The sequence below is a fragment of the Pseudomonas sp. TNT2022 ID1044 genome (assembly GCF_028656895.1).
GTDB lineage: Bacteria > Pseudomonadota > Gammaproteobacteria > Pseudomonadales > Pseudomonadaceae > Aquipseudomonas > Aquipseudomonas reinekei.
This window is the reverse complement of the sequence record NZ_JAMDHB010000006.1, coordinates 229,204-285,674: the sequence shown is the minus strand read 5'-3', so window position 1 is coordinate 285,674 and position 56,471 is coordinate 229,204. Positions and strand designations below refer to the sequence as shown.

The 56,471-nt window shown below is 59.8% G+C and carries 53 protein-coding genes and 1 pseudogene (2 of these 54 only partly in view); 25 read left to right on the top strand and 29 right to left on the bottom strand.

The features are described 5' to 3' along the window. Positions 1-228: the end of a thymidylate synthase gene (locus M5G20_RS09595; RefSeq protein ID WP_273918949.1), read on the top strand. The gene continues 744 nt to the left of window position 1, outside the view; the window shows 228 of its 972 coding nt (coding positions 745-972); its start codon lies beyond the left edge, outside the window; the stop codon is at positions 226-228. A gap of 127 nt (positions 229-355) precedes the next feature. On the opposite strand, the gene cadR is transcribed toward M5G20_RS09595, so the two are convergent. After that, entirely contained in the window at positions 356-805 is a 450-nt protein-coding gene (gene cadR / locus M5G20_RS09590; RefSeq protein ID WP_075946353.1) for a Cd(II)/Pb(II)-responsive transcriptional regulator, read from the bottom strand. An 85-nt stretch (positions 806-890) separates the two neighbouring features. On the opposite strand from cadR, the gene M5G20_RS09585 reads away from it, so the two are divergent. From M5G20_RS09585 to M5G20_RS09560, 6 genes are all read left to right on the top strand, one after another. Continuing rightward, positions 891-3,155, top strand: coding sequence for a heavy metal translocating P-type ATPase (locus M5G20_RS09585; protein ID WP_273918948.1), 2,265 nt, complete (start codon positions 891-893; stop codon positions 3,153-3,155). A 16-nt stretch (positions 3,156-3,171) separates the two neighbouring features. Further along, positions 3,172-4,035, top strand: coding sequence for a LysR family transcriptional regulator (locus tag M5G20_RS09580; protein ID WP_273918947.1), 864 nt, complete (start codon positions 3,172-3,174; stop codon positions 4,033-4,035). A 221-nt stretch (positions 4,036-4,256) separates the two neighbouring features. Continuing rightward, a complete protein-coding gene (locus M5G20_RS09575; RefSeq protein ID WP_212626306.1) occupies positions 4,257-5,333 on the top strand; it encodes a putative 2-aminoethylphosphonate ABC transporter ATP-binding protein in 1,077 nt (358 codons plus the stop codon). After that, on the top strand, positions 5,333-7,057 hold the full coding sequence (locus M5G20_RS09570) for a putative 2-aminoethylphosphonate ABC transporter permease subunit (RefSeq protein WP_273918946.1): 1,725 nt from the start codon (positions 5,333-5,335) through the stop codon (positions 7,055-7,057). The genes M5G20_RS09575 and M5G20_RS09570 overlap by 1 nt, the downstream gene beginning before the upstream one ends. A 39-nt stretch (positions 7,058-7,096) precedes the next feature. Continuing rightward, positions 7,097-8,122: a putative 2-aminoethylphosphonate ABC transporter substrate-binding protein gene (locus M5G20_RS09565; protein ID WP_273918945.1), complete on the top strand. Its 1,026-nt coding sequence runs from the start codon at positions 7,097-7,099 to the stop codon at positions 8,120-8,122. Between the two features lie 162 nt (positions 8,123-8,284). After that, a complete protein-coding gene (locus M5G20_RS09560; RefSeq protein ID WP_273918944.1) occupies positions 8,285-8,842 on the top strand; it encodes a phosphonate degradation HD-domain oxygenase in 558 nt (185 codons plus the stop codon). Positions 8,843-8,970: 128 nt separating this feature from the next. On the opposite strand, the gene M5G20_RS09555 is transcribed toward M5G20_RS09560, so the two are convergent. Both M5G20_RS09555 and M5G20_RS09550 read right to left on the bottom strand, forming a co-directional pair. Next, a complete protein-coding gene (locus tag M5G20_RS09555; protein WP_273918943.1) occupies positions 8,971-10,347 on the bottom strand; it encodes a GTPase/DUF3482 domain-containing protein in 1,377 nt (458 codons plus the stop codon). Then, the gene (locus M5G20_RS09550) at positions 10,340-11,710 is read right to left on the bottom strand and encodes a DUF2868 domain-containing protein (RefSeq protein WP_273918942.1); all 1,371 of its coding nucleotides are present in this window, start codon (positions 11,708-11,710) and stop codon (positions 10,340-10,342) included. The genes M5G20_RS09555 and M5G20_RS09550 overlap by 8 nt, the downstream gene beginning before the upstream one ends. An 85-nt stretch (positions 11,711-11,795) precedes the next feature. Between M5G20_RS09550 and M5G20_RS09545 the strand changes: the two genes are divergently transcribed. Then, positions 11,796-12,308, top strand: coding sequence for a dihydrofolate reductase (locus M5G20_RS09545; protein ID WP_273918941.1), 513 nt, complete (start codon positions 11,796-11,798; stop codon positions 12,306-12,308). Positions 12,309-12,423: 115 nt separating this feature from the next. Here M5G20_RS09545 and M5G20_RS09540 read toward each other — a convergent pair. Next, positions 12,424-13,816 (bottom strand): annotated as a pseudogene (locus tag M5G20_RS09540) (L-cystine transporter). A 241-nt stretch (positions 13,817-14,057) separates the two neighbouring features. Between M5G20_RS09540 and M5G20_RS09535 the strand changes: the two are divergent. The 4 genes from M5G20_RS09535 (at position 14,058) to M5G20_RS09520 (ending at position 19,827) form a co-directional block, all read left to right on the top strand. Then, complete coding sequence (locus tag M5G20_RS09535; protein ID WP_273918940.1) at positions 14,058-15,113, top strand: haloacid dehalogenase-like hydrolase; 1,056 nt, start codon at positions 14,058-14,060, stop codon at positions 15,111-15,113. A gap of 948 nt (positions 15,114-16,061) precedes the next feature. Next, on the top strand, positions 16,062-17,288 hold the full coding sequence (locus M5G20_RS09530; RefSeq protein ID WP_273918939.1) for an ATP-grasp domain-containing protein: 1,227 nt from the start codon (positions 16,062-16,064) through the stop codon (positions 17,286-17,288). 148 nt (positions 17,289-17,436) lie between these two features. Further along, complete coding sequence (locus tag M5G20_RS09525) at positions 17,437-18,801, top strand: FAD/NAD(P)-binding protein (protein WP_273918938.1); 1,365 nt, start codon at positions 17,437-17,439, stop codon at positions 18,799-18,801. A 6-nt stretch (positions 18,802-18,807) separates the two neighbouring features. After that, positions 18,808-19,827 carry an AbrB family transcriptional regulator gene (locus M5G20_RS09520; RefSeq protein WP_273918937.1) on the top strand — a complete coding sequence of 340 codons (1,020 nt, stop codon included), beginning with the start codon at positions 18,808-18,810 and terminating at the stop codon, positions 19,825-19,827. Between the two features lie 92 nt (positions 19,828-19,919). Here the strand turns inward: M5G20_RS09520 and ilvD are convergent, their stop codons facing one another. From ilvD to M5G20_RS09505, 3 genes are all read right to left on the bottom strand, one after another. Beyond that, a complete protein-coding gene (gene ilvD / locus M5G20_RS09515) occupies positions 19,920-21,761 on the bottom strand; it encodes a dihydroxy-acid dehydratase (RefSeq protein ID WP_273918936.1) in 1,842 nt (613 codons plus the stop codon). A gap of 257 nt (positions 21,762-22,018) precedes the next feature. Next, positions 22,019-23,221: an MFS transporter gene (locus tag M5G20_RS09510; RefSeq protein ID WP_273918935.1), complete on the bottom strand. Its 1,203-nt coding sequence runs from the start codon at positions 23,219-23,221 to the stop codon at positions 22,019-22,021. 209 nt (positions 23,222-23,430) lie between these two features. Then, positions 23,431-24,627: a class I SAM-dependent rRNA methyltransferase gene (locus M5G20_RS09505; RefSeq protein ID WP_103395796.1), complete on the bottom strand. Its 1,197-nt coding sequence runs from the start codon at positions 24,625-24,627 to the stop codon at positions 23,431-23,433. Between the two features lie 230 nt (positions 24,628-24,857). On the opposite strand from M5G20_RS09505, the gene M5G20_RS09500 reads away from it, so the two are divergent. Beyond that, positions 24,858-25,673: an HDOD domain-containing protein gene (locus tag M5G20_RS09500; RefSeq protein WP_273919051.1), complete on the top strand. Its 816-nt coding sequence runs from the start codon at positions 24,858-24,860 to the stop codon at positions 25,671-25,673. Positions 25,674-25,704: 31 nt separating this feature from the next. Beyond that, entirely contained in the window at positions 25,705-26,517 is an 813-nt protein-coding gene (gene mutM / locus M5G20_RS09495; protein WP_273918934.1) for a bifunctional DNA-formamidopyrimidine glycosylase/DNA-(apurinic or apyrimidinic site) lyase, read from the top strand. Between the two features lie 77 nt (positions 26,518-26,594). Here mutM and M5G20_RS09490 read toward each other — a convergent pair whose 3' ends face one another. The 5 genes from M5G20_RS09490 to M5G20_RS09470 form a co-directional block, all read right to left on the bottom strand. Then, entirely contained in the window at positions 26,595-26,846 is a 252-nt protein-coding gene (locus tag M5G20_RS09490) for a YfhL family 4Fe-4S dicluster ferredoxin (RefSeq protein WP_003195146.1), read from the bottom strand. 206 nt (positions 26,847-27,052) lie between these two features. Beyond that, positions 27,053-27,532: a pantetheine-phosphate adenylyltransferase gene (coaD, locus tag M5G20_RS09485; protein ID WP_007975368.1), complete on the bottom strand. Its 480-nt coding sequence runs from the start codon at positions 27,530-27,532 to the stop codon at positions 27,053-27,055. A 115-nt stretch (positions 27,533-27,647) separates the two neighbouring features. Continuing rightward, a complete protein-coding gene (locus tag M5G20_RS09480) occupies positions 27,648-29,243 on the bottom strand; it encodes a GMC family oxidoreductase (RefSeq protein ID WP_273918933.1) in 1,596 nt (531 codons plus the stop codon). 80 nt (positions 29,244-29,323) lie between these two features. Then, positions 29,324-29,869 carry a twin-arginine translocation pathway signal protein gene (locus tag M5G20_RS09475; protein WP_273918932.1) on the bottom strand — a complete coding sequence of 182 codons (546 nt, stop codon included), beginning with the start codon at positions 29,867-29,869 and terminating at the stop codon, positions 29,324-29,326. A 28-nt stretch (positions 29,870-29,897) separates the two neighbouring features. Further along, positions 29,898-31,328, bottom strand: coding sequence for a coniferyl aldehyde dehydrogenase (locus M5G20_RS09470; protein ID WP_273918931.1), 1,431 nt, complete (start codon positions 31,326-31,328; stop codon positions 29,898-29,900). A gap of 146 nt (positions 31,329-31,474) precedes the next feature. On the opposite strand from M5G20_RS09470, the gene M5G20_RS09465 reads away from it, so the two are divergent. Both M5G20_RS09465 and M5G20_RS09460 read left to right on the top strand, forming a co-directional pair. Continuing rightward, a complete protein-coding gene (locus M5G20_RS09465) occupies positions 31,475-32,143 on the top strand; it encodes a TetR/AcrR family transcriptional regulator (protein WP_075946332.1) in 669 nt (222 codons plus the stop codon). Positions 32,144-32,192: 49 nt separating this feature from the next. Next, on the top strand, positions 32,193-33,047 hold the full coding sequence (locus M5G20_RS09460; protein ID WP_273918930.1) for a sulfurtransferase: 855 nt from the start codon (positions 32,193-32,195) through the stop codon (positions 33,045-33,047). 94 nt (positions 33,048-33,141) lie between these two features. Here the strand turns inward: M5G20_RS09460 and M5G20_RS09455 are convergent, their stop codons facing one another. The 7 genes from M5G20_RS09455 to M5G20_RS09425 all read right to left on the bottom strand — a co-directional run bounded on the left by M5G20_RS09455 (position 33,142) and on the right by M5G20_RS09425 (position 41,456). Then, positions 33,142-33,993, bottom strand: a complete 852-nt coding sequence (locus tag M5G20_RS09455) for an AraC family transcriptional regulator (protein WP_273918929.1) — start codon at positions 33,991-33,993, stop codon at positions 33,142-33,144. Between the two features lie 3 nt (positions 33,994-33,996). Then, complete coding sequence (locus M5G20_RS09450; protein WP_273919050.1) at positions 33,997-34,992, bottom strand: hydrolase; 996 nt, start codon at positions 34,990-34,992, stop codon at positions 33,997-33,999. 97 nt (positions 34,993-35,089) lie between these two features. Next, the gene (locus M5G20_RS09445; RefSeq protein WP_273918928.1) at positions 35,090-36,550 is read right to left on the bottom strand and encodes a M16 family metallopeptidase; all 1,461 of its coding nucleotides are present in this window, start codon (positions 36,548-36,550) and stop codon (positions 35,090-35,092) included. After that, positions 36,543-37,889, bottom strand: a complete 1,347-nt coding sequence (locus M5G20_RS09440) for a M16 family metallopeptidase (protein ID WP_273918927.1) — start codon at positions 37,887-37,889, stop codon at positions 36,543-36,545. Before M5G20_RS09440 ends, M5G20_RS09445 begins: the two co-directional genes overlap by 8 nt. Before the next feature lie 126 nt (positions 37,890-38,015). After that, positions 38,016-38,618 (bottom strand): 16S rRNA (guanine(966)-N(2))-methyltransferase RsmD, encoded by a 603-nt coding sequence (gene rsmD / locus M5G20_RS09435; RefSeq protein WP_273918926.1) that lies wholly within the window; start codon positions 38,616-38,618, stop codon positions 38,016-38,018. Then, complete coding sequence (locus M5G20_RS09430; protein ID WP_273918925.1) at positions 38,618-40,108, bottom strand: M16 family metallopeptidase; 1,491 nt, start codon at positions 40,106-40,108, stop codon at positions 38,618-38,620. Before M5G20_RS09430 ends, rsmD begins: the two co-directional genes overlap by 1 nt. Further along, the gene (locus tag M5G20_RS09425; RefSeq protein ID WP_273918924.1) at positions 40,101-41,456 is read right to left on the bottom strand and encodes a M16 family metallopeptidase; all 1,356 of its coding nucleotides are present in this window, start codon (positions 41,454-41,456) and stop codon (positions 40,101-40,103) included. Before M5G20_RS09425 ends, M5G20_RS09430 begins: the two co-directional genes overlap by 8 nt. Positions 41,457-41,799: 343 nt before the next feature. On the opposite strand from M5G20_RS09425, the gene ftsY reads away from it, so the two are divergent. The 4 genes from ftsY (at position 41,800) to rpoH (ending at position 45,924) form a co-directional block, all read left to right on the top strand. Continuing rightward, complete coding sequence (gene ftsY, locus M5G20_RS09420) at positions 41,800-43,269, top strand: signal recognition particle-docking protein FtsY (RefSeq protein ID WP_273918923.1); 1,470 nt, start codon at positions 41,800-41,802, stop codon at positions 43,267-43,269. Then, positions 43,266-43,937: a cell division ATP-binding protein FtsE gene (ftsE, locus tag M5G20_RS09415; RefSeq protein ID WP_003229148.1), complete on the top strand. Its 672-nt coding sequence runs from the start codon at positions 43,266-43,268 to the stop codon at positions 43,935-43,937. The genes ftsY and ftsE overlap by 4 nt, the downstream gene beginning before the upstream one ends. Beyond that, positions 43,934-44,956, top strand: coding sequence for a permease-like cell division protein FtsX (gene ftsX, locus M5G20_RS09410; protein WP_273918922.1), 1,023 nt, complete (start codon positions 43,934-43,936; stop codon positions 44,954-44,956). The genes ftsE and ftsX overlap by 4 nt, the downstream gene beginning before the upstream one ends. A gap of 113 nt (positions 44,957-45,069) precedes the next feature. Beyond that, entirely contained in the window at positions 45,070-45,924 is an 855-nt protein-coding gene (rpoH, locus tag M5G20_RS09405) for an RNA polymerase sigma factor RpoH (RefSeq protein WP_056853991.1), read from the top strand. Positions 45,925-46,083: 159 nt separating this feature from the next. Here rpoH and mtgA read toward each other — a convergent pair whose 3' ends face one another. Continuing rightward, positions 46,084-46,806 (bottom strand): monofunctional biosynthetic peptidoglycan transglycosylase, encoded by a 723-nt coding sequence (mtgA, locus tag M5G20_RS09400; protein WP_273918921.1) that lies wholly within the window; start codon positions 46,804-46,806, stop codon positions 46,084-46,086. A gap of 74 nt (positions 46,807-46,880) precedes the next feature. Here mtgA and M5G20_RS09395 point away from each other — a divergent pair, with 74 nt between their 5' ends. The 4 genes from M5G20_RS09395 (at position 46,881) to trmB (ending at position 49,114) form a co-directional block, all read left to right on the top strand. Beyond that, complete coding sequence (locus tag M5G20_RS09395) at positions 46,881-47,261, top strand: DUF423 domain-containing protein (RefSeq protein ID WP_273918920.1); 381 nt, start codon at positions 46,881-46,883, stop codon at positions 47,259-47,261. 71 nt (positions 47,262-47,332) lie between these two features. Next, entirely contained in the window at positions 47,333-47,533 is a 201-nt protein-coding gene (gene thiS / locus M5G20_RS09390; RefSeq protein WP_007953386.1) for a sulfur carrier protein ThiS, read from the top strand. 51 nt (positions 47,534-47,584) lie between these two features. Beyond that, a complete protein-coding gene (locus M5G20_RS09385; RefSeq protein ID WP_017253955.1) occupies positions 47,585-48,379 on the top strand; it encodes a thiazole synthase in 795 nt (264 codons plus the stop codon). Positions 48,380-48,388: 9 nt separating this feature from the next. Next, positions 48,389-49,114, top strand: coding sequence for a tRNA (guanosine(46)-N7)-methyltransferase TrmB (trmB, locus tag M5G20_RS09380; RefSeq protein WP_077046063.1), 726 nt, complete (start codon positions 48,389-48,391; stop codon positions 49,112-49,114). Between the two features lie 66 nt (positions 49,115-49,180). On the opposite strand, the gene M5G20_RS09375 is transcribed toward trmB, so the two are convergent. The 9 genes from M5G20_RS09375 to M5G20_RS09335 all read right to left on the bottom strand — a co-directional run bounded on the left by M5G20_RS09375 (position 49,181) and on the right by M5G20_RS09335 (position 55,872). After that, entirely contained in the window at positions 49,181-49,504 is a 324-nt protein-coding gene (locus M5G20_RS09375; protein ID WP_273918919.1) for a DUF3392 domain-containing protein, read from the bottom strand. A 9-nt stretch (positions 49,505-49,513) separates the two neighbouring features. After that, entirely contained in the window at positions 49,514-50,719 is a 1,206-nt protein-coding gene (hemW, locus tag M5G20_RS09370; protein ID WP_273918918.1) for a radical SAM family heme chaperone HemW, read from the bottom strand. After that, positions 50,716-51,312, bottom strand: a complete 597-nt coding sequence (rdgB, locus tag M5G20_RS09365; protein WP_273918917.1) for an RdgB/HAM1 family non-canonical purine NTP pyrophosphatase — start codon at positions 51,310-51,312, stop codon at positions 50,716-50,718. The genes hemW and rdgB overlap by 4 nt, the downstream gene beginning before the upstream one ends. Beyond that, entirely contained in the window at positions 51,309-51,743 is a 435-nt protein-coding gene (locus M5G20_RS09360) for a DUF4426 domain-containing protein (RefSeq protein WP_273918916.1), read from the bottom strand. Before M5G20_RS09360 ends, rdgB begins: the two co-directional genes overlap by 4 nt. Positions 51,744-51,769: 26 nt before the next feature. Continuing rightward, complete coding sequence (metW, locus tag M5G20_RS09355) at positions 51,770-52,390, bottom strand: methionine biosynthesis protein MetW (protein ID WP_150734155.1); 621 nt, start codon at positions 52,388-52,390, stop codon at positions 51,770-51,772. Between the two features lie 7 nt (positions 52,391-52,397). Then, on the bottom strand, positions 52,398-53,537 hold the full coding sequence (metX, locus tag M5G20_RS09350) for a homoserine O-succinyltransferase MetX (RefSeq protein ID WP_273918915.1): 1,140 nt from the start codon (positions 53,535-53,537) through the stop codon (positions 52,398-52,400). A gap of 182 nt (positions 53,538-53,719) precedes the next feature. Further along, entirely contained in the window at positions 53,720-54,307 is a 588-nt protein-coding gene (locus tag M5G20_RS09345; protein WP_273918914.1) for a YggT family protein, read from the bottom strand. 24 nt (positions 54,308-54,331) lie between these two features. Beyond that, positions 54,332-55,150, bottom strand: coding sequence for a pyrroline-5-carboxylate reductase (gene proC, locus M5G20_RS09340; RefSeq protein ID WP_273918913.1), 819 nt, complete (start codon positions 55,148-55,150; stop codon positions 54,332-54,334). Positions 55,151-55,185: 35 nt separating this feature from the next. Next, positions 55,186-55,872, bottom strand: coding sequence for a YggS family pyridoxal phosphate-dependent enzyme (locus tag M5G20_RS09335; RefSeq protein ID WP_212626325.1), 687 nt, complete (start codon positions 55,870-55,872; stop codon positions 55,186-55,188). A 56-nt stretch (positions 55,873-55,928) separates the two neighbouring features. Here M5G20_RS09335 and M5G20_RS09330 point away from each other — a divergent pair, with 56 nt between their 5' ends. Further along, positions 55,929-56,471, top strand: the 5' portion of a protein-coding gene (locus M5G20_RS09330) for a type IV pilus twitching motility protein PilT (RefSeq protein ID WP_273918912.1). The gene runs 492 nt beyond the window's last position; the window shows 543 of its 1,035 coding nt (coding positions 1-543); its start codon is at positions 55,929-55,931; its stop codon lies beyond the right edge, outside the window.

The following is a 56,471-nucleotide window of genomic DNA, read 5'->3' as shown; positions in this document are numbered from 1 at the left end:
TATTTCATTGGTGATGCCCACGTCTACGAGAATCACCTGGACATGCTCAACGAACAGCTCAAGCGCGAGCCGTTCCCGATGCCGAAACTGGTGATTTCCGACCGCGTGCCGGAGTTTGCCAAGACTGGGGAATATCAGCCGGAGTGGCTGGAGCTGGTAGAACCGAGCGACTTCTCGCTGGAAGGCTACGAGCACCACGCACCCATGACCGCGCCGATGGCGGTGTGACAATCTGCACGCAATACCCTGTGGGCAGCTAGCCTGCTAGCGATAGCGACGGCACATCCAACAATGATGTGACTGAAAAACCGCTATCGCCAGCAGGCTGGCTCCCACATTGGTTTCTGCGGTGGGGTCAGTGGCCGTGACTGCGGCCCACATGGGAATGCTCGACTTCCGTCGCTACGACCCCGCCACTCACTTCCAGCCGCTGCAAAATCCCGCATTGATCGACATCCGGCCCTTCGCCACAGCGTTGGCGCAGGTCGAGCAGTTGCGCCTGCAACGCCAGCAAACCATCGATTCGCGCTTTCACATGGTGGATATGCTCGTCGATCAACGCATTGACGCTTTCGCACTGATCCTGCGGGCTGTCACGAAGGGCCAGCAGGCTGCGGATTTCTTCGAGGGTCATGTCGAGGGTGCGGCAATTGCGGATGAACGTCAGGCGCTCAGCGTGGGCCTGGGTGTAGACGCGGTAGTTGCCGTCGCTGCGGGCCGGCTCCGGCAGCAGGTTTTCGCGCTCGTAATAGCGGATCGTTTCAACTGCGCAATCCGTGAGTTTCGCCAGCTCTCCGATCTTCATGACGAGGATCTCCAAAAAGGGTGCTTGACCCTATAGTGGCTACAGGGTCTTTACTTGGCAACAGGTACTCTTATGGACGCGACCAATGAGCGATTCCCTGCACAGCCACAAACCCGAAGACGCTTGCTGCGCCAGCAAGCTGAAGCCCGTGCCCCAACATGTACATGGCGGCCATGGTGATTCCTGCTGCTCGTCGACAGTCTCGGCGCCGGCGCCGGTGCTGGTGCAGTTGAGCGAAGCACCAAGCGCCGATGCGCGGCTGAGCAACTTCCGAATCGAAGCCATGGATTGCCCGACCGAGCAGACGCTGATTCAAAACAAGCTAGGAAAACTGACCGGTGTGCAGCAACTGGAGTTCAATTTGATCAACCGGGTGCTGGGCGTCACCCACAATCTGCCAAGCACCACACCGATCATCGACGCCATCAAATCCCTCGGCATGCACGCCGAACCCCTGGAGCAGGGTGTCGAAGGACCGCCGCCGGTGCCCGAGAAAAAATCCTGGTGGCCGTTGGCAGTGTCCGGCGTCGGTGCATTGCTGGCCGAAGTGATCCACTTCACCGCCGCTGCGCCGAATTGGGTGGTGGCGGTTATTGCGCTGATCTCGATTCTCAGTGGTGGCCTGAGCACCTATAAAAAGGGCTGGATTGCCCTGAAGAACCTCAACCTGAACATCAATGCGCTGATGAGCATCGCGGTGACCGGCGCGATCCTGATCGGGCAATGGCCGGAAGCGGCGATGGTGATGTTCCTGTTCACCGTGGCCGAGCTGATCGAAGCCAAATCCCTGGACCGCGCGCGCAACGCCATCAGCGGCCTGATGCAGATGACGCCGGAACAGGCGACGGTCTTGCAGGCAGACGGCAGTTGGGTCACCCGGGAGGTGAAGGCCATCGAGCTGGGCGCGCGGGTGCGGGTGCGTCCCGGCGAGCGCATTGCGCTGGATGGCGAGGTGCTTTCGGGTAACTCGACCATCGATCAGGCACCGATCACCGGCGAAAGCCTGCCCGTGGAAAAAACCATCGGCGACAAGGTGTTTGCCGGCACCATCAATCAGGCGGGCTCCCTGGAATACGCCGTGACGGCGGCAGCGAACAACTCGACCCTGGCGCGGATCATCCACGCCGTCGAGCAGGCCCAGGGCGCGCGGGCGCCGACCCAGCGCTTCGTCGACAGTTTCTCGAAAATCTACACGCCAGCGGTGTTTATCCTGGCGTTGGCCGTTGCGGTCATCCCGCCATTGTTCATGAATGCGTTGTGGTTTGACTGGATCTACCGGGCCTTGGTGTTGTTGGTGGTCGCCTGCCCTTGTGCCTTGGTGATCTCTACGCCAGTGACCATTGTCAGCGGCCTGGCTGCTGCCGCGCGCAAAGGCATTCTGGTCAAAGGCGGGGTTTATCTGGAGGGCGGTTACAAGCTCGACTACCTTGCTTTGGACAAGACCGGCACCCTCACCCACGGCAAACCGGTGCAGACCGATTACCTGTCGCTTGAGCCTGCCGCCGAAACTTCAGCTCCGGCGATTGCCGCTGCGCTCGCCGGTCGATCCGATCACCCGGTATCGCGGGCCATCGCCGATGCGGCTGTGGATAAACAATTCGCCCCACTCGTTGTGGATAACTTCGAAGCGCTGGGCGGGCGCGGGGTGCGTGGCGAGATCAACGGTCAGCTCTACCATTTGGGTAACCATCGTCTGGTTGAAGACCTGGGCTTGTGCTCGCCGGCGCTGGAGGAGAAGTTGTTCGCCCTGGAAAAACAGGGCAAATCGGTGGTGCTGCTGCTCGACCAATCCGGCCCATTGGCGCTGTTTGCCGTAGCCGATACGGTGAAGGAATCCAGCCGCGAAGCGATCCATCAATTGCATGATCTGGGCATCAAGACCGTGATGCTCACTGGCGATAACGTTCACACCGCCGAGGCGATTGCAGCGCAAGTCGGAATTGACGAAGCCAGGGGCGATCTGTTGCCCACCGACAAATTGCAGGCGATTGAAGCGCTGTATGCCAAAGGGCATATCGTCGGGATGGTCGGTGATGGCATCAACGATGCGCCGGCGCTGGCGCGTTCCGAGATCGGTTTCGCCATGGCGGCCGCCGGTACGGATACCGCCATCGAGACCGCTGATGTCGCCCTGATGGACGATGATCTGCGCAAAATCCCCGCTTTCATCCGCCTGTCGCGCCAGACGTCGAGCATCCTCAAACAGAACATTGCCCTGGCATTGGTCATCAAGGCAATCTTTCTTGGGGTAACCTTCGCCGGGCTCGCTACCATGTGGATGGCGGTGTTTGCCGACATGGGTGTGAGCCTGCTGGTGGTGTTCAACGGTTTGCGCCTGCTGCGCAAATAAAGGATGAGGATGGGTTGTGCTGAGTGCCGAGCTGAAGGCGTTTTATATGGTGGCCCGCCTGGGCAGCATCACCCAGGCTGCGAAAAAGCTCGGCCTGAGTCAGCCGACGGTGACGACGCAGATTCGCAACCTGGAAAGCCAGTATTCGGTGGAGTTGTTCTACCGTGGCGGCCGGCGCCTCAGCGTCAGCGATGAAGGCGCGCGGCTGTTGCCGATGGTCAAAGCGCTGATGCAGCAGGAAGCCGATATCGAGTTTTTCCTGCGCAATTGCGGCCAGGTGCAGGGCACGCTGCGCATTGCCGCGACGGCGCCTTATTACATCCTCGACCTGGTGAAGACCTTTCGCGAACGCCTGCCGCAGGTGGAGGTGTCGGTGGAAATCGGCAACTCCCAGCAAGTGCTCGAAGCATTGGAGGAGTACCGCGTCGACGTCGCGGCATCCTCGCAGTTACTCGACGATGCACGGCTGATTCGGCGGGTGCTCGGCAGCGATCCGCTGGTGCTGGCGGTGCATCGTCATCATCCGCTGGCGGTTCACAATCATGTGCCGCTCAGCGCGTTGGCCGGGCATACCCTGCTGATGCGCGAATCGGGCTCGACCACCCGACGCCTGACCGAAGCGTTGCTGGCCAGTGCCGGTGTGTGTTTCGGTCCTCTGCTGGAGATCGGCAGCCGCGAGTCGATTCGCGAGGCAGTGCTGCGCAACATCGGCATCAGCATCATTGCCCGGCAGGAAGTGCCCCATGATCCGCAATTGCGGGTGCTGACCATCGAAAATGCGCCGCAGATTCCCGAGTACCTGTATTGCCTCAAGGAACGCAAAAACGCGCGGCTGCCGGCGGCATTTCTGGGGTTGGCGCAGGAAATGTCCCCGGCCTGAGATCTGCGGTGATTGTTCGGTCCTCATCGCTGGCAAGCCAGCGCCTACAGGAATGCGCGATAACCTGTAGGCGCTGGCTTGCCAGCGATTAGGCCAGTCCAGACAACACATCACCTGAACCAAAATCCCTCAATACCACTATCGGCAGTTTTTGCCTTACTGCCATATGACGGACTCATTACAACCCTAGGATGGCCCCATCTGCCAGATGAGGCCCGTCCATGAACAATTCGATCGCAACTGCCCTGACCAATCCCGGCGCACCGATGAAGGTGCGCGGTGTACAGAAACGCTTTGGTGCGTTCACCGCGCTGGACAACGTTTCCCTCGACGTGGCGGCTGGCGAGCTGGTGTGCCTGCTCGGCCCGTCAGGCTGCGGCAAGACCACCCTGCTGCGTTGCATCGCCGGTCTGGAAAAACAGGACAGCGGCGAGTTGTACCTGGGCGATCGCGACGTTTCCCACTTGGCGCCCCAGGCGCGGGACTACGGCATTCTGTTCCAGTCCTACGCGTTGTTCCCCAATCTCACCGTTGAAGCGAACATTGCCTACGGCCTGGCCGGCAGTGGTCGCGATCAGGTGCGTCAGCGCGTCGGGCAGATGCTGGAACTGGTCGGCCTGAGCGGCAGCGAGAAAAAGTACCCGGGCCAGTTGTCCGGCGGCCAGCAGCAGCGTGTTGCCCTGGCCCGCGCCTTGGCCCCGGCACCCTCGCTGTTGCTGCTCGACGAACCGATGTCGGCCCTCGACGCCCGGGTCCGCGAGCATCTGTGCACTGAGCTGCGCCAACTGCAACGCAGCCTCGGCATCACCACCCTGATGGTTACCCACAATCAGGACGAGGCCATGCTGATGGCCGACCGCATCGCCGTGATGAACAACGGCAAGGTCGAGCAGTACGCCACGCCACAGGAAATCTACAACCGCCCGGCTACGCCGTTCGTGGCGGAGTTCGTCGGCCAGGGTAACTGGTTGCCGTTCCAGCGCAGCAGTGACAGCCACGCCCAGGTCGGCGGGATGAACATGCGCCTGGCCGATGGCAGCGCCAAGACCGCCTCGGGCCGTTTGTTCTGCCGCCCGGAAGCGATCAACGTCAATCCGCTGGTGCACGAGGAAAACCTGTTCCCGGCCAAGGTTCGTGAAATCACCTTCCTTGGCAACCGCTGCCGCATGAGCTTCGAACTCGACCAACTGCCGGGCCATGCGTTGCTGGCTGAACTGGCACCGGAAGCCATGCCGCGTCTTGGCGCACAGCAGATCATGGTCGCCTTGCCGCCACGCAGCCTGCAGGTGTTTGCCTGATGAGCGCGAACATCGCGCTGCCGCTGCCGCAAAAGCAGGTCCGGCAGATTTCCCGTGCCGAGCTGGGCGACCGGATCTTCGTGGTCGGCGGCAAAGTCCTCTTGCTGGTGTTGCTCGGCGTTGCCGTGTTGATGCCATTGCTGGCGATTTTCTGGCGTGGTTTCAGCACCGAGGCCGGACAGGGCGGTGGTTGGCTCGCTGCGAAAGAATTGGTGACCAGCGAGAACTTCCACTGGTTGCTGGGTAACAGCCTGAAGGTTTCCCTCAGCGTCGCGGCCATCGTCGTACCGCTGGCCTACCTGTTTGCCTACGCCCTGCAACGCACATTGATTCCCGGCAAAGGTATCTGGCGTGGCATCTCGCTGCTGCCATTGATGGCGCCGTCGATGCTGCCGGGCATTGCGCTGGTTTACCTGTTCGGTAACCAGGGCATGCTGCGCGGCCTGCTTTCGGACAACATCTATGGCTTCTGGGGCATTGTGCTGGGCGAGGTCATCTACACCTTCCCGCACGCCTTGATGATTTTGCTGTCGGCGTTATCCCTGGCGGATGCGCGACTGTTCGATGCCGCTTCGAGCATGGGCGCCAGTCCCGCCAAAGCGTTCCGCAGCATCACCTGGCCGGCAACACGTCAGGCGGTGTTCGCTGCGTTCTGTCTGGTATTCACCCTGACCATCACCGACTTCGGTGTGCCCGTGGTGGTCGGCGGTGACTATCAGGTGCTGGCACTGGAAGCCTACAAAGCCGTGGTCGGCCAGCAGCAATTCGGCCGCGGTGCGCTGATCGGCATGGTGCTGTTGCTGCCGGCGTTGTTCAGCTTCGGGGTTGATGCCTGGCTGCGTCGTCGTCATGGCGATTCAATGAGCGGTCGCGCCCAAGTGTTCAAACCGTTGCCGTCGACGCTGCGCGACAGCTGCTATCTGGCCATCGTGCTGCTGATCTGCGCCACGTTGCTGCTGGTGTTCGGTATGGCGGTGTTTTCGTCGCTGGTGAAGTTCTGGCCTTACAACCTGTCGCTGTCGCTCAACCATTACCAGTTCAATGACACCGCCGGAGGTGGCTGGCTGGCCTATGGCAACAGCGTGAAGATGGCGTTGTGCACCGCGTTGATCGGTAGCGTACTGATCTTTACTGGCGCCTATCTGATGGAAAAAACCCGCGGCCAGCGCGGCCTGAATCTGACACTGCGCATGCTCAGTTTCGTCCCGATGGCGGTGCCAGGCCTGGTGCTGGGCCTGGGTTACGTCTTCTTCTTCAATCTCACCGGCAACCCGCTGCACGTGCTCTACGGGACCATGACCCTGTTGGTGGTCTGCACCATTGCGCATTATTTGACCACCGCACAAATGACTGCCACTACCGCGCTGCGCCAACTCGATGCCGAGTTCGAAGCCGCCGCGCTGTCGCTCAAGGCGCCGCTGTACCGGCACTACTTGCGGGTCACCGTGCCGATTTGCCTGCCGGCGCTGCTGGACATCGTGCGTTACCTGTTCGTCTCGGCCATGACCACCGTTTCGGCGGCGATCTTCCTCTACAGCCCCGACACCATCCTCGCGGCGGTGGCGGTGCTGAACATGGACGACGCCGGCAATGTCGGCGGCGCGGCAGCGATGTCGACCCTGATTCTGTTCACCTCGGCGGGCGTGTCCCTGCTGCTGGCCTGGGCTTCGCGCGGTTTGCTGCGCCGCTCACAGGCCTGGCGGCAGACCGCGCCCGGTCATTGATATCTGCACAACCCACTCAACTCAAAACAGGAAAAGATCATGTTCAAGCCTATGGCCCTGGCCGCTGCTGTCCTTACCGCTTTCAGCCTGAACGCCTTCGCGGCGAAAACCGAGTTGACGGTGTACACCGCCCTCGAAGCCGAACAGTTGAAGACCTACAAAGAGGCTTTCGAAAAGGCCAACCCGGACGTCGAGATCAAGTGGGTTCGTGACTCCACCGGCATCATCACTGCCAAACTGCTGGCCGAAAAAGCCCGCCCGCAGGCTGACGCCGTGTGGGGCCTGGCCGCTTCGAGCCTGGCGATCCTCGACCAGCAAGGCATGCTGCAAAGCTATGCACCGAAGGACCTGGGCAAGATTGGCGCTAACTACCGCGACGCCGCCAACCCGCCAGCCTGGGTCGGCATGGACGTGTGGGCCGCAACCATTTGCTTCAACACCGTCGAAGCCGAGAAGCAGGGCCTGACCAAGCCAGTGAGCTGGCAGGACCTGACCAAGCCCGAGTACAAAGGCAAGATCGTCATGCCGAACCCGGCGTCGTCCGGCACCGGTTTCCTCGATGTCAGCGCCTGGCTGCAAACCTTCGGCGAGAAGCAGGGCTGGGCGTACATGGACGGCCTGCACCAGAACATCGGCCAGTACGTTCATTCCGGTTCCAAGCCTTGCAAACTGGCGGCGGCAGGTGAATTCCCGATTGGTATTTCCTTCGAATACCCGGCTGTTCAGCTGAAACGCCAGGGCGCGCCGCTGGACATCATCCTGCCGAAAGAAGGCCTGGGCTGGGAAATCGAGGCGACTGCAGTGATCAAGGGCACTGCCCACGAAGAAGCCGCGAAGAAACTGGCTGACTTTTCGGCCAGCCCTGAGGCGATGGAACTCTACAAAGAAAACTTCGCCGTGCTCGCCCAGCCTGGCATCGCCAAGCCGCAGACCGAACTGCCGGCCGACTACGAGCAGCGTTTGATCAAGAACGACTTTGCCTGGGCCTCGAAGAACCGCGACCAAATCCTGGCCGAATGGCGCAAGCGCTATGACGGCAAGTCCGAGAAAGTGGCGGCCAAGTAAGACCTTCATTGGCTGACAGGGCCTCATCGCTGGCAAGCCAGCTCCCACAATGGACGAGGTGAAACGCAAAATGTGTGAACACCCGTGAACCCTGTGGGAGCTGGCTTGCCAGCGATAGCGGTCTACCCTTCACCACAAACTTCACTGATTGGGGGATTTTCGATGGGCCGCAACGATCAAGTGATCGCCGAGGTATTCGCCCTGTACGAACGCTTCGGCGACAGCGACTACATCGGCGAGCCGGTGTCGCAGATCGAGCACATGTCCCAGGCGGCACAACGGGCCATGGCCGAAGGCTTTGATGATGAAGTGGTGCTGGCTGCGTTCTTTCACGACATTGGGCACATCTGCGCCGAGAACGCCGAAAACATGGGCGGCTTCGGTGTGGTCAGTCATGAGCGACTGGGCGCGGACTATCTGCGTCGCGCGGGTTTCAGCGAACGCCTGGCGCGGCTGGTGGAATATCACGTCCAGGCCAAACGTTATCTGACGCTGCGGGAATCCGGGTACTACGAGCGCTTGAGCGAAGCCAGCCGTCGCACGCTGGAGTATCAGGGGGGCGTAATGAGCGAAGCCGAAGCTGACGCGTTCGAGCAGGACCCGTTGTGCGAGGTCAGTTTGCGCATGCGGCAGTGGGATGAGCTGGCCAAGGAGATGCACGTGCCGGTGATTGACCTGGGACTTTTGAAGGAAAAGGCGTTGCGCCTGTTGGCTGCATAGAAATGTGAGACCGAGGTGCGTCCATCGCTGGCAAGCCAGCTCCCACGGTCTCCCTGTGTTGCCCTGGATTTGTGACAACCGCAAAACTTGTGGGAGCGGGCGTGCCCGCGATGAGGACGGATCAAACGCTACAATTTTGCTGCCAGAACCTCAATCTGCTCCTGCCGCTCCGCCTGATTCAACTTCGCATGCGGGTTGAGCGACGACCACTGCGGATGCGCCCGGGCCCTGTTCAAGGCTTCGGGTAACTTGCCCTCGCGCCAGGTCTTGTCCTGAGGCGTAGCCACCTGGATGCTGTCCATCGCCGCATGCCCGCGGGCATTGAGCGCTTGCAGCAGTTGCCGTTGACGCAAGGCCAACAGTCGCAGCACGTTGTCATCGACCGTCAGCTCACGCTGGCCCTTGAGCTTGCCGAGCAAGCGGCTGCCATAACTGCGCGCGGTTTGCAGGGCGCCGCCGGCGATGGCACCGGCCAGCGCGGCGGCACCGAGGGTGATGCCGCCGACCAGCAGATCGACGCCAGCCCCGGCGGCGGCCCCTGCGGCGATCCCGCCACCGACCCGCACGCCCAGCTGCTTGAGGGTTTCGGGGTTGAACAGGTCATCGCCCCAGCGGCCATCAAGCAGCGGTAAATCGCTGGCAGCGGCGTCCTGCGGGCGGAAGGCGTACAGCTTGAGCAGGGACTCGACGCAGCGTTGCTCCCGTTGGCGCACCGCTTTGCGCAGTTCGCTGATGGCTTGCTGTTCCTGTTCGGCTTCGCTGACCACGCTGCGTCGGCAGGCCGCGCAATCGATCAATAATTCGGCAATCAGCCGCGCAGCACTTTGCTCACGCGCCAGGCGTTGGGCTTGCTGATCGGCGATCAAGCGTTCCAGTTGCGGCCGTGCGGTTTCCAGCAGCAGGGCGAGGCTTTCATAGAGTCGGCGCTCGCCGTCTTCCGGCGGCGCGACGCTGTCGAAGCGCACCAATGCATGCAAACCCAGCCGCGCCAGCGCTTCACGCCACGCCGGTTCGCGATGGTTGGCGCTGCTGACGAAATTCAGCACCGGCAGCAAAGGCTTGCCGCAACTGGCGAGTACTTCCAGCTCATCGCGATACTTGGCCAGCACCGGTTCCCGGGCATCGATCACATAGAGACCGGCGTCCGAGGCCAATAGCTGGCGCAAGACTTTGGCCTCCTGTTCGAAACGCTGTCGGGCTTCGCTGCCCTCGAGGAAGCGGGCCAGTCGCGCCGGGCCGTCCAGTCTTTCGCCAGGCCGTTCCAGACGTTCGAGATAGTCGAGCAGGGCGATGGCGTCTTCCAGGCCCGGCGTGTCGTAGAGATCGAGCAGCGGTTCGCCGTCCACCGACAACCGCGCGCCTTCGACATGCCGTGTGGTGCTGGGACGGTGGGACACTTCGCCAAAACCGACATCGCGAGTCAGGGTGCGCAACAGCGAGGTTTTGCCAACGTTGGTGTGGCCGACGACGGCGAGTTTCAGGGGCTGCTTGCTGGTGTCAGTCATGACCCGTCTCCAGCCAGTTCATCGGTGCGCAATCGGCGAAGGGCAGCTCCAGTTGGCGCAACGCCGCATGCCAGTCGCCAAGGCGTTCAGCATCCAGTGCTTCACCGGGCGGAGCTTGCAGCAACCAGACGCGGGTGGCGCTGGCGCTGCGAGCCAGTTCGGCGATCAGCGCCAGGCTGCCGCGATCCGGCGAGCGCCGAGGATCGCAGGCGATCGCCAGTCTCGCCGGGGGGTAGCGGCTCAGTTGTTCGAGCAATTTGTTGCGCGATTCGCGGCTGTCGAGAATGCCGGCGTTGCTGATGTTGTTGGGCAATTTCGGCGGCCACGGGCGGTCGTCGTCCAGTTCGATGGCGACCAATAACGCACCGTCGCTTTGCTGCTCACTGACGCCGCTCTCGACCCGATGCAGTTGCTCAGGCGCCGCATCGCTGATGCCCAGACGTTCACTGGTGGGCATCAACCGTTCGCGAAGCTGGGCATAGCCGGGCAGGTTCAAATCCAGACGCAGCGCCGCTCGACCGGTGTTCCAGCGCCACAGGCAAAACAGCGACAGCAACAAGCGCGGCATCACGCCATAGACCAGCAACACGCCCACCAGCCACGCCGCCCAGGCCTGGCGGGCGCTCTCGATGTTCAGTGCGGCGTCGCCACTGGCACGGATCATTTCCTCGCTGGGCACGTTGAAACCCAGCAGGGCGGGTAGCGCGCCGAGGGCTTGGGTCACGGCAATAAACGTGTCGGCGCTGAGGAGGGTGGTTTCCCAGACGAAGCCGTATCGGCGGGTCGCCATCAACGTCAGCAGGATCACCAGCGCGCTGAGCATCGCCAGCAGCCATAGGCCGTTGACCAGTACGCCAACGGCCCAGCGAGTGAGTTTCTGGCGTTGCAGCAACAACAGCAGGGCCGGTGCCAATTGCGCGGCTTTGGCGTCGCGGGCGAGTTTTTCACTGAGCCACAGCCACACGCGCCCGAGGCTGGCGCCGTGTTCGCCGGCAAACACCAGGCCCGCGACCCAGCTCAGCAACAGAATCAGATTGAGTCCGAGCAGGCTGCCCAACGCCCAGAACACATTGACCGGGTGCAGGCCGTCACCCATCGCGGCAAAAGCCAGACCGGCGCCGCTGACCACGGCCAGCACCGCCATGACGATCAGCGCCAGACGTGCGCCTTGCAGCCAGTGTCTGAGCGCATCGCTCAAGCCATCGCGATCCGCCAGCCACAGGGCTCGGCGTTGAATGCGCGACGGCAAATCGCCGCCTGCGCTGCGGGCCAGTCGGTTGGCTTCCAGATCCTCCAGGGGGCCTGCGTGTTCTTCGCGCAGGCGGATGGTTTCTGTCAGCCAGAGGTTATTCAGTTCAGTCACGCGGCATCCCGTCGCTAAGATGAGCTGTGAGCATAACCGTTGTGGCGCTTATCGGCGAAAGCGAGGCTCTGGTATCCTCGCCAACATGACTAAATCACTCCCCCTCAGCCTGATCGCAGCCCTCGGTGAAAACCGTGTGATCGGCGTCGACAACAGCATGCCCTGGCACTTGCCGGGGGACTTCAAATACTTCAAGGCCACCACGCTCGGCAAGCCGATCATCATGGGGCGCAAGACCTGGGACTCCCTCGGTCGCCCGTTGCCGGGGCGCTTGAACATCGTGGTCAGCCGTCAGGCGGACCTGGTGCTCGAAGGCGCAGAGGTTTATTCGTCGCTGGAAGCCGCGGTGGTTCGTGCCGAGGAATGGGCGAAGGAACAAGGCGTCGATGAGCTGATGCTGATTGGCGGCGCGCAGTTGTATGCGCAAGGGATGGCCCAGGCCGATCGCTTGTACCTGACCCGCGTGGCATTGAGCCCGGAAGGGGATGCGTGGTTTCCGGCGTTTGATGTGAACCAGTGGAAACTGGTGTCGAACATCGTAAACCCGGCTGAGGATGACAAGCCGGCGTACAACTTCGAAGTCTGGGAAAAAGTTTAGAAGCATCGCTGGCAAGCCTGCTCCCACAGTGTCCAAGGTGAATCACAAATGGAGTGAGCACCATGGATTCTTGTGGGAGCTGGCTTGCCAGCGATAGCGGTCGATCAGGCGCTACTTAAGCCTGCGCCAACGCCGAATGCTCATCCGCATCGAGCAATTCTTTATCGGTCTGCTGCATCACCTGGCTGGTAATCGCCCCCGCCGTGATCGAACCACTCACGTTCAACGCCGTGCGCCCCATATCAATCAGCGGCTCAACCGAAATCAGCAACGCTACCAGTGACACCGGCAATCCCATCGCCGGCAACACGATCAGCGCAGCAAACGTTGCACCGCCACCTACGCCAGCCACACCGGCCGAGCTCAGCGTCACAATCGCCACCAGCGTCGCGATCCACAGGGGGTCGAGCGGGTTGATGCCCACGGTGGGCGCCACCATCACCGCCAACATCGCCGGGTACAGACCGGCACAGCCATTCTGGCCGATGGTCGCGCCGAACGAGGCGGCGAAACTTGCCACCGACTGTGGAATGCCCAAACGGCTGGTCTGCGCTTCGATGCTCAACGGGATCGTCGCCGCGCTGGAACGGCTGGTGAAGGCAAAAGTCAGCACCGGCCAGATCTTGCGGAAGAAGCGCAGCGGATGGATGCCCGCCGCCGACACCAGCACGCCGTGGACCACAAACATCAGACCCAGGCCGATGTAGGACACCACGACAAAACTGCCGAGCTTGATGATGTCTTGCAGGTTGGAAGCGGCGACCACTTTGGTCATCAGTGCCAGCACGCCGTACGGAGTCAACTTCATCACCAGGCGCACCAGACGCATCACCCAGGCTTGCAGGGTGTCGATGGCGTTGATCACTTTCTGACCTTTCTCGACATCATCCTTGAGCAGTTGCAGCGCCGCGACACCGAGGAACGCGGCGAAAATCACCACGCTGATGATCGAGGTCGGCTTGGCCCGCGCCAGATCGGCGAACGGGTTTTGCGGGATGAACGACAGCAGCAGTTGCGGCACATTCAGGTCGGCCACTTTGCCGGCGTAGTCGCTCTGGATGGTTTGCAGGCGGGCCATTTCCTGGGTGCCGGCGACCAGGCCTTCGGCGGTCAGGCCGAACAGGTTGGTCAGGCCGATGCCGATCAGCGCCGCGATGGCGGTGGTGAACAGCAGCGTGCCGATGGTCAGGAAACTGATCTTGCCCAAGGACGAGGCATTGTGCAGGCGCGCCACGGCGCTGAGGATCGAGGCGAACACCAGCGGGATCACGATCATTTGCAGCAACTGCACGTATCCGTTACCCACCAGATCGAACCAGCCGATCGAGGCTTTCAGCACCGGGTTACCGGCACCATAAAGGGTGTGCAACGAGACACCGAACACCACACCCAGTACCAGCGCGAGCAGGACTTTTTTCGCCAGGCTCCAGTGGGTGTGGCGGGTTTGCGCGAGACCAAAAAAGTAACGCGAGGAACACCAGCAGATTGAGAATCAGCGGCAGATTCATAAGGACTCCGAAAGTGACTTGTGCCAGCCACCTTCCGGGGCAGCTGCGAACCGGAAATCCTAACAGCTTGAAATCTATAGAATTAATATCAAAAACGTCTGGTGACTGTCGTTTTTGGAATAAGCCGCTGTCGTTCTCGGGGATGCATCTGGCGCGATAGGCTCGTTAGCGGTCGCTGACAGACGAGGACTGTCATACGTATTTGTTAGCGTCGATGTCTTTGAATCAGGGAGCAGCGTCGATGAAGTTCGCACCGAAATTTCTGGTAGCAGCACTTTGCCTGGGCCTCGCCGGTCAGGTACTCGCCACGGATCTGAAGCACTGGCCGGCCGATCAGGCCAAGGCACTGGACGCGATGATCGCGGCCAATGCCAACAAAGGTAATTACGCGGTGTTCGACATGGACAACACCAGTTACCGCTACGACCTCGAAGAGTCGTTGCTGCCGTTCATGGAAAACAAGGGCCTGATCACCCGCGACAAACTCGACCCCTCCCTGAAACTGATGCCGTTCAAGGACACCGCCGACCACAAGGAAAGCCTGTTCAGTTACTACTACCGTCTGTGCGAAGTCGACGACATGGTTTGCTATCCGTGGGTCGCCCAGGTGTTCTCCGGCTTCACGCTGCAGGAACTCAAAGGCTATGTCGACGAGTTGATGGCGTCCGGCAAACCGGTGCCGGTGACTTATTACGAAGGCGACGTGGTCAAGAAGCTCGACGTCAACCCGCCGAAAATCTTCACTGGCCAGCAAGAGCTGTACAACAAGCTGATGGAGAACGGCATCGAGGTCTACGTGATGACCGCCGCCTCCGAAGAGCTGGTGCGCATGGTCGCGGCCGATCCGAAGTACGGCTACAACGTCAAACCGCAGAACGTGATTGGCGTGTCGCTGTTGCTCAAGGACCCAAAGACGGGCGAGCTGACCACCGCACGCAAGCAGATCACCGCCGGCAAGTATGACGAGAAAGCAAACCTTGGCCTCGAACTGACCCCGTACCTGTGGACCCCGGCGACCTGGATGGCTGGCAAGCACGCCGCGATCCTGACGTACATCGATGAGTGGAAAAAACCGGTGCTGGTGGGCGGTGATACGCCAACCAGCGACGGCTACATGCTGTTCCACGATGTCGATGTGGCCAAGGGCGGCATTCACCTGTGGATCAACCGCAAGGATAAATACATGACCCAGATCCAGGGCATGATGGCCAAACACGCCGCGGCCCAGGCCAAGGAAGGGCTGCCGGTGACGGCGGACAAGAACTGGGTGATCGTTACACCGCAAGAAATCCAGTAACGGATCATATCCCCCCTGTAGGAGCTGCCGGAGGCTGAGATCTTTTGACTTTGATTGTGAAAAACAAGATCAAAAGATCGCAGCCTTCGGCAGCTCCTACAGGGGGTCTTTGAAAACAAAATACCCCGCACATGGCGGGGTATTTTTTTGTTCGACGGTCATCGATTTCTCTGGGATCGGGCTTGCTTGGAGGTCATACAGCACAGCTTAATTCTGAAATTGCCCGTGGTCATGCTGCGCAAGCTGACGTTAATCAGCCTTGTATTGCGTCATTCTATAGGAAACAGAAACCTCGTCACGACTCGCACACTGCAGGTGTGACCTTGAAGAGGTCCGCAAGCGGAATGGACCTGGGTTGTTTAAAAAGCATTTCAAAATACTCTCGCTGCCTACACCTCCTTGTGTTGTTGAACTACGGCTACCTCAGAAACCGCTGACTTGTAGAGTTGGGGTGGCGGTTTTATCGTTCGTATGGCTATGCATCAGCGGTCGGATTTTGAAAGCACGGTTTTTTCCGCGCATATTTTTAACCTTGCATGGGGTCGACTTCTGTATTGAGGTGGTGATGCGTAGGATGTTTTCTGGCGCTACGATTTGTTGAGCTGTTCTAACAATTACTGTTCAATTTTAGTTTCACAGGTTCTTCGGAGATCTCATATGCATCAGGCAATCCTTGAAGTCTCAAAAGTTGAAATGGATTGCATGGGTGCGTTGAATGCAAAAAACTCAAAAATAAGCTGAGGAGAATTCAAAGGAATGATTAACTCATAAGCGGGCAAGTAAATTCTGGGACCCACGGTATTTTAATTTGTGAAATAAATTTTTGGTAAGAAACCTGCAAGTGGCGGTTCGCTCTGTGTGTCAAGGATTGAATGCTACTTATCGTATGAGTTCATCACTCTGCCACGCCTCGCATTTGAATGGATTTTTTTGGTAAAGGAGAAACTCTTGGAGCCTATAATTTTATTCGCGCCTGCAAAAATTCTACTTCAGCACTCCGAAGCTGAATGGTTGAGTGTGCTAGACGGCAATTGCTTAATTTATAGTGATTTGTCAGCGAAGGAATTGTTGAAACAACATTTCCCCGTGCTGAGCTCCGCGTTACGACTTTATGAGAACTTCAATGACTCTGGAGTGGTAGAGCTGGATGCGCTGGTTGCCGCAAAGGAACTAGGAACTAACAACGTTTTGGCTCTGGCTGAAGTCGATCTGCTGCGCGTTGCGCGGATCAAAGATCGACTTAGCAACTCAGCAACGCGTTACGAAGAAATGACTTTGCTGTATCGCGACAAATTTCTGATGAAACAAAGGCTGTCGGAGCATGGTATACGCATCAATCCCATGGCTGTCGTCCGCTCTGCATGCGAACTTAATGACTTCGTTGAGCAGTATGGTTTTCCAATTGTAGTGAAGCCTCGAGATGGGCGCGGTTCTGGTGGGGTTAGAGTGTTGCAAGGTGATAAGCAGCTTCGTGACTACCTACGCGAGCAACACAGTACACATCTGCAGAATCTGATGGTAGAAAAATACATCAATGCATCGATGCTGAACGTTAATGGACTCTATATTGGAGGCCGACCGGTAATAATCTCGCCGGTGCGATCAACAGTAACCTGTCTGGATTTCCTTAGCGGTGAAAGTCTCGGCTTTCAGATGCTGTCTGAAAACAATCCACTTCACCAACAGTGCGTGAAAATCACACGACAGATCGTGGAACAGGCACTGCCGCAACTCGGAACAATGCTGTTTCACCTCGAGATTTTTCTTGATGGGCAGGATTTGGTCGTATGTGAAATCGCATGCCGTCTTGGCGGTTGCAGCGTTAACCAAGAGTTGACCGACGCCTACGGATTGAATCCGCGCTTCGCCCTGATTGACGCAGAGCGTGGTGGGAAAGCTGCGTTACTCAAAGAGATGATCAAGCCGCGTCGCTTGCTTGGACAACTCAATATTCCACCGCGCACCGGAAAGTTGATTGAGTGCCCCGCGCTCATTGATTTGCCCTTCGTTCGTTATTACTCGGTCACCGCAAAAAAGGGCAAGGACTACGCCGGGATGAAATTAACCAATGGTGAAATTGTCTCGGCGATAGTCGAGGGGGAGACTGAAGATGCCGTTACCGATCACCTCGTGCGACTTGATAATTGGGTAAGGGAGAAGTTTGTTTGGGCGTAACTTAGCGTATTGATTAGTTTTTTAAAATAAAGATGAAAGCCGAAAGGCAAAGTAACCCACGCCTGCTTTCCGCAAAGCAATGGACTATCAATCTCGTCAGCCATCGTATGTTGTATGGCACCTACTGAAAGTCGATCTAAGGATGGATATGCACAAGGTAGCAGTGATCGGAATGGGCTATAGCGGCGCCATTCTTGTTGAACGATTGAAGAGCCTGACACCAGCATTGCAAGTGGATGTCTACGATCACGCTGGTAGTACGGGGTCGGGTCAGGCTTATCAACGGGATAACTTAAGTAATCTGGTCAATCGCCCGGCCAGCCTGATGTACCTGCGCGAGTACGGAGACTTCAAGGAATGGTTACGCCAGAGCCCCGTACCGAGTATCAAAACTTATCAACCACGGCCGGTGTTCGGGAACTTCATCGAAGAAACTCTCAAGTCATCACTTCGCTCCCATAGCGCCATTCAGTATCATCGCGAGAGTGTAATCGGGATAACCAATGAACAGGGGGGATACACACTGAAAACCGCCAGCGGAAAATGTATAGCTTACAACGCTGTGGTTTTAGCAACCGGAAACTCAGAGCCAGCCGATTTGTACCGTCTAAAAGGGATTGAACGCTATATCAACAATCCCTTTCCGACGACCAATCTTGTCGATATCCGGTCGGGAAGTATAGGTGTACTTGGCAATCAGTTATCCGCAATCGATGTTGCGCTAACGCTGCTCGATGCCCATCCTGACAATCACGTCACAATGCTCACCCGAACTAGCAAGATTCCCAACTACAGCGAGCACTACCATCCGCGCCCACTCAAAGTGCTGACCGAGAGCAACCTCAAGCAAAGACTGCTAGGTACCGACTCGGTATTGAAAACCGTACAGGCAATGTTTGACGAAGAGTTAGGTGCACATTGCATCAAAGTCAAAATCGAGGCCTTGATGCGTGATCACACTCAGGCCTCCGTTGCCCGAGAGGCGATCTATTCAGTTTTCTCCTCGACGAATCTGATCGTGCCGATAATCTGGAACCATTTATCTGAGCGCGAACGAAAAATCTTCGTCAGGCGATACCGCAATGCCTGGCGACAACTGCGGGTTCCGATTCCCAAGGAAAACTGGAGCAAAATTCATCAATACATCCAATTAGGGCGTTTGGCCTGCAAAACTGGTTTGGTGGATATCAGCTTCGACGAGAATCAATTTGTCGCACGCGGGCGGGACTTTCAGGACGCGTTTTCCGACCTGGTTAATGCGACCGGCGCTGGTGATGTGATGGAGAGCTCGTTGTACAAAAAACTGACAACCTCCGGGATGTGCATTCAGCATCAGTATGGCGGGATTGATGTGTGCTTTGACGACTGCCGGGTGATAAACAAAAAAGGACCAACCAATATCTTCGCAATCGGTGCTCCCACCGTAGGGGTTTTTTACGCAGTCAGCAATATCGATGTCCTGCAGCTGCAGGCTGAAATCATCTACAAAAACCTTTCTTCATTAAGCGCTTGAGGATCTATGAAAACCTTTCTGTGTTTGCTGATGGCTGCTGTGGTGGGTACTGGGTTGCAGTATGGCGGCGTTCCGCATGGCCTGTTGATGGGCTCTATATTTGCGACGGCATTGATCGTGAGCATTCGGAAGTTTTCGCTGAGTATGCCGTTCGGTCTTGGCTACGTACAAATTGTATTGGGGATCGCCACCGGCCTGATGTTCGAGTCCTGGGACACCCAGGAAGTCACCGCGCTGTTACCCAGTCTGACCTTGATGCTGTTGTGCTTGACCGCGCAGATAGTCGTGGCGGGATTGTGGCTGCGTAAAGTGTCGGGATGGAATTTCAAGGACTCTGTGCTAGCCGTTTACCCCGGTGCGCTCGCGGCGGTGTTCGATTTGCTGCAGTCCGAACGGGCGTCGAGTAAGGTGATCGTCGTGCACTTAGTTCGGCTGCTGGCGATCACACTGTTCGTCAGTCTTTGCATACCCAGTCCAGTCGACTCAGTGCTTACTGAGAGCAGCCCACTGGGTAGCAACACCGTGCTGACCTTGTTATCGCTGGTCTGCCTGTGTCTTTTACTTGGGCTTTTGCTGTTACGCATCGGCGTTCCAGCACCGTTCATGCTCACCGCGATTGTCGTCACCGGCGGTTACGTAAAACTCGGCTATCTACAAGGCTTCCAAATGCCGACATTGAGCGTCGATGCTGCGGCTGTAATTCTTGGCGTGTTGATCGGCTCGAAATTCAAGGATATTACCGCGGCGGAGTTCGTGCGCCACGGGCGTACCGGGTTAGCGTCTGTTGCGCTGATGCTCCTGGTTGGTGCGGCGTTTGCCGAAGTAGCGGGGAGGTTGCTGGGCAGCGACTCGATGACGTTATTGTTGGCGTACATGCCGGGGGCTATCGAAACTATCGCAATCGTCGCCTTTGGTGGTGGGCTAAATGGGGTATTCATTTTGTCCCACCATTTGGTACGAATGGTTCTGTTGCACTTCGCTCCGGCCTTGATTGTTCACGCGCGTAGACAACGGGAAGATGTCTGACCGGGTAAAAGACAGGAGGACATCTGCATCTCTGCTACAGAAAAAAAATACCCCGCACTTGGCGGGGTATTTTTTTGTTCGACGGTTAAGCCTTACAGCCCGTCGAGCATTGCCTTGTTACGCACAGCACCCTTGTCGGCGCTGGTCGCCAGCAGGGCGTAGGCCTTCAGGGCGGTGGTCACTTTACGTGGACGCACTTCCACCGGTTTCCAGCCTTTCTTGTCCTGCTCGACCCGGCGCGCGGCCAGTTCTTCGTCGCTGACCAACAGGTTGATCGAGCGGTTCGGAATATCGATCAGCACTTTGTCGCCGTCCTGCACCAGGCCGATTGCACCACCGGCAGCGGCTTCAGGTGAAGCGTGGCCGATGGACAGACCCGAGGTGCCGCCGGAGAAACGGCCATCGGTGAGCAGGGCGCAGGCTTTGCCCAGGCCTTTGGACTTCAGGTACGACGTCGGGTAGAGCATTTCCTGCATGCCCGGGCCGCCTTTCGGGCCTTCGTAGCGAATGATGACGATATCGCCTTCCTTCACTTCATCGGCGAGGATGCCGCGCACGGCGCTGTCCTGGCTTTCAAAGATCTTCGCGTTGCCCTCGAACACGTGGATCGACTCGTCGACACCGGCGGTTTTCACCACGCAGCCGTCCAGCGCGATGTTGCCGTACAGCACGGCCAGGCCGCCTTCTTGCGAGTAAGCGTGTTCGACACTGCGGATGCAGCCGTTTTCACGGTCGTCGTCCAGGGTGTCCCAACGGGTCGACTGGCTGAACGCGGTTTGCGTCGGGATGCCCGCCGGACCGGCCTTGAAGAAGTGATGCACGGCTTCGTCGTTGGTCTGGGTGATGTCCCACTTGGCGATGGCTTCTTCCATGCTGCGGCTGTGAACGGTCGGCAGTTGGGTGTGCAGCAAGCCGCCACGGGCCAGCGAACCGAGGATGCTGAAGATTCCGCCGGCACGGTGCACGTCTTCCATGTGGTACTTCTGGATGTTCGGCGCAACCTTGCACAGTTGCGGCACGTGACGGGACAGGCGGTCGATGTCGCGCAGGTCGAAAGCGATCTCGGCTTCCTGGGCAGCGGCCAGCAAGTGCAGGATGGTGTTGGTGGAACCGCCCATGGCGATGTCCAGGGTCATGGCGTTTTCGAAGGCCTGGAAGTTGGCGATGTTGCGCGGCAACACCGACTCATCGTTCTCGCCGTAGTAACGCTTGCACAGTTCGACGATGGTGCGGCCGGCCTGCAGGAACAGCTGTTCGCGGTCGCTGTGGGTGGCCAGGGTCGAACCGTTGCCCGGCAATGCCAGACCCAGCGCTTCAACCAGGCAGTTCATCGAGTTGGCGGTGAACATGCCGGAGCACGAACCGCACGTCGGGCAGGCGCTACGCTCGTACTCGGCGACTTTCTCGTCAGAAGCGCTGGAGTCGGCGGCGATCACCATGGCGTCGACCAGGTCGAGGCCGTGGGAGGCGAGTTTGGTCTTGCCGGCTTCCATCGGACCGCCGGAAACGAAGATCACCGGGATGTTCAGGCGCAGGGCGGCCATCAGCATGCCTGGGGTGATCTTGTCGCAGTTGGAGATGCAGACAATCGCATCGGCGCAGTGGGCGTTGACCATGTACTCGACGGAGTCGGCGATGATCTCGCGGCTCGGCAGCGAATAGAGCATGCCGTCGTGGCCCATGGCGATGCCGTCGTCGACAGCGATGGTGTTGAATTCTTTTGCCACGCCGCCAGCGCGTTCGATTTCGCGGGCAACCAGTTGGCCCAGGTCCTTGAGGTGGACGTGGCCCGGTACGAACTGGGTGAAGGAGTTGGCAATGGCGATGATCGGCTTTTTGAAGTCGTCATCTTTCATCCCCGTGGCGCGCCACAGTGCGCGGGCACCGGCCATGTTGCGGCCGTGGGTGGATGTTTTCGAGCGGTAATCAGGCATGAAGCACTCCGGGCGGCTAAACAGGTATCAAAAGGGAAGTGAGCTTCTAGTGACGTCTGGAACACTCAGAAATGGCCGTGTGTCCGGAAGTTGCCGATAACTTTGCGGGATCGCCGCGCGCTTCAGCTTGAGCTCATAAACCCGCCGGGGATGACTGGCGATGAATGTCGCGATTCTACACGGCTGGCGGCTGGAGGGAATGCCGGGAAGCGTTGATCCCGTGTTGACGAAGCGTACGGGATGACGACCGGCAGGTGTCAGCCGATATCGAGTGCCTGTTTATTCCGTTGGTTGATCACTGCATTCAGTCCAAGGCCAGCGACGCTTAACGTCAGGAAGCCAATGGCCAGAGCGGTGGTCAGGTCCTCAGGTGCCCGGTTGATCACCGTGCTGATCACGCCACCGCAGAGGAACATCAGCACAGCGCCGACTGAGGTCGAGGTCCCGGCATATTCCGTATGAACGCTCATGGCCATGGAATTGACGACGGGTCTGGTAATGGTGGTGCCGATCGTACAAATCAGCATGGAAATCAGCACCGTCCCAGCAGAGAGACCGAAGTGGCGAGTCAGCCACAGCATCACCACCCCCGAAACCGCGATCAACCCCAGGCCAGCCATGATTTGCGTATTGGCTTGCAGGCATCGGTGCAGGACGTTGGCAACTGCGCCGCCGCCTACATACGCAACGCCGTACAGCAATAACGCCCAAGCGTATTCGTACGGTGAAAGGGCCAGATGCCCCATGAAAAGAATGGGTGAAGTGACGATGAACGAAAAATGACAGGCGAAGGCCAGGGCGGAAATCAGCCAGTAACCCATGAAGCGAGCATCTGAACAGACATGCCAGTAAGCACGGAAGATTCCCCCACGCGCTGCTGTGCGGTTTGATGAGGATTCCTTGAGCAGCCAACAGGTGCTTGACCAGACTAAAACGGCGAGGGCGACAAACACATGGAAACTGCCCTGCCAGCCAAGCTGCAATTGCAGCCAGGTCCCCAGCAGCGGCGAAATTGAAATGAATACCCCGCCTGCGGTCACCATCCAGATCCTGAGTCGCTGCCTTTCATGGCCGATGAATAAATCCTGCACCAGCGCCTGTGACAGCGAAAAGGCCCCGCAACCGATCGCCTGGACCACACGAAAACCCAGAAACCAGCTGTACTCGCTGGACGCTGCACACCCGATCGCGCCAATCGCCGCGAGGGCGATACCGCCCAGCAACAGCTTTTTGCGACCCCACATGTCCGACAGCGGCCCCACCAGCATCACGGAAAATGCCAGGCTGACGGCGAACAGGCTGACAGACAAAGCAACTTCAGGCGGCGATATCTGGAAATAGGCTGACAGGTCAGGAAAGGAGGGGAGAACGACGTCCAACGGAAAAACACCCAGTAGCGTCATTGTCATCAGCAACAGGATGATCAACGGCTTTTCATTGGTGTTATGGGCAGCGTGCATCAGTCAGTTCTCTCGTTCCGTGAGGGAAGGACGAGAATTGATTTGATGACGAAACAAGTCAATGCGCGTGGGCGTGGGGCCCTTCTGAATCTGTTGTAGGAGCAATCTCGCTCGCGAAAAACGACAACGATAACGCGGGTGTGTCTGGTCATCCGCGGTGTTTATGCGTTCTTCGCGAGCGAGCTCGCTCCGACAGTGTTTGGCGGTTTTTAGCTGTTTGGCAGCAGACGGCAGGTGATGCTCTTGATGTAGCGGGTTTCAGCAATCGCCGGATGAACCGGATGATCCGGGCCCTGGCCGCCGCGTTCGAGCATCTGGATGTTGCGGTCCAGGTGGCGGGCGCTGGTCAGCAGGATGTTTTGCAGGTCGTCTTCCGGCAGGTGCATCGAGCACGATGCGCTGACCAGGATGCCGTCCTTGGTCAGCAGGCGCATGGCTTGCTCGTTCAGGCGGCGGTAGGCGCCTTCACCGTTCTTCATGTCTTTCTTGCGTTTGATGAACGCTGGCGGGTCGGCGACGATGACGTCGAAACGCTCTTCGCTGGCCTTCAGCTCTTTCAGGGCTTCAAACACATCGCCTTCGATGCAGGTCATTTTTTCGGCGAAGCCGTTCAATGCCGCATTGCGCTCGACGCCGTCGAGGGCGAAGGCCGATGCATCGACGCAAAATACTTCACTGGCGCCGAACGCCGCCGCTTGCACGCCCCAGCCGCCGATGTAGCTGTACAGGTCCAGTACGCGTTTGCCTTTGGCATACGGTGCCAGGCGGGCGCGGTTCATGCGGTGGTCGTAGAACCAGCCGGTTTTCTGACCCTGAATGACCGGGGCTTCGAACTTCACGCCGTTCTCTTCGAGCGCAACCCACTCCGGCACCAGACCGAATACGGTTTCGACGTAGCGGGTAAGGCCTTCGGCATCACGGGCAGCGGAGTCGTTCTTGAACAGGATGCCGCTTGGCTTGAGCACTTGGGTCAGCGCTGCGATTACATCGTCCTTGTGGGCTTCCATGGTCGCCGAAGCGATCTGCACCACCAGGATGTCGCCGAAACGGTCAACCACCAGGCCTGGCAGCAAGTCGGAATCGCCGTAGACCAGGCGATAGAACGGCTTGTCGAACAGGCGATCACGCAGCGACAGGGCGACGTTCAGGCGATGCACCAGCAGCGACTTGTCCAGCGGCAGTTTGATGTCGCGAGACAGCACGCGGGCGCAGATCAGGTTGTTCGGGCTCATCGCAACGATGCCCAGCGGCTTGCCGCCGGCGGCTTCGAGGATTGCCTGGTCGCCGGCCTTGAAACCGTGCAAAGGCGTAGCGGCTACATCGATTTCGTTGCTGTAAACCCACAAATGACCGTTGCGCAGACGACGGTCGGCGTTGGCTTTGAGGCGCAGGCTAGGCAGGGACATGTCGTCGCTCCGGAAAAAAGAGCGGGAGTATAGCGTGTTGCGCAGGGCCTCGGCGCGACGGATGGACATGCGGTGATCGGCCAGCGATTGGATGAAACTTCAGTCAATGGCCCGTCCCGGGTGTCGGATCCAAATTTTAGAAGCTAGAATCTGCGCCTGACCCAGAGTGTGTACTTATGTCCCAAGAGCTGACTCCCGAACAAATCCAGCAGTCCCTGCAAGGCATCAGCGTGCCGGCCCAACCGCAGATCATGGTGGACCTGCAGATGGAGCAGTACATGCCCGACCCGGATCTGGAGGTGATCGCGAAGCTGATTTCTCAAGACCCCGGCCTCTCCGGGTCGTTGTTGAAAATCGTCAATTCGCCGTATTACGGCTTGAGCAACAAGATCGCCTCGATCCAGCGAGCGGTGAATCTGCTGGGCAGCCGCTCGGTCATCAACCTGATCAACGCGCAGTCGATCAAGGGTGAGATGAACGACGACACCATCGTCACCTTGAACCGCTTCTGGGATACCGCCCAGGATGTGGCGATGACCTGCCTGACCCTGGCCAAGCGCATCGGCGTGGAGAACGGCGATGAAGCCTACGCCCTGGGCCTGTTCCATGACTGTGGCGTGCCGCTGATGCTGCAGCGTTTCCCCAACTACATGGGCGTTCTGGAACAGGCTTATGCCGGTGCCAGTGCCGAGTGTCGGGTCGTGGATACGGAGAATCGCGAGTTCAACACCAACCATGCCGTAGTGGGTTATTACACGGCCAAGTCCTGGCGCCTGCCGGAGCATGTGAGCACGGCCATCGCCAATCACCACAATGCCCTGGCGATCTTCAGGGATGAGTCGTCGCGCAATAGCTCGTTGAAGAACCTGCTGGCGATCCTGAAGATGGCCGAGCATATTTGTGCTTCCTGCCGCGTGCTGGGCAACCAGGCCGAAGATCACGAGTGGAACAGCATCTCGGCGTTGGTGCTCGATTATGTCGGTCTTTCGGACTATGACTTCGAGACCCTCAAGCAGACGATCCGCGACCTCGGCGCGCACCGCTGATTGGCGGATTTTCTTCACCCAAGAGAGCACCATGCCTGAACTGCCAGAAGTCGAAACCACCCGCCGTGGCATTGCGCCGCACCTGGAAGGCCAGCGTGTCAGCCGGGTGATCGTGCGTGACCGGCGCCTGCGCTGGCCGATTCCGGAGGACCTCGACGTGCGCTTGTCCGGCCAGCGCATCGTGCTGGTGGAACGGCGCGCCAAATACCTGCTGATCAACGCCGAGGTCGGCACCTTGATCAGCCACTTGGGCATGTCGGGGAATTTGCGTCTGGTGGAAGTCGGCCTGCCGGCGGCCAAGCATGAGCATGTCGACATCGAGCTGGAGTCAGGCCTGGCCCTGCGCTACACCGACCCGCGACGGTTTGGCGCGATGCTCTGGAGCCTCGACCCGCTCAACCATGAGTTGCTGATTCGCCTGGGGCCGGAGCCGTTGACCCACCTGTTCGACGGTGAGCGTCTGTTCCAGCTGTCCCGTGGCCGTTCGATGGCGGTCAAGCCGTTCATCATGGACAACGCGGTGGTGGTCGGCGTCGGCAACATCTATGCGACCGAAGCGTTGTTCGCCGCCGGGATCGACCCCCGCCGCGAAGCCAAGAGCATTTCCAGGGCGCGTTATCTGAAGCTGGCCATCGAGATCAAACGCATTCTTGCCGCTGCCATCGAGCGCGGCGGTACCACGCTGCGGGACTTTATTGGCGGCGACGGTCAGCCGGGATACTTCCAGCAGGAATTGTTTGTCTACGGTCGTGGCGCTGAGCCTTGCAAGGTCTGTGGCACGCTGTTGCGCGAAGTGAAACTCGGGCAGCGCGCCAGCGTCTTCTGCCCACGCTGCCAGCGCTAAACGCCGACGGTCTATAGCCAGTGTTCTGACTGTCTAGCCGAAGGACCGCGCGATGGCTGCGTACGGATATCGAGGATTCAAGCCTTACCGGTAATTTTCCGGTACTTCTCCATCAACTGCTCTTCAGTCTCCGGATGCGCTTCGTCCAGCGGGATGCAATCCACCGGGCAAACCTGCTGGCATTGGGGTTCGTCGTAGTGGCCGACACACTGGGTGCACAGGTTCGGGTCGATCACGTAGATCTCTTCGCCCTGGGAAATGGCGGCGTTCGGGCACTCGGGTTCGCAGACGTCGCAGTTGATGCAATCGTCGGTGATGATCAGGGACATGCTAACTCCAGCCGGGGCGGCAGGCCCGGGCGCAATAAATCAATGCGCGTAATTGTGCCGCATTGGCGCCTGCGTTGCACGCAGGTGCGACGTACTGTAGGAGCCGGCTTGCTGGCGATGAACTCGAGAACGCCGCGGGGTCTGAGGATTCCCGCTTTATCGTTGACGTCCATCGCCAGCAAGCCGGCTCCTGCAGTTTTGGGGGATTACTTCTTGAAACGTTCGGTCAGGGCATCCGCTACCGCCGGGTGGACGAACTTGGTGATATCGCCGCCCAGGGCAGCAATTTCACGGACCAGCGTCGAGGAAATGAACGAATAACGCTCGGACGGGGTAAGAAACAGACTTTCCACATCCGGGGCCAACTGGCGGTTCATATTGGCCAGCTGGAACTCGTATTCAAAGTCCGACACCGCACGCAACCCACGCAGGAACACATTGGCGTTCTGCTCTTTGGCGAAATGCGCCAACAGGGTCGAGAAGCCGACGACTTCAACGTTCGGCAAATGTTTGGTGACCTCGCGGGCCAGCTCCACGCGCTGTTCCAGGGGAAACAACGGGTTTTTCTTCGGGCTGGCAGCGACGGCAATGATCACGTGATCGAACAGGCGCGAGGCGCGTTCGACCAGATCGCCATGGCCCTTGGTAATAGGGTCGAAGGTACCTGGGTACAACACTCGGTTCATCGCGTCGTCCTGGCGGGAATCCGTTGGGGAGTCGGATGGTATCGCAGCCTTCCCGGTCGGCCAAGTCGCCTGTTGGGTAAGAAAGCACTATAGACGATGGGAATCGTCGCTCTTTTCATGGATTTTTTAAACGTTCGGCCAGGGAAGTTGCCAGTTGCGCCGTCAGGCCGTAGACCGACAACTGCGGGTTTGCGCCAATACTGGTGGGGAAGAGCGAGCCGTCATGAATCGACAGATTGGCCAGTTGATGGTGTCGGCCGAGGCTGTCGGTCACGGCGCTTTTCGGGTCTTCGCCCATCGCACAGCCGCCCATCACATGAGCGCTGCCCAACCGTGTGCGGTACAGCTCCAGGCTAAGGCTGTCGATCAGCGTGCGCGCTTCGGCGAGGGTTTTTACATAGCGCGCATCGGCGTGCATCGGCATCACCGCCCGGGCACCGCCGGCAAACTGGATCTCGGCCATTGTATGGAATGCCCGGCGCAAACCGTCCCAGGCATAAGGCGACACCTGGTAATCGAGCACCGGCGTGTCGTCGCCGCGCAATTCGACGTTGCCGCCCTGGCTGTCCGGATGAAAGCCGTCGCGCAGCAGCGCCAGCATGGCGTGGGTGTGCGGCAAGTTGGCCATGTGCTGCGCGTTTTCCTGGCCGAAGCCACCGAGCAATGTCGCTGCCAACGCCGGATGCAGCGGTGGCACTTCCAGTTTGTAAGCCATCGGGCCGGTGGTGCCGTCCTGCCATTGGAAATGGTCGGAATAAATTGACTGCGGCGCGCCATAGAACGGGTTGACCACGTCGTCGAACAACGCGGCGGACATGTTCACCGGGTGCAGGAACGTGCGCTTGCCCAGGCGCTTGTGCGGATCGGGTGCTGCGGAACGCATCAGCAGCCCCGGGGTATTGATGCCGCCGCCAGCCAGCACGTAATGCCGCGCCTTGACCGTAATCTGGCGGCCGGTGGGTTCGACGCAGCGCTCGTCCATCGCCGAGCACTGCAGGCCGGTCACCTTGTCGCCGCTGATGATGAGTTTTTCGGCGCGGGCCAGGTAAAGCAACTCGCCACCCTTTTCCAGGGTCGCCGGAATGGTCGTGACCATCATCGATTGCTTGGCGTTGGTCGGGCAGCCCATGCCGCAGTAGCCGAGGTTCCAGCAACCACGCACGTTGCGCGGGATAACGTGCCAGCTGTAGCCAAGTTTTTCGCAGCCTTTGCGGATCACGTCGTTGTTGGCGTTGGGCGGGACCATCCACGGTGCGACGCCCAGGCGCTGCTCCATTTTCTCGAACCACGGCGCCATTTCCGCCGGGCTGTGGCCCTTGACGTTGTGTTCCTTGGCCCAGTGTTCCAGGGTCGGTTCCGGGGTGCGGAAACTCGAGGTCCAGTTGATCAGCGTGGTGCCGCCCACCGCACGTCCCTGAAGAATGGTGATCGCGCCGTCCTTGCTCATGCGCCCGATGCCTTCCTGATAAAGGCTGGCGTAGGCCTGGTCTTCGAGCAGCTTGAAATCGCTGCTGGTCTTGAGCGGACCTTCCTCGATCAGCAGCACTTTGTAGCCGGCTGCGCTGAGGATTTCGGCCGTCGTGCCGCCGCCGGCGCCGCTGCCAATGATTGCGACGTCCGCTTCGAGGGTCAGGTCCTGGCTCAGTTGCGAGCCGTTATGGGTTTTCCAGCCTCGGGCCATGCCTTCGCGGAACGGGTCGGGTACGGGCATCTTTCAGGTTCTCTTTTTGTTATTGGAGGGCACGGTCAAATGTGGGAGCGAGCCTGCTCGCGATTGGGGGCGACTCGGTTTCAAACGATCGGAGGTCCGGGATACCCGCAATGCACCCACGATTCCTTGCGCCCGTACCAGGCCATCATCACCAGTTGCACCAGTGAGCTGTGGCCCATGCGCAATAAGCTCAACGAGCTGTTTTCCCAGCGTCCGAGGAAGTGCCGGATATCGTTGGCGCTGGCGTTTTCCCAGCTGCCCCAGATCCCGGTCAGCGGGCCCCGAGTGACGGCCATGCCCAGCACATCGAACAGTTGCCGGGTCAGCTTGAGCATTTCCGGCGACAGGTGAGCGAGGTTGTAATCCAGGCTTTTGAGCGTGCCGTCGACGGCGGCGGGCATGTGCTCGGTTGTGACCGCACCGTCGAGCATCACCGGCAGCAGCGCCCGCAGAAACAACAGGTCGCCACTGCGCAACGCGGCGAAACCACTTTGCGCCGCACCCGAAGAGCAGCCGCTGAGGCTGGCGCCCAACCCGGCGGTGGCGAGAAAGGCGCTGGCGCCGAGGCTGAATTTGAGCAGACCGCGCCGTGACAGCGCGGGAGTATCGGACAGGCTTGGGTTCATTCTTGTTATTACCCGAGGATGACGATCGTTAGCGAATAAACAGCTTCTGGATCAGTTTCTGAATGGATTTGCCGTACGGCGGGTAAATCAGTTTTGCCGCGTTGAAACGCTGTTTGATCAGCACACCCTTGGCCTTGCTGAATGTGAGGAAACCTTCGTGGCCGTGGTAGTGGCCCATGCCCGAAGCACCGATGCCACCAAATGGCATGTCGTCCTGGGCCACATGCAGCAGCGTGTCGTTGAGGCACACGCCGCCGGAGTGGGTTTCATGCAGGACGCGGTTTTGTTCGCGCTTGTCGTAGCCGAAGTAATACAGCGCCAGTGGGCGAGGGCGCTGGTTGATATAGGCAAACGCCTGGTCGAGATCCTTGTACGGCACGATTGGCAGCAACGGGCCGAAGATTTCATCCTGCATCACGGTCATGTCATCGCGGACGTTGAGCAGCAGGCTATGGCCCATGCGGCGCCCCTGGCCCTGCTCGTACAACGGAATCAGCAACGCGCCCTTGCTGGTGGCATCGCTGACGTAGCCGTTGAGTCGCGTCAGTTGCCGGTCATTGATGATTGCCGTGTAGTCCGGGTTGTCCGCCAGCGTCGGATAAAAGCCGCGCACGGCTGAACGATAGGCTTCGACGAAACCGCCCACACGATCCTCCGGCACCAGCACGTAATCCGGGGCCACGCAGGTTTGACCGGCGTTGAGGGTCTTGCCGAACGCGATGCGTTCGGCGGCGTCCTTGAGCGGCACATCGTGGGAGATGATGGCCGGGGACTTGCCACCCAGCTCCAGGGTCACCGGTGTCAGGTTTTCCGCCGCCGCGCGCATCACGTGCTTACCGATGCTGGTGGCGCCGGTAAACAGCAAGTGGTCGAAACGCAGACGGGAAAACGCCACGCCGATGTCGGCTTCGCCCAGCACCACGCAGACCAGGTCTTCGGGGAAGATTCGCGCCAGCAATTGCTTCATCAGTAAACCGGTGGCCGGGGTCGATTCGCTGAGCTTGAGCATCACCCGGTTGCCCGCCGACAGTGCACCCACCAACGGGCCGATGGCCAGATACAGCGGGTAGTTCCACGGCACGATGACCCCGACCACGCCCAGCGGCTGGTAAATCACTTTGGCCGAGGCTGGCTGGAAGGCGACGCCGACCTTGCGACGCGACGCACGCATCCAGCCCTTGAGGTGCCGGCTGGCGTAATGGATGCCGTGCAGGCTGGGCATCAATTCGGCGAGCAGGGTTTCATCGGCGCTGCGATGGCTGAAATCCTGGCTGATCGCGTCAATCAAGGCCTGGCGCTCGCTGTTCAGCAGGTCGCGCAGCGCCTTGAGCCATTGCTGGCGCTGGGCGGCTGGGGGCATCGGGTTGGCGGCGTAGGCTGCGCGTTGGGCTTCGAACAGGGCCTGAAGTTCGTCCAGGGGCTGCTGTAGGTTTTGCAGGTAGGAAATATCAGCAGTCATGGTCGGCTCCGGATTTATTGTAATGAAGCACTTTTTAGAGTCTATGCTCTAAAAAGTCAAATGCCTTCCTCGCGCAGCGATGTTCCATCCTCTTGCGGATAGGTCGTAAGATGCCCGCCAACGCACTCTGAATTAAAGCTCAAGCCATGGCCCCACGGATCAAAACCAGCGAGCGCATCGTGCAGAACAGCCTGGAGCTGTTCAATCAACAGGGCGAGCGCAGCATCAGCACCAACCACATTGCTGCCCATATGGAAATTTCTCCGGGCAACCTGTACTACCACTTCCCGAACAAGCAGGCGATCATCGCCGTACTGTTCAGCGAATACGAAACCCTGGTGGACAGCTTCCTGCGCCCGCCACAGGGCCGTGCCGCAACGGTCGAAGACAAGCGCTTCTATCTCAAGGAATTGCTCTCGGCGATGTGGGGTTACCGGTTTTTGCATCGTGACCTTGAGCATCTGCTCGACAGCGATCCGGAACTGGCCGCCCGTTACCGGCGTTTCTCCCAGCGCTGCGTGATCCAGGGCATGGCCATCTACGAAGGTTTCGTGGCCGCCGGCATCCTGAAAATGGACCGCGTGCAGATCGAATCCCTGACCCTCAATGCCTGGATCATCCTCACTTCGTGGGTGCGTTTTTTGTGCACCACGCGGGAGAATTCCAGCCATCTCAGCGAACAGGCGATCAAGCGCGGCGTCTATCAGGTATTGGTCCTGGAAGCCGGATTCGTTACGGATCAGGCGCGCGATGCCGTGAATGCCCTGTTCGAAGAGTTTTACGTGCCGCTGGCCCAGGCGCTGGAAGAAATCTGAACCAAAGCATTGCAGCAGGACCGAAAATCGCCCATCACAGGAGCCCGTTATGCCCATTGCGCAACTGATCAGCCCGCAAGCGCTGGACCTGAAAAAGGACCAGCCGGGGCTGGTGATTCTGGATTGTCGTTTTGCCCTCGAAGACCCGGATTACGGTCAGCGCAACTACGCTGAAGGGCATATCGCCGGGTCGAGTTTTGCCGATCTGGAGCGTGATCTCAGCGGCAAAGTGGTCAAGGGCGTGACCGGGCGTCATCCGTTGCCTGAGCCGGCCGAGCTGATCGAGCGCCTGCAAGCCTGGGGCATCAACAACGACAGCGAAGTGGTTTTGTACGACGACGGTCCGGGTGCCTATGCGGCGCGCGCCTGGTGGTTGCTGGCGTGGCTGGGCAAGCGCGATGGCGTGTTCATCCTCGATGGCGGGCTCAAGGCGTGGCACGCGGCGGGTTTGCCGCTGAGCCTTGATGCGCCGTCGATCACCCGCGGGACTTTTGCCGGCACCGCTGATGCTTCGTTGCTGCTTGATGCCGAACACCTGCAAAAACGCCTCGCACAACCAGAGTTGACCTTGCTCGACGCTCGCGCACTGCCGCGCTTCAAGGGTGAAGTGGAACCGATCGATCCGGTTGCCGGGCACATCCCCGGTGCGCAATGCGCGGCGTTCACCGACAACCTCGGCGCGGACGGACGTTTTCTGCCGGCTGATCAGCTCAGACAGCGCTTCGCCGCGAAACTGGGAAATCGTTCGCCGAATGATCTGGTGGCGTACTGCGGTTCCGGCGTGACGGCTTGCCATAACCTGTTTGCGTTGTGTCTGGCGGGTTATCCGCTGGGTTCGTTGTATGCCGGGTCGTGGAGCGAGTGGATCAATGATCCGGCTCGCGGGATTGCAACAGGCGAATAAACGCACGCTTCTGTAGGCGCTGGCTTGCCAGCGATTGAAACGACGCGGTACTTCGGATTGACCGCGTCATCGTTCATCGCTGGCAAGCCAGCGCTTACAGTTGTATTGATTTCTTAAGTGATTGCCCGGCACTTCGATACGCCCCCGGCCCGACCCCATAAACCTGCTTGAACTGCCGACTGAGATGGCTCTGGTCGGCAAATCCCAACTGCGTGGCCACTTCCAGTGGCAAACATCCGTTTTGCAGGAGCGCCCGCGCCTGGGCGATGCGCCGCTGCATCAGCCAGGCGTGCGGCGGCATGCCAGTGGCACGGCGAAAGACGCGGGCGAAGTGAAAGGGTGAAAGATTGACCGCCGCCGCCAGCGCTTCCAGAGAAGGCGGTGCAGCGAGTTGAGCGTGCAGCAACTCCTTGGCCATTGTCACTGCCCGATGTTCCTTCCCGGGTTTGCCTGCGTCCGGTACCGCGGCATGACGCTGCAGCAGCGACAGCATCAGCTCACGCCAGGCCGTTTGTTGTTGCAGCGCTGTGGAAGGGCTTTCCAGCAATCGATGCAACTGGCAGAAGCCATTCACCAGATCCGGGTCGCGGTACAGCGTGGCACCGAATGCCGGCGGGTTGTGGGTTGGCAGTTCAAGTTCGGCCAGCAGTGAAAGGATCTGCCCGCTGTCCGGATAAAACGCGCGGTACAGCCAGCCGTCCTCCGTGCCCTTGTGGCCGGTGTGCAACTCGTCGGGGTTGATCAGCACCAGCGTGCCGCTGCCCGCCAGATGCTCGGCGCCGCGATAGCGGTAACGCTGGGCGCCGGCCATGATCATGCCGATCACATAGCCGTCATGCACATGGGGCGCGAAGCGATGATCGATGTAACGGGCGGACAACAACTCGACCCCGGCCAGTGGCGGGGTTTGCCAGAAATGGATTGATTCGCCCTGATCGGTATCCACGGCTTACTCGCTGCCTGCCTTGGCCAGCCACTGGGGGATGCGCCGTTCCAGGTAGTAACCCGGTTGCTTGACCGAGCCATCGACAAACCCGACGTGTCCACCCTTGGCTTGCAGTTCGAAGTGCGTGCAGGCCGATAACTCATCGGCTTGCGGCAGGCTGTGGGGAAAGACGAAGGGATCGTCCGCGGCCTGGATAATCAGGGTCGGCGTGCGAATTTCTCCGAGGAAGTAGCGGCTTGAGGCGCGGCGATAGTAATCCTCGGCGTCCACGAAACCGTTCAGTGGCGCGGTCACCCGGCCATCGAAATCCCAGAACGTACGCATGTTTTCCAGCGAGCCGAGCGCGGCCAGTGCGGCAAGACCATCTTCGCGCCCGTCATGCTGGAACTGCCGCTGTTTGTTCTTGATGTAGGCCAGCATCTCGCGCATGAAGTGCGCCTGGTAGACCTTTGAAAAACCCTGGCCGATCCGGTCGGCGCACTGGTCCAGACGAAACGGCACCGACACCGCCACCGCGCCCAGCAAGCCGCTGTCACTGCCGGTTTCGCCCAAATGCTTGAGCAGGATGTTGCCGCCCAGGGAATAACCGACTGCATACAGCGGCGCCAGAGGTCGCTTGGCCCGTAGGTGCCTGATGGTTTCGGCCAGGTCTTCGCTGGCGCCGGAATGGTAACTGCGCGGCAACAGGTTGGGTTCGCCGGAGCATCCGCGCCAGTTCAACGCGACGCTGGCCCAGCCTTGATCAGCCAAGGCTTTCTGCATGCCGGCCACGTAAGGTGAATTCGACGAGCCGGTTAACCCGTGCAGTACCAATACCAACGGCGCCTCGGCGCTGTGCGGGCCATGCCAGTCGAGGTCGAGGAAGTCGCCATCCTCAAGCCACAAGCGTTCACGCTCGCGGGGGATGTGCACGGTTTTACGCCAAAGTGGCCCCCACAAGGTTTGCAAGTGCGGGTTGCCGAGGCCGAAGGCAGGCCTGAAGGCGGGCGATTGAATCATCATGGCGCGCGGTTGCACATCAATTCTCGGTAAAGGTAGTCGTGAAGCCGCACCGGGCCGCGGCAGGCCTGCGCCGCGGCTGTGTCGTCATGGAAATCTAACTTGCCACAAACTCGATTGTTGCGCGACACATCGTGTTGGCTGCGCTTTCGATGGGGGCGGGCAATGGCTGCTGGTCGGTTGTGGGTCCCAGGATGACCACGTTCCACCGCTCAGCATCGAGATGCTGGTTGAGTGCTTTCTTGACTGAATCGACGTTCAATTTCTGTGCCGTTTGGCTGGAGAAGTCGAGGTCCAGTGGCAAGTCATTGACACCGATGGCGAGCAGTTGCCTCACGATCTGGGCATTGCTCGCGCTTGTTAATGGTGCGCGGCCTGCCAGCCACGTTTTTGTGTCATCAAGCTCTTTCTGTGTGGGGCCGTGGATGAGGAAGTCCTGAAACATCCCTTTTATGTGGGTCAGTGCTGCATCGGCCAGCTCCGGTCGAGTCTGCAGTTCAATGACCTGAGAACCTTGAGTTTGATGGGTAGAGAGCCTGGCTTGAACGTCATAGGTCATTCCTCGGCGCTCACGAAGTTCGTTCATCAGTCGGGCGGTAAATATCTGGTTCGCAATCTGCAGAGCAGCAAAATCAGGACTGTTGCGCAGGACGCCCGGTTGGGCAAGGCGTAAATAGGCTTGGCTTGACGCCCTTACCGGGCGCAGTAGCTTTTGAGTGTCGGGGCTGCCGGGAGTTTCGATCGCGGCGACGGCTGGCCCCTGAGGCAAAGCGTTGGAAATCTGCGCGCCGATGCGCTGGGCTTCGTCTTCCGTAAGGTCTCCAACCAGAATTATCAGCGCGTTGCCTGCTGCGTACGCTGAGCGATGGAAGTCCTGCACCTGATCGCGGGAGATGGAGGCAAGCCCGCCCCTGGTTCCATACACGGACTGCGAATAGCCGTGTTTGGGGGACATCAAGCCATGGAGGGCTTGATTGGCCTGGGTGGCATGGGACTCCTCCTCGATATCGAGAAAGTGCAGGAGCTGGGATGTCGCGAGAGGCATGGACTGCTCAGGTAACGAAGGCTTGCCAAGTATCTGCGCGAACAGTTCCAGGGCTGGGGCACGTCGGGCCTCATCGCTCAGGCTACGTAACGAGAAGCTGGCCCGATCTGCAGTGATCTGCACGCCTAGCCTCGCACCCAGTTGGTCGAAGGTTTCCTGGATGGCATTGAGGTCCTTGCCGGCGACCCCTTCGTTCAAAAGGCTGAAGGTCAGTGCCGCGAGGCCGGGTTGATGGCTGGTGTGGGCGCTGCCAGCGGCAAAGCTGACATGGACGTCGAACATGGGTAGGTCCGGGGTGCGGATGAACAGGATCTTGGTCCCAGAATGAGATTTGTAACCTCTAATCGGTAGCGACCGACGCGCCGACGGACCCTGAGGCTCACTCAGCGATTGCAGCGTGGCTTTTTGAGGCGCAGCCTGCGTGGCGGCGCAGGGGGTAAAAAACGGCCCACCCAGCAACACGCCGGCCAGTACCATCCACGCGCCCTTGATGACTGATTTGACCTTATTCATGGTTTTTCTCCGGCAGAATTGTGGCGGTACTCAGGCGTTCGCGCGTCAGGTAAGTGATTGCAGCGTTTTGAATATCCTGTGGGGTGACATTGTTCAGTTCAGCGGCGTCCTGATCCGACAGACGCCAGTCCAGGCCAATACTTTCCAATAGGCCCAAGGTAAAGGCTTGCCCTTCCAGATCATCCTGCGCGTACACCGAATTGGCGATCAGCAGGGTCTTGGCTCGATCCAGCTCTGCCTTTTCCGGTGCTTTGTTTTTCAGTTCATCGATCACTTGCCAAAGGCGCACCAGGGCTTGATCGGTGCTTTTAATCTTGTCGAGATTGAGTTGGGTGTTGATGGTTAGTAGTGAGTCGCCGCGATTGAAGGCGTCGTACTCTGATTGGGTGTCGGAAAATATCGCTTCACCCAGCTGCAGTTGTTGTTTGATGCGGGCGCTGTTGGAACCTGCCAATAGCGTTTCGAGCAGGCGCAGTGCGTATACGGTCCGGCGGTCTTGTGCGGTGGCCAGGCTGGGTGTGTTGAAACTCATGATGAGTCGTGGGGCCGAGATCGGGGCATGCAGGATCAATGATCTTTCACCGGGCGTGGCTAATTCGACAGGCGCGACAGCGGCAGGCGTTGCGCGACGTTCCAGGTGGCCGAAGTATTTTTGCGCCAACGCTTTGACCGCGTCAGGCGTGACATCGCCGGCGATCACCAGGGTCGCATTGTTGGGCGCGTACCAGGCTTGGTACCACTGCTGTAGTTGCAGGGCATTCATCCGCTGCAGGTCGTGCATCCAGCCAATGGTCGGGTTGCGATAGGAGCTGCTCAGGTAGGCAAGGCTCTCCAGTCGCTCGATGCTCTGCGCTAATAATTGGTCGTCGACGTTATCGCGTCGCTCCTCCTGAATGACCTTCAGCTCCGTCGTGAAGTCTCGCTCACTCAACTCGGCCGTACTCATCAGGTCAGCCATGATCTCGAACGCGACGCCAAGTCGACCAGGGGAAAGCGTCTGGTGATAGACGGTGAAGTCCTTTCCGGTGAAGGCGTTTTCGCTGGCGCCGAGTGTTTTCAGTACCGTGCTGAACTCTCCGGCGCATGCTTTGCTGCTGCCTTTGTAGACCATGTGTTCTAGGGCATGGGACAGGCCGGATTGGCCGGGCGGTTCGTAGCTTGCGCCGACTTTGAGCCATAGCTGAGCGGTTACGGCGGCAGAGCGATGGTCTTCACGCACGACAACCTTGAGGCCATTATCCAGGGTGAAGGCTTGCGTGGAAGGGGGTGATGCGGCGACCGCCATGAGCGGCAGCCACCCGATACAGAGCAACAGACAAGTGCTGCGGGAGATGTTCATCCGTGTACATCCTCAGTGGTTTGCAGGAATTTGCGCAAACCACTGTGGATCATCCGATGAGGTGTCTGGCGGTAATTATGTAGTGCATGTCGACAGCGATTTCGGGGCCGTCATGTCGCCAGGGTTTCAGGCGCTGCGTTGCCACAACGAGTAGTAGACCCGCCCGGATTTTTGCTCCCGGTGCAGACGCCAGTTCTGCGGCAGGCCGAGGGTCGAAGGCGCTGACTCGCTTTCGGTGTACACCCAGGCATCCTCGGCCAGCCATTGGCGCTCTTCGAGCAGGGCGCAAACGGCGGGCAGCAGGTTCTGATTGAACGGCGGGTCGAGGAACACCAGGTCGTAGGCTGTGGCGGTCTGGGTTTCCAGGTAGCGCAGGGCGTCGGCGGTCTGAACCTGGCCGGTGGTGCAGCGCAATGTGCCCAGATGCTCCTTGAGGCTCGACACCGCAAGGCTGCTGGCGTCCAGCGCCTGGCCCATGGCGGCGCCACGGGACAAGGCTTCGAGGAACAGCGCGCCGCTGCCGGTGAACGGGTCCAGCACCTTGGCGCCGGGAACGTAAGGTGCCAGCCAGTTGAACAGGGTTTCACGCACCCGGTCCGGTGTCGGGCGCAGGCCCGGGGCGTCAGGGAAGCTCAGCTTACGGCTGCGCCATTCGCCGCCGATGATGCGCAGTTGGTTCACGCCGTTGTGCACGTTGTGAACAGGTTTTTTTGGGCGAGAAGTGGCCATTAATGCTCCGGAACCCCGAGCGGTTGCTCGGCAGGTTTATCAGTAGGGGCCGGTAACGGCTTTTGCGGCACGGTCGGGCCAGCGCTGATGATGACCATTTTGTCCGTGCTCAGGTGTTTGTTCATGGCTGCCTTGACTTGCTCGACGGTCAGATTCTGGGACTGTTGCATGAAGTCTTCCAGATGGCTCAACGGCAAGTTATAGAAGCCGATGGCGCCCAGTTGACCGACGATGTCGGCGTTGCTGGCGGTAGACAGCGGGAAGCTGCCGGCCAGTTCGCGCTTGGCATCGTCGAGTTCTTTTTCGGTCGGGCCGGTTTTAAGGTAGTCCGCCAGGACGTCCTGCACCAGTTTCAGGGTGCCTTCGCTCATCTCGGCGCGGGTCTGCAAGTTGATCATGAACGGGCCGCGCGCCTGCATCGGGCTGAAACCCGAATACACGCCATAGGCCAGGCCACGCTTCTCGCGCACTTCGCTCATCAGTCGAGTACCAAAACCGCCACCACCGAGGATCTGGTTGCCCATCGACAAGGCTGCATAGTCCGGGTCGTCACGGTCGATGCCCAGTTGCGCGAGCATCAGGTTGGTCTGTTTGGACGGGAACTCGATGTGGCCGATGCTGGCCTCGGGTTCGGTCGGTTGGGCGATTTTCGGCAGGGCCGGGCCCTTGGGCAGGGCGCTGGAAACCTGCGCCGCAATGGCCTCGGCCTCGGTGCGCGACAAGTCGCCGACCAGCGCGATCACCACGTTGCCCGCTGCATAGGCTTTCTCGTGGAAGGCGCGCAGTTGCGCGAGGGTCACCGTTGGAACGGATTTGGCCGTGCCATCACTGGCGTGCGCGTACGGGTGATCGCCGTACAAGCGGTTCATCAACTCCAGGCTGGCCAGTTTGCCGGGGTTCTGTTTCTGGTACTCGAAGCCGGCGAGCATCTGGTTTTTGATGCGGGTGAACGAGTCGGCCGGGAAGGTCGGTTTGCCGACGACTTCAGCGAACAGCTTCAACGCCGGTTCACGCTTGTCCGGAGCACTGAGGCTGCGCAGCGAAGCAACCGCCATGTCTTTGTAAGCGCCATTGCCGAAATCGGCCCCCAGGCCTTCGAAGCCTTGGGCGATGGCGCTGACGTCTTTGCCGGCCACCCCTTCGTTGAGCATGGCGTTGGTCAGCAGTGCCAGGCCTGGTGCGTTGCCGTCCTGGCTGCTGCCGGCGGCAAAGATCAGGCGCATGTCGAACATCGGCAGCTCACGGGCTTCGACGAACAGCACTTTGGCGCCTTCGGTGGTGTTCCAGGTCTGCACGTCGAGTGTGCGGTGGCTCGGCGCCTTGCCGTTGAGTTCGGTCAGCGATTGCAGCTTCTTGCTGGCCTTGGCCTTGTCCAGCGCTTCGCTGGCGCTGATTTCACCGGTCTTCGAAAAATAGAACGCGGCGGACCCGATCAGCGCGACGGCGATCAGGCCGAACAGGGCCAGGCGCGGTTTTTTACGCTCACTCATGAGTCGTCTCCTCTGGCAGTACATGGGCGACGCTGAGACGTTCGCGGGTGAAATACAGCCTGGCGGCTTTCTGGATGTCTTGCGGGGTTACGCTTTCCAGATCGGCGAGTTCGGTGTCCATCAGTTTCCAGGAGAGACCGACGGTTTCCAGTTGACCGATGGCCGTGGCCTGGCTGGTGATCGAGTCGCGCTCGTAAACGAGGCCGGCGATGACCTGCGCCCGCACGCGTTCCAGTTCTTCAGTGGTCGGCGCGGTGGTTTTCAGTTGCTCAAGCAACTTCCACAAGCCGGCTTCGGCCTGGGCGATGGTTTTGTTTTTCTGGCTGTTGGGCGTTGCCGACAGGGTGAACAGACTGTCGCCACGGGTGTAGGCGTCGTAGCTCGACGAACCGCCGGACAGCAATTCTTCGCCGCGCTCCAGTTGCGTCGGGATGCGTGCGCTGTAGCCGCCATCCAACAGTGCGGAAATCAGGCGCAAGGCGTTCACCGAGCGTTTGTCGTCAGCGGTGGCGATACTCGGCACGTTGAATGCCAGCATCAGGCTGGGCAATTGGGTCTTCACATGCAGGGTGATCTGGCGCTCGCCGGGCTCGGCCAGTTCCAGCGGTTTTTTCGCGGCAGGCACGTCACGTTTGGCGATCGGGCCGAAGTAACGCTGTGCCAGGGTTTTGACTTCCTCAGGCGTCACGTCGCCGACCACCACCAGCGTGGCATTGTTCGGCACGTACCAGGATTCATACCAGTGGCGCAGCTCTTCGACTTTCATGCGCTCCAGGTCCGCCATCCAGCCGATGGTCGGCGTGTGATAGCCGCTGGCCGGGTAAGCCATGGCCTTGAAGCGCTCGTAGGCCTTGGACATGGGTTTGTCGTCGGTACGCAGGCGACGTTCTTCCTTGATGACTTCGATCTCGCGGGCGAACTCGTCCGGTGGCAGGCGCAGGCTGGCCATGCGGTCGGCTTCCAGTTCGAAGGCCACGCCCAGGCGATCACGGGCCAGCACCTGGTAGTACGCGGTGAAGTCGTCGCTGGTGAAGGCGTTCTCTTCGGCGCCGAGGTCGCGCAGGATCAGCGACGCTTCGCCGGGGCCGACTTTCTCGCTGCCCTTGAACATCATGTGTTCCAGGGCGTGGGACAAACCGGTCTGACCCGGTGTCTCGTAGCTGGAGCCAACCTTGTACCAGACCTGGGAAACCACCACTGGGGCGCGATGATCTTCGCGCACGACGACCTTCAAGCCATTGTCGAGGGTAAATTCGTGGGTGGGTTGTGGGTCGGCAGCCAAGGCCGAGAGGGGCAGACAAACTGTGCTGAGCAGCAGGCCTGCGGCGCGGCGGGCTAGAGCATTCATTCGTGTTTAAACCTTTGGGGCTGCCCGCTTGTTCTTAGCGTCAGCGGGCGAGAGGGTGCTAGGATACTGATCCGTTTTACTGGCGGCCACGCCTATCAGGCCTTTGCGTTTGATCAGGTTGTTTGGGTTTACGGCAGAAGGCTGTGGTTTATCAACTAGACTCTGCTTTTTCGCCGATTTTTCCGCATCAGTCCTTAGTGAAATCGTTTTTGTAAGGTGCCGTTCGCACCTCGACAAAATGTTGCGCGTGAACAAGCTGGGCCAATTGCAGTCTGTTCTGCATCGAAAATTTATTTGCCGGGGCGCCCATTGGCGCTTCGCTACCGTGAGATAGCCGTCCTCCATGTTTGGTTCCAACGACGACAAGAAGACCCCAGCTGCGGCTGGCGAAAAGAAAAGCCTGTTCGGATGGCTGCGCAAAAAACCGCAGGAACCCGTCGTCGAACAGCCACAGCCACTTCCTGAGCCAACACCGGCGCCGGTAATAGATGAAGCGCCAGCGCCGGTTGTCTTGCCCATCGCCGAGCCGGTGCTGCAACCGGCCGTCGAGCCTGAGCCTGCAATCCCCGCCGAACTGCCGTTGACCCCGGCCGCCGAGCCGTGGCTGACCTTGCCGGTGGCCGAAGAGCCGGTGGCGCTGGTTGAAGACGAGCTGGCGCCGCATGTGACGCCACCGATTCCTGCTCCGACAGCTTTTGCCCCTGAGCCGGTTCCGGTTGTTGAGCCGGTCGTTGAAGCTGAAGCTGTGTCCGAGCCAGTCGTTCCGGCATTCGTTGCACCGGTTGTTCAGTCGCCCGAGCCTGCACCTGCACCTGTTATTGCTCCAATTGTCGACGCCCCCGTCGAAGCCCCGGTCGAGCCGGTACGCACCGAAGAATCCAAGGCCGGCTTCTTCGCCCGCCTCAAGCAAGGCCTGTCCAAGACCAGCGCCAGCATCGGCGAAGGCATGGCCAGCCTGTTCCTGGGCAAGAAAGCCATCGATGACGAACTGCTCGATGACCTCGAAACCCGTCTGCTGACCGCCGACGTGGGTGTGGAGGCGACTTCGGTGATCATCCAGCGCCTGACCCAGAAGGTCGCGCGCAAAGAACTGGCCGATGCCGATGCACTGTACAAATCCCTGCAAGCCGAATTGGCGGCGATGCTCAAGCCTGTCGAGCAGCCGCTGAAAATTGTCTCGCAGAACAAGCCGTTTGTGATTTTGGTAGTCGGTGTCAACGGCGCTGGTAAAACCACGACCATCGGCAAGCTGGCGAAGAAGCTGCAACTGGAAGGCAAGAAAGTCATGCTCGCCGCCGGTGACACCTTCCGTGCCGCAGCGGTCGAGCAGTTGCAGGTCTGGGGCGAGCGCAACAAGATCCCGGTCATCGCCCAGCACACCGGCGCGGACTCGGCTTCGGTGATCTTCGACGCCGTGCAGGCCGCCAAGGCCCGTGGCATCGACGTGCTGATCGCGGACACCGCCGGTCGCCTGCACACCAAAGACAACCTGATGGAAGAGCTGAAAAAGGTTCGTCGGGTGATCAGCAAGCTCGACGCCGACGCGCCGCACGAAGTGCTGCTGGTGCTCGATGCCGGTACCGGCCAGAACGCTATCAACCAGGCCAAACAATTCAACCAGACCGTCGAACTGACCGGGCTGGCCCTGACCAAGCTCGATGGCACCGCCAAGGGCGGGGTGATTTTCGCCCTGGCCAAGCAGTTCGGCCTGCCGATTCGCTATATCGGCGTGGGTGAAGGCATCGACGATTTGCGCACTTTTGAAGCAGAACCCTTTGTCCAGGCACTGTTTGCCGAGCGGGAGCGTTCATGATTCGTTTCGAACAGGTCGGTAAACGCTACCCGAACGGTCACGTCGGCTTGCATGAGCTGAGCTTTCGAGTCCGTCGCGGCGAGTTTCTGTTTGTCACCGGCCATTCCGGCGCCGGTAAAAGCACCTTGTTGCGGCTGTTGCTGGCAATGGAGCGTCCAACCAGCGGCAAGTTGCTGCTCGCCGGGCAGGACCTGAGCACCATCAGCAACGCACAGATTCCTTTCTTGCGGCGGCAAATCGGCGTGGTGTTCCAGAACCACCAGTTGCTGTTCGATCGCACGGTGTTCAACAACGTCGCGCTGCCGTTGCAGATCCTTGGCCTGTCCAAGGCTGAAATCGCCAAGCGCGTGGATTCGGCCCTTGAGCGTGTGGCGCTGTCGGACAAAACCGATTTGTACCCGGGTGATCTGTCCACCGGTCAGCAACAGCGCGTCGGCATCGCCCGCGCCATCGTTCATCGCCCGGCCTTGCTGCTGGCGGACGAACCGACCGGTAACCTCGACCCGCGTCTGGCGGCGGAAATCATGGGCGTGTTCGAAGACATCAACCGCCTCGGCACCAGCGTGCTGATCGCCAGTCACGACCTGGCGCTGATCGCCCGCATGCGCCACCGCATGCTGACCCTGCAACGCGGCCGATTGATCGGCGACGGGGAGGCCGGCGTATGAGTGCAACACGCAGTCCGAAGGTTTCCGAGCGCGTGGCCCCCAAGGCCGCCGATCCGCAGCCGCAGAAGAAAAAACGCGATGACGATGACGGCCCGGATTTCGCCACGCTGTTGCGCGCCTGGATTGAAAGCCACCGTGCCAGTTTGCTGGATAGCTTGCGCCGTCTGGGCAAGCAGCCGATTGGCAGTTTTTTCACTTGCATGGTGATGGCCGTTGCCCTGAGTTTGCCCATGGGGCTGTCACTTTTGCTAAGTAACGTCGAGCGTCTGGGCGGTTCGTGGCAGCGTGCCGCGCAGATTTCCCTGTACCTGCAACTCGAAGCCAGCCCGGCGGAAGGCGAGTCGCTGCGTGAGCAGATCAAGGGCATGCCCGGCGTAGCGGATGCCGAGTACGTGGGACGCGATCAGGCGCTGGAAGAGTTCCAGCAGCAATCCGGTCTGGGGGATGCGCTCAAGGAGTTGCCGGAGAACCCGCTGCCCGGCGTGGTCCTGGTGACGCCGACCGAAGTCGACAAGCCCGCGCTTGAAGCATTAAGACAAAAACTTTCCGAATTGCCCAAGGTACAGCAGGCACAACTTGATCTAGTCTGGGTCGAGCGTCTGGCAGCCATCCTCAAGCTGGGTGACCGTTTTGTCTTCGGTCTGACCGTGCTTCTGGTTTCTGCATTACTTTTGGTGATAGGCAATACCATTCGTCTTCATATTGAAAACCGCCGCACAGAGATAGAAGTGATTAAACTTGTGGGCGGCACTGACAGCTATGTGCGCAGGCCCTTCCTCTATATGGGGGCGCTGTATGGCTTCGGTGCGGGGCTTCTGTCCTGGGGAGTGCTGGCGTTCGGCCTGAACTGGCTGAACGATGCAGTCGTCGGGCTGGCCGGTTTGTATGGCAGTGATTTCGCGCTGGCCGGCGTACCGGTAGCCGATGGTCTATCTCTCTTGCTTGGCGCGGTGCTGTTGGGTTATATCGGTGCATGGATTGCAGTCGCACGTCATCTCAGGGAGCTGGCGCCGAAGTAGAATCTTTTTTGCGCGTGATTGACCTTGCATTTTCAAGGGGAACTTGTCTTTCGGTTTCCGGTCAATTTTCGCAGTGCCACTGGCACGAGTCTGTAAGTCGGAGGTTTTTTCGTATGACCAATTCTTTGCAACCTGCGTACGCGTTGGTTCCGGGTGCAAACCTGGAAGCCTATGTGCACACCGTCAACAGCATTCCATTGCTGACGCCGGAGCAGGAGCGTGAACTGGCCGAGAGTCTCTATTATGAGCAGGATCTTGAGGCGGCTCGGCAGATGGTGCTCGCCCACCTGCGTTTTGTCGTACATATCGCCCGTAGCTATTCCGGCTACGGTCTGGCTCAGGCTGACCTGATCCAGGAAGGTAACGTTGGCCTGATGAAGGCCGTGAAGCGCTTCAACCCGGAAATGGGCGTGCGCCTGGTGTCCTTTGCGGTGCACTGGATCAAGGCGGAAATCCACGAGTTCATCCTGCGCAACTGGCGCATTGTGAAAGTCGCGACCACCAAGGCGCAGCGCAAGCTGTTCTTCAACCTGCGCAGCCAGAAAAAGCGTCTGGCCTGGTTGAACAATGAGGAAGTCCATCGCGTGGCGGAAAGCCTCGGTGTGGAGCCTCGGGAAGTGCGCGAGATGGAAAGTCGCCTGACCGGTCACGACATGGCCTTCGACCCGGCAGCCGAAGCCGACGACGACAGTGCTTTCCAGTCGCCGGCCAACTATCTGGAAGACCACCGGTACGACCCGGCGCGTCAGCTGGAAGATGCCGACTGGAGCGACAACTCCAACCACAACCTGCACGAAGCGCTGGAAGTGCTGGACGACCGTAGCCGTGACATCCTCTACCAGCGCTGGCTGGCGGAAGAAAAAGCCACGCTGCACGACCTGGCGCAGAAGTACAACGTCTCGGCCGAGCGTATTCGTCAGCTTGAGAAGAGCGCGATGAACAAGCTCAAAGTGTCGATTGCCGCATAACGGCAAAGCAGCGATAAAAACGCCCGACGATTGATCCTGTGGGAGCGAGCTTGCTCGCGATGAGGACTGAACATTCAACATCTTCGTTGACTGTCAGGCCGTCATCGCGAGCAAGCTCGCTCCCACAGTGTTTTGTGGTGTTTGTAAAATTGATGGTCGCTACTGCGCCCAAGGCGCCCGGCGTGAGTCGTTCAACCCCACCAGATAGCTGTCCCCGCCCAGTTGACTCATCTGCCGCCGAATCCAGCCTGCGCGACGTGCCACGTAACCCGTCGGATGGCTCGCACTCCATACCCGCGGGTTGGGCAAAACGGCCGCCAACAAACTCGACTGCTGGCGGCTGAGACCTTTGGCGCTCACGCCAAAGTGATGCCTGGCGGCTGCCTCGGCACCAAACACACCGTCGTCCCACTCGACACTGTTGAGGTACACCTCAAGAATCCGCTGCTTGGGCCAGAACACCTCGATGAGCCCGGTGAACCAGGCCTCCAGGCCTTTGCGCAGCCAGCTGCGTCCGGACCACAGGAACAGGTTTTTCGAGACTTGTTGGCTCAAGGTGCTGGCGCCGCGAATCGAGCCGCCGAGTTCGTTGTGGGCCAGCGCCGCCTTGATCGCGTTCACGTCAAAGCCCCAGTGCTCGGGGAATTTCTGGTCTTCGCCGGCAATCACCGCGACTTTCAGGTCATCGGAGATTTCATCCCACGGCTTCCATGAGCGTTGCAGGTCGATGGGCTCGCCATCGATCCAGGATTCGATCTTGCGCTCGACCATCAGCGCTGTCCCGGGTGGTGGCACCACGCGGAAGATCAGTACCAGCAAGACGCTGCCGCCCATGAACCAGAGCACAGCCTTGGTGAAACGACGGAAATAGATACGCAGCATAGAGATGGCTTGGCCGAACCCGTGGAGCGGGCCATTATACAGACCCTGTTGATCGAGTCTGACTGGAGTTCTCCATGCTGCGTGGCTTTCTGATGCTGGCCGCTTTTTTCGGCTTCACCGGTGTCGGCCTTGGCGCCTTTGCCGCCCACGGTCTGAAAAACCGCCTGAGCGCCGAGTATCTGGCGATTTTCCATACCGGCGTGACCTATCAACTGGTGCACACATTGGCGTTATTGGGTGTCGCCTTGCTGGCCACGCAGATCCCCGGACGCCTCGTGACGTGGGCCGGCGCATCGTTTGCCATCGGCATCCTGCTGTTCTCCGGCAGCCTGTATGTGCTGACGCTGACGGGTATCAGCAAGCTCGGCATCGTCACCCCGTTCGGTGGCCTGGCGTTCCTGGTGGGCTGGTTGTGCCTGGGGCTCGCCGCCTGGCGCTTGCCGTTGACCGCTTGACGCTTGTTGCTGACCTTTAGGTCACGATCGGGCTAGAATGCCAGCCCCTAAAAATGATGGCGGCATCCGGCATGCGCATTCAGTTGAACGGCGAATCCTTTGAACTGCCCGACGGTGAAACCGTTGCGGCCCTGCTGACCCGTCTGGACTTGACCGGACGCCGGGTGGCGGTCGAACTCAATCTGGATATCGTCCCGCGCAGTCAGCATGCAGATACCACGTTGAACGACGGCGACAACGTCGAAGTCGTGCACGCCATCGGCGGCGGCTAGTCCCCCGGCCGAGTGGCCACAGCATTCAGCAAGCCCTACAGAGGATTTCCCATGAGCATCGTTCGTAGCGACAAGCCTTTCGTCCTGGCCGGTCGTACTTACCAGTCGCGTTTGCTGGTCGGTACCGGCAAGTACCGTGACATGGAAGAAACCCGTCTGGCCATCGAAGCCTCGGGTGCCGAGATCGTCACCTTCGCCGTGCGTCGCACCAACCTTGGCCAGATCGAGGGCGAGCCGAACCTGCTCGAAGTGCTGTCGCCGGATCGTTACACCTTCCTGCCGAACACCGCCGGTTGCTACGACGCGATCGAGGCTGTGCGCACCTGCCGCCTGGCCCGTGAGCTGCTCGATGGTCACAACCTGGTGAAGCTGGAAGTGCTGGCCGACCAGAAAACCCTGTTCCCCAACGTGATCGAAACCCTCAAAGCAGCCGAAACGCTGGTCAAGGAAGGTTTCGACGTGATGGTCTACACCAGTGATGACCCGATCATTGCCCGTCAGTTGGCGGAAATCGGCTGCATCGCAGTGATGCCTCTGGCCGGTCTGATCGGATCGGGCCTGGGGATCTGCAATCCTTACAACCTGCAGATCATCCTCGAAGAAGCGAAAATCCCGGTGCTGGTGGATGCCGGTGTCGGTACCGCTTCCGATGCCACCATTTCCATGGAACTGGGCTGTGACGCGGTGCTGATGAACTCTGCCATCGCCCACGCCCAGCAGCCGATCATGATGGCCGAAGCCATGAAACACGCGATCGTCGCGGGCCGCCTGGCCTACCTCGCCGGCCGCATGCCGAAAAAACTCTATGCCAGCGCCTCTTCGCCGCTGGATGGTCTGATCAAGTAAGAGCCATTGATGACTGAATCAAACGACACGCCTATCCAGACGGAAGAAGGCGACGAGCGCCAACACCGCCGCATCAAGAGTTTCGTGATGCGCGCCGGGCGCATGACCGAAGGCCAGCAGCGCGGCCTGGACCAGGGCGCACCGAAATTCGTGTTGCCGCTGGCCGACGCGCCAGTGGACTTCGACCAGGTGTTCGGTCGCTCGGCACCGCGCTCGCTGGAAATCGGTTTCGGCATGGGCCATTCGTTGCTGGAAATGGCAGCGGCTTCGCCGGAGCAGGATTTCATTGGCGTCGAGGTTCATCGTCCGGGTGTCGGCGCGCTGCTCAATGGCGTGTTGACCCAGGGTTTGACCAACCTGCGGGTCTACGATTGCGATGCGATCGAAGTGCTCAACCGCTGCATCGCCGACAACAGCCTTGACCGCTTGATGCTGTTCTTCCCGGACCCTTGGCACAAGAGCCGTCACCACAAGCGTCGTATCGTTCAGGCATCGTTTGCCGAGCTGGTGCGCAGCAAGCTGAAGGTTGGCGGCATTCTGCACATGGCCACCGACTGGGAACCGTACGCGGAATACATGCTGGAAGTGATGAACGTTGCGCCGGGTTATCGCAACCTCGCCGAAGACGGCAAGTGCGTACCACGCCCGGCCGAGCGGCCGATCACCAAGTTCGAACGCCGCGGCGAGCGTCTTGGACATGGCGTGTGGGATCTGAAGTTCGAAAAACAGTCCTGAACCTTGCCCTACAAACCTGTAGGAGCCGGTTAGCCGGCTCCTACAGGTTCTTTGCACATCCGCAAATCAGCGGCGGTCAGCGACGACACCGATGAGCACCAACACCACCAGCAGCACCGGCGCCAGGCTGTAGTTATTGAACTGGCTCAGGCCTTTGACGATCCATGGCGTGGCGTAAATCAACGCGGCGCCGCTGCCGATCATACACAGCAGGGCCATCAGGGGGACGCGCAGGGCGCCGGCGATGCTGCCCAGGCGTTGCTCGACCCAGCCTTTGAAATCCGCACCGAACAGCACCAGCAGACAACCCACCAGGGCCAGGGCGATTTCCGAGAGGTTGCTGCGGCTCCAGCGAGACATGGTGGCAAGCAGGTCGAGTACCAAATCCATTCGATTTCCTTATGTCAGAAATTTCTGCAGCAAGTCGTTGAGGAAAAGTTGTCCGCGCGTCGTGGCTACCAGACGTGACGGTTCGACCTGCAACAGGCCGCTTTGTTCGGCTTCCCGGCGGCCTTCGGCAAGGCTTTCCAGGGTCATGCCGGTACGTTCCGGGTACAGCCGCGATTCGACGCCGTCCGTCAGGCGCAGCGCGTTCATCAGGAATTCGAACGGCATCTCGTCGTTGCCCAGCGCTTTCTTGCCGGCCAGGAAGCTCTTTGCCGGGTTCAGGTAATCCTTCGGCAAACGGGTTTTCCAGGTGCGGACAATTTGTCCGTCCGGATGACTGAGCTTGCCGTGGGCGCCGGCGCCAATGCCGATGAAGTCGCCAAAACTCCAGTAATTGAGGTTATGCCGTGCCGGTCGACCGGGCAGGGCATAGGCCGAGACTTCGTATTGTGCGTAACCGTGTTCGGCGAGCAGCGCCTGTCCCGCTTCCTGAATGTCCCACAGCGTGTCGTCCTCGGGCAGCGTCGGCGGCTGGTTCCAGAACACGGTGTTCGGCTCCAGGGTTAGCTGATACCAGGACAGGTGCGTCGGTTTCAGGGCAATCGCAGTGCGCAGGTCCGCGAGGGCGTCTTCCAGGGACTGATCCGGCAGACCGTGCATCAAGTCCAGGTTGAAGTTATCGAACCCGGCCTGACGTGCCATGCCGGCGGCGCGCACCGCTTCGTCACCGTTGTGGATGCGGCCCAAGGCCTGGAGTTTTTCCTGCTGGAAGCTCTGGATGCCGATCGACAGGCGATTGATCCCCAGTTTCCGGTACGCCACGAACTTGTCTTGTTCAAAGGTGCCGGGGTTGGCTTCAAGCGTGATTTCGATATCGCTGGCAAACGCAATGCGCTGTTCCACGCCCTTGAGCAACCGGCCCAAGGCTTCGGCGCTGAACAGGCTCGGCGTACCGCCGCCGAAGAAAATCGAGCTCAGTTCACGCCCGTAAACGGCATGCAGGTCCTGATCGAGGTCGGCCAGCAACGCGTCGACATACGCTTCTTCCGGCAGCACGGGGCTGGCGGTGTGGGAGTTGAAGTCGCAATAAGGGCATTTGCGTACGCACCACGGAATGTGGATGTACAGCGCCAGGGGTGGCAGCACCGGCAGGGCCGCCCGAGGCGATTGCGCATCACCGCCGAAAATCAGGGGCGATGCAGACGATTCGCCGGTCATTTCAAGCCCAGACGCTGGCGCAGCAGAGTCATTGCACGGGCGCGGTGGCTGATCTGGTTCTTGTCGGCCGGGGTCAGCTCGGCGCTGGAGCAATCGCGCTCCGGCACCCAGAACAGCGGGTCATAGCCAAAACCGTGTTCGCCGCTGGCCTGGGTCAGGATGCGCCCGTGCCATAGACCTTCGCAAAGGATCGGCAGTGGATCATCGGCGTGACGCACCAGCGCCAGTACGCAGACAAACTGAGCGCTGCGATCAGCTTCCGGCACGTCTTTCAGCGCGTCCAGCAGCTTGGCGTTGTTTGCCGCATCGCCTTTGCCGTCGGCATATCGGGCCGAGTAGATACCCGGCGCGCCACCGAGGAAATCCACCGCCAGCCCGGAATCGTCGGCCAGCGCCGGCAGGCCGGAGATGCGCGCGGCATTGCGGGCCTTGAGGATGGCGTTCTCGACGAACGACAGGCCGGTTTCTTCGGGCTCGATGCTGCTGAATTCGCCGATCGAGCGCAGTTGCACCGATTGGCCGAGCATGGCCTGGAGTTCCTTGAGTTTGCCGGCGTTATGGCTGGCCAATACGAGTTGCGTGAAATTGATCATTGGCCGGGGAATAGCTCTTGGTTGAAGTTGATGGTGTTGATTTTGTCACCGGTCTGCACCTTGATCTCGAAGGTGCGGGTTTCCTGCTGGGGCACCGGGTACTGGGCGATGTAGTAAATCGCACCTTGCTCGGTGACTTGCTTGAAGTTCAGCGGCACGCTTTGGCTGGTCAGGTCTTTGACCGTACCGCTGACCTGCGCCATCAACGGCTTGCCATCCTTGATCACCGAAATGTTGATCACGCCCTGATGCTTGCTGCGGACCAGTTCAGCCGACTTGGCGATGTCCGGTGTCAGGAACGTGGAGTTGAAGGTGTTGTAGTGCACCGTCACGTCGCCAAATTTTTCCTGGCGATCACCTTTGATCGCATCGGCGGCCATGGCCGTGACGCTCAGGCAGGCAGTGAGTAGAAACAGCGCTAGACGACCCATGATCGTTCTCCTCGAAATGTGCTGAATCAGACCGCGACCTTGTGGTCTGCAAGCCCCGGGCTGCTGACGCGGTAAATACCGATCTCACCTAACAGATTAGGCCATAGCTTACTGGCCCACCCGTGCCGATGCTGTTGATCCACGGCAAGCCGATCAATGACCTTGGCTTCACGTTCGCGACACAAGGCTTCAAAGTCCGCGAAGGTACAGAAGTGGATGTTCGGCGTGTTGTACCAGGTGTAGGGCAGGAACTCGGAGACCGGCATCCGTCCCTTGCTCGCCAGGTACCAGCGGCAACGCCAGTGACCGAAGTTGGGAAAGGTGATGATGCACTGGCGACCGACCCGCAGCATTTCGTCGAGGATCTTGTCCGGGTAATGCACCGCTTGCAGCGCCTGGGTCATGACCACGACATCAAAGCTGTTGCTGGCGAAGTTGCCCAGGCCCTTGTCCAGGTCCTGCTCGATGACGTTGATGCCTTTGGCCACGCACTCGGCGATGTTGTTCGCGTCGTTTTCCAGGCCATAGCCGGTGACTTGCTTGTTGTCGCGCAGCCAGGTCAGCAGTTCGCCGTCGCCGCAACCGAGGTCGAGCACGCGGCTACCGGCGGGGATCCATTCCTGGATGATTTCCAGATCAGCTCTCATGGCTATCTCACAACGTAATGCGGTTCATGTAGTTGCCGAACGCCTGCAAGTAACGCGGGATCGGTATCAGGAAGGCGTCGTGGCCTTGCGGCGCATCGATTTCCAGATAGCAGACGTCCTTGCGCGCGGCCATCAGTGCGTCCACCAGCTCCCGCGAGCGGGCAGGCGAGAAGCGCCAGTCGGTGGTGAACGACATCACGCAGAATTTCGCTGTGGCGTTTTCGAAGGTTTTTGCCAGGTTATCGTCGAAGTTGGCCGCTGGATCGAAGTAGTCCAGGGCCTTGGTCATCAACAGATAGGTGTTGGCATCAAAGCGTCCGGAAAACTCTTCGCCCTGATAACGCAGGTAGCTCTCGACCTGGAACTCGACGCTGTGGAAGTCGTAGTTGAGCTTTTCGCTTTTCAGGCCGCGACCGAATTTCTCGCCCATGGAGTCGTCGGACAAATAGGTGATGTGCCCGACCATCCGCGCCAGCATCAGCCCGCGCTTGGGGATCACGCCCTGTTCCTGGAATGAACCGCCGTGGAACTCAGGGTCAGTGAGAATCGCCTGGCGTGCCACTTCGTTGAAGGCGATGTTCTGCGCCGACAGTTTGGGAGCCGAGGCGATGGCCAGGCAATGACGGATGCGGTCAGGGTAGGTGATGCTCCATTGCATCGCCTGCATGCCGCCGAGGCTGCCGCCGATCACGGCTGCGAATTGGGCGATGCCGAGGCGATCGGCCAGACGCGCCTGGCTGTGCACCCAGTCTTCCACGGTCAGCACCGGGAAGTCGGCACCGAACGGCTTGCCGGTGTCCGGGTTGATGCTGCTCGGGCCGGTAGAGCCATTGCAACCGCCGAGGTTGTTCAGGCTGACCACGAAGAACTTGCTGGTATCGATGGGTTTGCCGGGGCCGATGCAGCTGTCCCACCAACCGGGTTTGCGGTCGTCGGCGCTGTGATAGCCAGCCGCGTGGTGGTGGCCGGACAAGGCGTGGCAGATCAGCACGGCGTTGCTCGCCGTGGCGTTCAGCGTGCCGTAGGTTTCGTAAATCAGGTCATAGGCTGGAAGCGAACGACCGCAGGCCAACGCCAGGGGTTCGCTGAAGTGCGCCACTTGCGGCGTCACCAGACCAACAGAATCGGGGGGAAAGGCAGCTGGCATCGACCCTGCTCTCATTGAAATGAGGCGTAAGTCTAAAGACCAGTGGGGTTAGCAGCAAGCAAAGGCCGGGCCTTATTGTTTCCCTGTCAGACCGAGGCGCTACCATCGCCAGCAAGCCGGCTCCTACAAGGGAACGCGTACCCTTGTAGGAGCCGGCTTGCTGCAATGAACGATGATGCGGTTTAGATCAGCCCGAACAATTCTTTCGGCATCATTGCGTAGTAAGCCAGGCGCGGGATCAGCCAGCTTTGCAGCAATTGCAGCACAATGAACGCGAAGATCGGCGAGATATCGAGGCCGCCCAGGTTCGGGATGATCCGGCGGAATGGCGCGAGGACCGGCTCGGTGATCTGCTGGACCAGTTCCGCGCCCGGGTTGTGGCTGCCTGGAGCGACCCAGGACAGGATCACACTGATGATCATCGCCCAGAACAGGATCTTCAAAAACAGCGCAAAGATGCCGATCAGCGCCCAAGGCGCCAGGAACAATACGTCGACCGAGTAGCCGCTGAGCAGCAGGATCACCGCGAACAGCACCATTTGCACCAGCAGTGCCAGCACCAGCGACGACATGTCCAGGCCGAACATGCTCGGGATTACCCGGCGCAGTGGCTTGAGCAGCGGCTGAGTGGCCTTCACGGCGAACTGGCAGAGCGGGTTGTAGAAGTTGGCGCGCACCAGTTGCAGGATGAAGCGCAACAGCACGATCAGCAGATACAGGCTGCCCAGGGTTTGAATCACAAAAATGGCAGCGTCATTGAGTCCGAGCATTATTGATTCCTTATTAAGAGCGGATTAGCGGCCAAGTTGCTCAGCCATTTCGGCGGAGCGGTGCGCGGCGGCGCCCAGTGCTTGTTCTACCAGAGCTTCGAAGCCGTTGGCCTGGAAAGATTTGATGGCGGCTTCGGTGGTGCCCGCAGGCGAGGTCACGCGGCGACGCAGTTCCGCGGCGTCGACGTCACTGGACACGGCCATGTGCGCGGCGCCCAGAGCGGTTTGCAGGGTCAACTGTTCGGCGATGTCGGCTGGCAGGCCGAGTTTCACGCCAGCGGCGGTCATCGCCTCGATCAGCAGGAAGAAGTACGCCGGGCCGGAACCGGAAACGGCAGTGACCGCATCCAGTTGCTGCTCTTCGTTCAGCCACAAAGCGATGCCGACTGCAGACAACAGCTCCTGGGCTTGCTGGCGCTGTTCGGCCGTCACTTCGGCGGTGGCGAACAGGCCGCTCACACCCTGACGCAACAGGGCTGGCGTGTTGGGCATGCAACGTACGATGGGCTGGGCGCCGAGCCAGTTGTTCATGCTGGCGCAGGTGATGCCGGCGGCAATCGAAACCACCAGTTGACCTGGCTTCAGGTTCGGGCGAATGGCTTCGCACACGGCTTTCATCGCTTGTGGCTTGACCGCCAGCACGATGACGTCTGCACCTTCGACGGCCTGGGCATTGTCGGCGAACACTTCGATGCCGTGCTCGGCGCTCACGCGGGCGCGGGTTTCTTCGCCCGGATCGCTGGCGCGGATCTGCGCCGCGTCCAGACCTTTGGCCCGCAGGCCACCGATCAGGCTGGCGGCCATGTTGCCGGCACCGATAAAGGCAATACGCGTCTTGCTCATGTCAGGTCCTTATAAAGAAGAGAGTCAGCCATGGGTTATGGCCTGTCGTAATCGCGGGCGCCAAACAGCGCGGTACCGATCCGCACCCAGGTGGCGCCTTGGGCGATGGCCGACTCAAGGTCGTGGCTCATGCCCATGGAAAGTGTGTCGAGTGGCAGGTTCAAGCTGGCTTGCAGGCGCTGTACGGCAGCAAAAGCGGCATCCTGGGCGGCGCGATCTTCAGTCGGCTCGGGGATCGCCATCAGCCCGCGCAACGTCAGGCGCGGCAGGGCGCTGATGGCGTTGGCCAGGGCTGGCAGATCGGCCGGGGTGCAGCCGGATTTACTGGCTTCACCGCTGACGTTGACCTGGATGCAGATGTTCAGCGGCGGCAAATCGGCAGGGCGTTGTTCGGACAAGCGTTGTGCGATTTTCAGACGATCCACGGAATGCACCCAGTCGAAATGCTCGGCAATAGCGCGAGTCTTGTTCGATTGAATGGGGCCGATGAAGTGCCAGATCAAGGGCAGGTCGGCCAGTTCGAGCTGTTTGCCCAAGGCCTCTTGCAGATAGTTCTCGCCAAAGTCGCACAGGCCGGCGGCATAAGCTTCGCGCAGGGCCTGTGCGGGTTTGGTCTTGCTCACGGCCAGCAGCTGGACGCTGTTTTCGGCGCGGTTGGCGGCAAGTGTTGCCGCGTGTATGCGCGAACTAACCAGTTGAATGTTGTCTGCTATGGTGGACATCAAGAGGCGCCAGCGGTCTGAAGGTTCGCGGCATTCTACTGGAATTGAGAGACGCTATGGATATCACTGAACTGCTCGCGTTCAGCGCCAAACAGGGCGCATCCGACCTGCACCTGTCAGCCGGCCTGCCGCCGATGATCAGGGTTGATGGCGATGTACGGCGGATCAATCTGCCGGCACTGGACCACAAGCAAGTGCAGGCGTTGATCTACGACATCATGAACGACACCCAGCGCGTCGACTTCGAAAAACACCTGGAAACCGACTTTTCCTTTGATGTGCCCGGCGTGGCGCGTTTTCGGGTCAACGCGTTCAACCAGAGTCGCGGCGCGGGCGCGGTGTTCCGCACGATCCCGTCCAGAGTCCTGACCATGGATGAACTGGACATGGGCGAGGTGTTCCGCAAGATGACCGAGGCGCCTCGCGGCCTGGTGCTGGTCACCGGCCCGACCGGTTCCGGCAAGTCCACCACGCTGGCGGCGATGATCGATTACCTGAACAACCATCGCCATCACCACATCCTCACCATCGAAGACCCGATCGAGTTCGTCCACGAATCGCGCAAATGCCTGATCAATCAGCGGGAAGTGCACCGCGAC

Bases quoted from the DNA above. Each gene is read 5' to 3' on its own strand.
- coaD (WP_007975368.1), bottom strand. From the start codon at position 27,532: ATGAACCGAGTGTTGTACCCAGGTACCTTCGACCCTATTACCAAGGGC.
- M5G20_RS09345 (WP_273918914.1), bottom strand. From the start codon at position 54,307: ATGCTCGGACTCAATGACGCTGCCATTTTTGTGATTCAAACCCTGGGC.
- cadR (WP_075946353.1), bottom strand. From the start codon at position 805: ATGAAGATCGGAGAGCTGGCGAAACTCACGGATTGCGCAGTTGAAACG.
- M5G20_RS09445 (WP_273918928.1), bottom strand. From the start codon at position 36,550: ATGAATAAGGTCAAATCAGTCATCAAGGGCGCGTGGATGGTACTGGCC.
- M5G20_RS09490 (WP_003195146.1), bottom strand. From the start codon at position 26,846: ATGTCCCTGATCATCACCGACGATTGCATCAACTGCGACGTCTGCGAA.
- M5G20_RS09525 (WP_273918938.1), top strand. From the start codon at position 17,437: ATGCACAAGGTAGCAGTGATCGGAATGGGCTATAGCGGCGCCATTCTT.
- M5G20_RS09335 (WP_212626325.1), bottom strand. From the start codon at position 55,872: ATGTCCACCATAGCAGACAACATTCAACTGGTTAGTTCGCGCATACAC.
- rsmD (WP_273918926.1), bottom strand. From the start codon at position 38,618: ATGGCCACTTCTCGCCCAAAAAAACCTGTTCACAACGTGCACAACGGC.
- M5G20_RS09360 (WP_273918916.1), bottom strand. From the start codon at position 51,743: ATGGGTCGTCTAGCGCTGTTTCTACTCACTGCCTGCCTGAGCGTCACG.
- hemW (WP_273918918.1), bottom strand. From the start codon at position 50,719: ATGACCGGCGAATCGTCTGCATCGCCCCTGATTTTCGGCGGTGATGCG.
- M5G20_RS09395 (WP_273918920.1), top strand. From the start codon at position 46,881: ATGCTGCGTGGCTTTCTGATGCTGGCCGCTTTTTTCGGCTTCACCGGT.
- M5G20_RS09575 (WP_212626306.1), top strand. From the start codon at position 4,257: ATGAACAATTCGATCGCAACTGCCCTGACCAATCCCGGCGCACCGATG.
- mutM (WP_273918934.1), top strand. From the start codon at position 25,705: ATGCCTGAACTGCCAGAAGTCGAAACCACCCGCCGTGGCATTGCGCCG.
- ftsE (WP_003229148.1), top strand. From the start codon at position 43,266: ATGATTCGTTTCGAACAGGTCGGTAAACGCTACCCGAACGGTCACGTC.
- thiS (WP_007953386.1), top strand. From the start codon at position 47,333: ATGCGCATTCAGTTGAACGGCGAATCCTTTGAACTGCCCGACGGTGAA.
- M5G20_RS09425 (WP_273918924.1), bottom strand. From the start codon at position 41,456: ATGAATGCTCTAGCCCGCCGCGCCGCAGGCCTGCTGCTCAGCACAGTT.
- M5G20_RS09505 (WP_103395796.1), bottom strand. From the start codon at position 24,627: ATGTCCCTGCCTAGCCTGCGCCTCAAAGCCAACGCCGACCGTCGTCTG.
- M5G20_RS09375 (WP_273918919.1), bottom strand. From the start codon at position 49,504: ATGGATTTGGTACTCGACCTGCTTGCCACCATGTCTCGCTGGAGCCGC.
- M5G20_RS09475 (WP_273918932.1), bottom strand. From the start codon at position 29,869: ATGAACCCAAGCCTGTCCGATACTCCCGCGCTGTCACGGCGCGGTCTG.
- ftsY (WP_273918923.1), top strand. From the start codon at position 41,800: ATGTTTGGTTCCAACGACGACAAGAAGACCCCAGCTGCGGCTGGCGAA.
- M5G20_RS09385 (WP_017253955.1), top strand. From the start codon at position 47,585: ATGAGCATCGTTCGTAGCGACAAGCCTTTCGTCCTGGCCGGTCGTACT.
- M5G20_RS09585 (WP_273918948.1), top strand. From the start codon at position 891: ATGAGCGATTCCCTGCACAGCCACAAACCCGAAGACGCTTGCTGCGCC.
- M5G20_RS09440 (WP_273918927.1), bottom strand. From the start codon at position 37,889: ATGAACATCTCCCGCAGCACTTGTCTGTTGCTCTGTATCGGGTGGCTG.
- M5G20_RS09480 (WP_273918933.1), bottom strand. From the start codon at position 29,243: ATGCCCGTACCCGACCCGTTCCGCGAAGGCATGGCCCGAGGCTGGAAA.
- metW (WP_150734155.1), bottom strand. From the start codon at position 52,390: ATGAGAGCTGATCTGGAAATCATCCAGGAATGGATCCCCGCCGGTAGC.
- M5G20_RS09535 (WP_273918940.1), top strand. From the start codon at position 14,058: ATGAAGTTCGCACCGAAATTTCTGGTAGCAGCACTTTGCCTGGGCCTC.
- M5G20_RS09470 (WP_273918931.1), bottom strand. From the start codon at position 31,328: ATGACTGCTGATATTTCCTACCTGCAAAACCTACAGCAGCCCCTGGAC.
- proC (WP_273918913.1), bottom strand. From the start codon at position 55,150: ATGAGCAAGACGCGTATTGCCTTTATCGGTGCCGGCAACATGGCCGCC.
- ftsX (WP_273918922.1), top strand. From the start codon at position 43,934: ATGAGTGCAACACGCAGTCCGAAGGTTTCCGAGCGCGTGGCCCCCAAG.
- M5G20_RS09450 (WP_273919050.1), bottom strand. From the start codon at position 34,992: ATGATTCAATCGCCCGCCTTCAGGCCTGCCTTCGGCCTCGGCAACCCG.
- rdgB (WP_273918917.1), bottom strand. From the start codon at position 51,312: ATGATCAATTTCACGCAACTCGTATTGGCCAGCCATAACGCCGGCAAA.
- rpoH (WP_056853991.1), top strand. From the start codon at position 45,070: ATGACCAATTCTTTGCAACCTGCGTACGCGTTGGTTCCGGGTGCAAAC.
- M5G20_RS09510 (WP_273918935.1), bottom strand. From the start codon at position 23,221: ATGCACGCTGCCCATAACACCAATGAAAAGCCGTTGATCATCCTGTTG.
- mtgA (WP_273918921.1), bottom strand. From the start codon at position 46,806: ATGCTGCGTATCTATTTCCGTCGTTTCACCAAGGCTGTGCTCTGGTTC.
- metX (WP_273918915.1), bottom strand. From the start codon at position 53,537: ATGCCAGCTGCCTTTCCCCCCGATTCTGTTGGTCTGGTGACGCCGCAA.
- M5G20_RS09555 (WP_273918943.1), bottom strand. From the start codon at position 10,347: ATGACTGACACCAGCAAGCAGCCCCTGAAACTCGCCGTCGTCGGCCAC.
- M5G20_RS09465 (WP_075946332.1), top strand. From the start codon at position 31,475: ATGGCCCCACGGATCAAAACCAGCGAGCGCATCGTGCAGAACAGCCTG.
- M5G20_RS09560 (WP_273918944.1), top strand. From the start codon at position 8,285: ATGGGCCGCAACGATCAAGTGATCGCCGAGGTATTCGCCCTGTACGAA.
- M5G20_RS09545 (WP_273918941.1), top strand. From the start codon at position 11,796: ATGACTAAATCACTCCCCCTCAGCCTGATCGCAGCCCTCGGTGAAAAC.
- M5G20_RS09460 (WP_273918930.1), top strand. From the start codon at position 32,193: ATGCCCATTGCGCAACTGATCAGCCCGCAAGCGCTGGACCTGAAAAAG.
- ilvD (WP_273918936.1), bottom strand. From the start codon at position 21,761: ATGCCTGATTACCGCTCGAAAACATCCACCCACGGCCGCAACATGGCC.
- trmB (WP_077046063.1), top strand. From the start codon at position 48,389: ATGACTGAATCAAACGACACGCCTATCCAGACGGAAGAAGGCGACGAG.
- M5G20_RS09565 (WP_273918945.1), top strand. From the start codon at position 7,097: ATGTTCAAGCCTATGGCCCTGGCCGCTGCTGTCCTTACCGCTTTCAGC.
- M5G20_RS09430 (WP_273918925.1), bottom strand. From the start codon at position 40,108: ATGAGTGAGCGTAAAAAACCGCGCCTGGCCCTGTTCGGCCTGATCGCC.
- M5G20_RS09570 (WP_273918946.1), top strand. From the start codon at position 5,333: ATGAGCGCGAACATCGCGCTGCCGCTGCCGCAAAAGCAGGTCCGGCAG.
- M5G20_RS09520 (WP_273918937.1), top strand. From the start codon at position 18,808: ATGAAAACCTTTCTGTGTTTGCTGATGGCTGCTGTGGTGGGTACTGGG.